The sequence below is a fragment of the Buttiauxella brennerae ATCC 51605 genome, assembly GCF_001654925.1.
GTDB lineage: Bacteria > Pseudomonadota > Gammaproteobacteria > Enterobacterales > Enterobacteriaceae > Buttiauxella > Buttiauxella brennerae.
In genome coordinates, this window is the sequence record NZ_LXER01000005.1 from 1 (window position 1) to 57,671 (window position 57,671).

Consider the following 57,671-nt stretch of genomic DNA (forward strand, 5'->3'; position numbering starts at 1 on the left):
TGCATGGCTGTCCAGTTGCCACTGCTCCAGCTCTCCCATGAATCCACGGGTGAAGTATTCGGTGAGTCCTTCAGTGGTGCGTTGTGAGATATAGTCGCGTTCTTTTTCCCATGTATATTCGGTGCGTCGGCCGTTGAGGGTTTCGGCAGTAATGCGCCCGGCCTCGTCATATTCATAGATGACAGTGGCATCATCGTTCTTCGCTTCGACCAGACGGTAGAGGGAGTCGTAACGGAATGTTGTGGCACTGAGTACGCGGGTGCTGTCGCCCTGAGTAACTTCTTCGTCTGTGACCTGGTCAGTCACGTTGTAGCGGCGATTCAGGTGTGTGCCGTCCGGGAAAATTGTGCAGATACAGCGTCCTGCGGCGTCGTATTCATACCTGAGTGTTCTGCCAGTAAAGTCGGTTTCAGCGATAAGCTGCCCGGCTTTGTCATAGGTCAGGTGATAACTTTCACCTTCGGCATTGATGATGTCAGTTAAGCGAGTGAGTTTATCGTAACGGCATTCGAGGCGTTCCCCGTCCGGGCGAATCACCGCCGTCAGCAGGTCGAATGCACCGTATTCGTAGCGGGTGGTTTTGCCTTCGCCGTCGGCAACGCTTTCCGGCAGTTTTTCGCTGTTGTGGCGCATCAGTTCGCGCACGCCGTCGGGGCGGTTGATTTCTTCCACGCTGCCCTGTGGCCCGGCGTGTTTTTTGCTGTGGCGGAACTGCGTGGTAAAGCCCAGCGGGTCTTTGACACTCAGCAGGCGGCCCAGTATATCCTGTTCGGTGTGCGTGACGCCACCATCCGGGGCGGTGGTCTGCCGCACCTGATGCAGGGCGTTATAATCCCAGTGCCAGGTGGCACCGCCAGGCGTAATGCGTTGCAGCAGGTTGCCCTGTTCGCTGTAGCTGAACTGCTGGCTTCTTCCCTGCGGGTCAGTCAGGCTGACCATGCTGCCATGGTCGTCGTAAGCCCACAGCCAGACCTGATTGCCGGGAGCGGTTAGTTGAGTGAGCTGCCCGGCGTCGTTGTACTCATAGCGGAGGCTGTGACCGCCGGGGAGAGCGACCTGGCGGATATCGCCTTCCTCGTTATAGCGGTATTCAGTGGTGCGCCCGAGGGCATCGGTGCGGGAAAGCAGGCGGGTGTTATCCCATATCGATATTTCTTCCCGGCCAAGCGGGTCAGTGCTGCGGGTGACCAGCCCGTCTTCGTCATACCAGTAGTGACTTTCGCCGCCTTCGGCATCCTGGTAGGTGGTGCATTTTTCTTCATCGTTATAGACAAAGTGGTCACTGTAATAGCCTTCAGTCGACAGTGTGCTGAGGACCCGACCCTGTGCGTCATAAACAATGTCCACACAGGTTTTATCGGTGTCGCGCCAGCGGGTCATGTAACCTTCAGGCGAATATTCATGCCATAAGTGCGAAAACTGGAAGGTGTCGCACTCAGCCAGAAAACCGTTGCTGTCGTAATGGCAGGTGACGAGGCGCTGATGTTGTGGCGTCACCAGGTCAATGCTCATCAGCTGCTGGTTCTGCCAGTCGAGAGCGAGTGTGTAACCATCGCTGTGGCGGATGTCCGTCAGCAGGCTGTCGGTGCGGATGAAGTCAATGCGGTTGCCGCTACGGTCATAAATGGCAGACAACAGGTAAGTCTCACTACATGAAGCGGAAAACACCCGGGTCTGCTGTGAACGGCGGTCGAAAACGGTGAGTTCCCGGTGTATGTCACCCGCCAGCCGGAAATGCGCCTGGCGGGAGTTAAGCGCGTCGTGGAAAATACCGTCCTGCGGGATGGGGTAATAGAGCACCACGCCTTCACCATCGGTGAAGTGTAAATCACCGTCGTGTACCGTCAGAGATGCAGACCATTCATCGGTCCATTTGGGGCCAAAAACCCCGCCATGTCCGGCGCAGGAACGGTAGGCTCGTGAGAGTGTTAAGGGCAGTGAGCCGGGCAACGTGAGAACACTGAGCTGCTGCAAAAGGCTGCCGGTGCCGACATCAACAGGATCACCCCGGCAAAGACTTAAATTATTGCTCTTGCCACTGCCTTTTCCCTGAATTTCTATTTTCTGTTTGACAAATAAACCTGGTGTCGGTTTTTGGTGGAAGGCGGCTGCAATACCGGTCATATTACTCAGCAGAGCACCGGTCTCAAGCGCGCCAGAAACTTGTTGCGGTGTGCCTCCGGCTATCACTGTTGCCAGTGCCGGCAGGTTGAACGGGGGGCCAAGGAGAGCGATGACAAGGGTGTTACTGCTTTGCAGCAGCCATTGCTGCTCAGCGTCCGTAATGGGTGCATCCAGCCTGGGACCGGGACGATAAACATTCTCATAGAGGTTATGAAGATGGCGGATGCGGTAGATTTCCTGGGGGGGCACGTTGCGGTCAATGTAATCATTGAGCTGCGTTCGCAGGTCATCAAGGATCTGCTCGGGCATCTGGTCGGGCAGGGCTTCGCACTGGTTTCTGAATGACCTCCCGGCTTGTTCATCGGCCTGATAGTCTTTATCGCCCATTTGCTGGAGGAGGTTTTTTTTATCGTATTCTTTGAAGACACTCTTCAGGTACGCTTCACAGATGCCGGGTTGTTTAGTAAGCATCTTCAGGGGCTTACCTGCACCGACGAGGGTGCAGATTTGCCCGAGTGTTCCGTTGGGGGTAAAACTGGTCATAGGTTGCCCTCCTGGCTGGCAAAGACCGTCTTCAGGCTGTGAATGACGGTGTTATTTCAGACTTTTCCATTCATCAGCACTTCATCGAGATGCCGGGCAGTCGGACGTCCTTCAGTGAAGACCGTGTTGGCACCAGTGAGTACTTTGCAGTGGCCATTGCCGAGCGACACCCCGGACATGACACCTGCGCCTGCATTGCCTTCCACGACCTGGATGATGCTGTCTATCATCAGTATTTTCTTTCCCCGGGCAAAAACGGTTCTGGAGTAAGAGACTTTTTCGGAAGACAATTTTTGGACGATATCGTAAGGCGTGATGATAATTCCGAGTATGCAGAAGTCCGGCGTCACGTTGACAACGATGAACTCATCTTCGGCATCCGCAATATGTCTTGTCGCCATTTCAATTCTCCTTTAGCCGGAATGCTGCCCCGGTTCTGGCAGTTGAACTGTCCGCAGAAGCAGTTCATGGATATTCAGATAGTGCGGTTTGCTCCAGCGCCACACGAGGTTGATGCATCCTTGTCCGGGTTTTTCGTCGGTAACGATATGGACGGTATCCAGCGGCAGCATAGCCTGTTGAGCCGTTGTGCCTTCCTGCCAGTACGCGGCAATACCCAGGCTGGGGAGCCAGCTTTCAAGGTGCGGAACCCCTTTAATAAGATGAAAAAAATCAAGTTTTTCATTTCCCGTCAGTGGCGTAGAACATTGCAGTGACGGGTGTGCACACTGAAAAAAACGCAGGTCAAAGTCATCGGGGTAATCCAGATAAGGGGGGTTATCTTTAAGCTGAACCCGCCATTTTTCATCATAGGTTCCGGCATATTTTTGACGGCTTAACCAGTGGCGGGCCACAGGGCCAAAACCCGTCAGTGGCAGTGTGGTACTGACTTGATATTCAGTGGGTTCCCATTGTGGGGCGGGAAATTGATCATCTTTTGAGTGGCCTGCAAAACTAAAACCACTGCCTGCAGGATTGGGCGCATAGATTTCCCACTTTTCAGGTGGGGTGTCTGGAATGATGTTGCGTCCGCCGTAGGCAAGTTCGTAGGCAATCGGAACCTGTTCTGCCACGGCGGGTTCACTCATATGCCATCCCAGCCGTTGAGTGTGTTGCCAGTTACGCTTTCCGGTGGCGATGCAGGTGTAATCAATCAGCGTGTTGTGACGGTTGCTGACGCGTAAACCTGTCTGAAAATGTGGCGTGGGGGAATGGGCATAAACTGACCCAGTAACCACTATATCGGTACCCGGTTTGCCCAAAACAAGATCCCCCGCCTGCAGCAGAGAAGAGCCCATTGGGTTATCTGGCTGGCGGAATTTATCAGCAAGAAACAGAACAGCAGGCTCGGGAACAGGGCAAATCCCACCGGGTAGCAGATTAAAACTGGCTTTCACCACGACAACATCATGAAACACCTTCCCCGGGGCCATTTTTTCGTACTGAAAAGCAATTAAACCCGTTTGGTTATCGAAAATACGTAACCTGGGTTTAGGTAAAAAAGACATGAGTTCTCCTTATCTTTCATGGCGTTCACCGACTTTTTAATATGCTGAGTTATTCTTAATTAAGGTGAACGTCTTTGCCCTTGATCTCCACGATACCGCCGCCCGTGATCGCCACCGGGCCACTTGCGGTGAATTCAAACTCAGTTCCTGCGATAGTGACCTTTCCTCCACTTTCCAGCGTGATGGAGCTGGAGCCGCATATCAGTTCGATTTTGTCGCCGGATTTAATCTTGGTGACATTCGTGACATCAAGTGAGTAGTTTTTCTTCACCGTGACACTTTGATCCTTTGTCACGGTCTCGGTATCCTGGCCGGTAATAACGGTGGTCTGATCACCCCCGACGTTTTTCTCGCGATTTTCTGTGATATCCAGCTTCTGATTATTCTGTACTGTTATGTTTTGATCATTTGCGACAGTGATTTTCTGGTCGTGTCCGCCTTCCTTCTTGCCACCCACATTCACTACCTGGCCCAAACCCACGGTGACAGTCTGGTTATTCTTTACCGTTTCGGTATGGTCGTGCTCCACCGTCGTCGTTCTGTCATGCAGCACTTCCGTCTGCATGTCTTTCTGGGCATGGATATAAACCTGTTCTTTACCGGTGGCATCTTCAAAGCGCAGTTCGTTAAAACCCTCACCTTTGTAGGTTTTCGATCGAATAGTCATCTGGGTTTTGGTGCCAGGCAGGCCCCCAGGAGAACGGTTATCCTGGTGATAGGTGCGCCCCATGATGATGGGCTGATCCGGGTCGCCATTGAGGAAATCGACGATCACTTCCTGACCGATACGCGGGATGGCCAGGTTACCAAACCCCGTGCCAGCCCAAGCCTGTGACACCCGAACCCAGCAGGAACTGTCTTCCGTTTTTTGGTTGTACCTGTCCCAGTGGAATTTCACGCGCACCCGGCCATGTTCATCACAAAAAATTTCTTCACCAGCAGGGCCAGTGACAATGGCACTTTGAGGGCCATCAACTTTGGGTTTAGCGCGGGGTGAAAGACGCCAGGTTCTGTCTGCGGGGACTGTCGTAAACTGGTTGCTGAGTGTAGTTCCTTGCCCCTGATTGCCATGTTGTGCCTGAGGCTGAGCACCCGTGAGAATACTGCTGACAATCTGCCAGCTACGGTTCAGAGAATCCTGCGGATGGTTCTTTAGCGTGAAGTTTGTTCCGGGCCATAATTTCGGTGAGTTACTGATTCCGTTTCCTTTTTCCGCATCGTTGCGCAGCCCGTCCATCTGGAAGCGGGTAAAATCCTTGCCGTGTTGCTCATCCTTGAACCGGCCGGGATAGTCAAAGATTTCATACTGCGAGAACTGGTTGTTAAGGTTCTCACCCGGCTGATTATATTGCCCAGGCCACCCCGGCGTTTTAAAGGTGTAATCCTGGCTCATCACCGATGACGGCCGAACGTTCGCCTCGTAACAGAACACACTGATACATTCGTCAGTGACTTCCGTTGTGGTATTCGGGTTGAAAGAAATGGGATCGGCTATCAGGGAAAGGCCGGCCACATCATCACATAATGTCAGTTTTTGGGTCGGCCCCTCTGCGGACAGTTTGTCATAAAAGAAAATTCCCTCTTCTGACCATAGCCGAGTCAGAAAATCCAAATCTGATTCACCGTATTGCACGCAAAATTCGCGGGGAGAATGCCCCTGATAAAGCGAGAGAGTCCAGTCCGTCACCCCGTTTTCATTCAGCAGAGTGCCTGAAATGGCCTTGATATCTTGTTGCTGGAAGATACGAAAGTTCTGACGCAAACCACTGCGCCACAAAGGAGGGTGAATTCTGAAACGGTATTGCATCTGCCACTGATTATTATTTTGCATCCCAAAACTGGCCACCACACCTTTGACATAACGCAACGCCTTCGGCCCCTGCCAGATGGTCAGTGTGGCGTTCTTTTCCAGTAGATTTTTTGCTTCCCGATCAAATAAATTACTGACGACATCGACGTCCAGGACAAACGGAATAGATAATTTCTGCATTAAACAAAAGTTAACAACAGCGAACGTATCCGGCTCCTGGCCGTCTACCTCCAGTGTGAAACGCAGTCCTTTTAATGACATAACAACCTCCCTGGTGCTCACAGGAATAACCGACGAACTGCTAAGCAGCGGCTGTGACAATGCCGTGTTACGTTTATCTTCATGCAGGCTACCGCCGGGGTTTCCGGCTTCTGCCTTCTCCCATGAAAAACGTAACTTCTTTCAGACAAACCTGTTGGCTTACAGATAGATAAAAAAACAGCATTCTGCCTGACGGCGGAATGCTGTTAGTTCACTTTTGTACTTACGATTCCAGCGGTGCGCGCCAGTCATCTGCACCTGAAGTGCCTGACTTGATGTGTTCCCACTCGATTTTGCGATAGGCCAGTGACACTGCGAGCAGTTGTGTAAATTCTCGCTGAGTCGGATCCTGGCAGTGCGGCATATGAATATTGATATCGACGATGGTCGAATCGGTCAGGCGTGTAGTGAAGTAATGCTCTTGCTTACCTTCAACTGAGGTACGCCACCAGTGCAATTCAGTCGTCGGCAGCATTTCACCGCTTGCCAGTGCGTTGTACAACAGCGGTACTGCTTTGTTCAGCGCTACGGTGAAAATGAACGGTTTGTGTGCTCGTTGGCCGCTTGGCTGACCAGATTGTGGGTCAGTTGGGACCGTCACATTGTGCAGAAATTCCTGCACCAGCATTTCATCTTCATGGCCCTGCACATAGATATTACCGACGGAATCGGCAGTAAACGCACCTGCCGTGATGTTTCCCTGGGTCTGACCATTGATTGATATATAACAAGGGGTAGGCATAGTTTTAACTCCATTTTTAGTTGCTGCTAATGATTGCCTACCGTAATCCCCGGTAGGCAGAGGCGTCTCGGTTTGTGCTGAGACCGCATCATTCCTGTAGCTGGCGTATTGATATAAACAAACCAGATGAATGTATAAATTTAAGCGCTATATTTATATGGATAAAAGTCACATATAAATTATCAATGCTTTTCACAATGTTTAAATATACGAAATATGCTAGACCGAGAGTGCTGCCTTTTACAATAAATGTTTTTACTATTTGTTATTTTCACGGAAAACTTTTTCTTCACTATCATAAAATCAAGTCAATGCACAAAGATACCCTATAACCGAAATAATACTTTAGTGAGTCTTAAATTAATATTAATCAATGGTGGTGTTGTATGGTGAATTTTTTATGTATTTAGTTGTTTTTATTGATTAAATCTTTAATTTTATCTGTCTTGAATATATCTAAGCACAAAACTTTATCTGTTTATTAAATGGAAAAAGTTGTTTTGAAATTATTTATTGCGAGAGTAGAATGCGCTTTAATAGATGAGTGAGCATGGAATTATTTTATTAAGTCGCCACTTGAACGGCATTTTTATTGTATTGATTTCGCCGTATTAATGGCTTGAACGATAACCCGATGGACTATTCTCATGAGCAGCAATAAAAACGACGGTAGTATCGCACCTAAAGAGCGCATCAATATTCGTTATATCCCTAAAACTGATGGTCAGGCGGCCGAAGTTGAGTTGCCGCTTAATCTGCTGATCACTGGCAATCTGAAAGGTACTGCAGATGATACTCCGCTGGATGAGCGTCAGCCCGTTTCTATTAACAGGAATAATTTCAACGCTGTGCTAGAAAAGTCCGGAATCGAACGGAGTTTCAACGTTCCTTCTGCGCTCAGCGAAATCCCTGATGCACAAATGAATGTCAGCCTGAAAGTGAAGTCGATAAGCGATCTTTCACCTGACAACGTTGCCGCGCAGGTTCCAGAAATGAAAAAACTACTGGAGCTGCGTGAGGCGCTTGTTGCGCTGAAGGGGCCAATGGGCAATATCCCAGCTTTCCGCGCCCAGATTCAGGCTCTGCTGGATAACGAAGAAACCCGCGAACAGCTGATTGCGGAACTGGGCCTCGTTGGTCGGAAATAACTTTGTACAAGGATTTCAGTATGTCAGATACCTCATTACAAGAAGAACTCGCTTCGACCACGCCAACGGCTGCACCATCGCTGTTGGATGAAATTATGGCGCAGACCCGCTTTAAGCCAGCATCTGAGAGCTATGATGTTGCCCGTCAGGGCGTGACCGCGTTTATCGCTGCCTTGTTAGAGAGCAATACAGATGCGGAGCCTGTCGATATTCTGGCCGTGAATGCCATGATTGCTGATATTGATGCTCGTATGGGGCGTCAGATGGATCTTATTCTTCACGCTCCTGAGCTTCAGGAGCTGGAGTCGTTCCTGCGGTCACTTAAGTTACTGGTTGATCGTGCAGATACACGGGAAAACATCAAAATCCATGTGTTGCATGCCACCAAAGAAGAACTCCTGGATGATTTTGAATTTGCTCCAGAGATCACGCAGTCTGGTTACTACAAGCACGTTTACTCCAGTGGTTTTGGCCAGTTTGGTGGTGAGCCAGTAGCCGCCGTCATCGGTAATTATGCTTTTGATAACACAGCGGCAGACATGAAGTTGCTGAAATATGTCAGTGCGGTCAGTGCGATGGCTCATGCCCCATTCTTGTCAGCAGTATCTCCGGAATTCTTCGGTCTTGATTCGTACACCGAATTGCCAGGTATGAAAGATGTGTCTGCTATTTTTGAAGGGCCGGCATATACCAAATGGCGTGCTCTGCGCGAATCAGAAGACTCCCGCTATCTGGGGTTGACTGCGCCACGTTGTTTGTTGCGCCACCCGTATGCGCCAGATGAAAACCCGGTGAAAAGTTTTAACTACCGAGAAAATGTCAGCCGTAGCCATGATGATTATCTGTGGGGCAATACGGCGTTCCTGCTGGCGGCCAACATGGCGGAAAGTTTCATGTTGAGCAGATGGTGCCCGAATATTGTCGGCCCGCAAAGTGGTGGGGCGGTGAAAGATTTGCCGGTGCACTTGTATGAGTCGATGGGGCAGCTCCAGGCAAAAATTCCTACCGAAATACTTATCACTGATCGCCGTGAATATGAGCTTGCAGAAGAGGGCTTTATCTCCCTTACCATGCGCAAGGGCAGTGATAACGCAGCATTTTTCTCAGCAAATTCGGTGCAAAAACCTAAAACCTTCCCAAACACGCCAGAAGGTAAGGCCGCTGAAACGAATTACAAACTCGGTTCGCAACTTCCCTATCTGTTCATCATCACGCGCCTTGCTCATTACATCAAAGTGCTGCAACGCGAGCAGATTGGTTCCTGGAAAGAGCGGAGCGATCTTGAGCGTGAGCTGAATACCTGGATTCGTCAGTATGTGGCTGATCAGGAAAACCCACCTTCTGAGGTCCGTAGCCGTAAACCTCTGCGTCAGGCGAAAGTAGAAGTGTTGGATGTAGAAGGCGAACCAGGCTGGTATCAGGTTGCGCTCTCTGTGCGTCCGCATTTCAAATTCATGGGTGCCAGCTTTGATTTATCCCTGGTGGGTCGTCTGGACAGGGAATAAGCATGATAGAAGCACGGGAGTTCGGGGGCAGTCTGTTTGAACGCATCCAGGAGGCGGTGGATCTACCTGTGCGCAGGAAACCGAAAGAAGCTCTGCTGCGCTCTGTACGGAGCAATCTACAGAATGTACTCAACACCCGTTCCGGTAGTTGTTATGGATCGCCGGAACTAGGGATTGCCGATTTGGATGATGATGCCCTGATCACCAGTGATTTCAGAACCGCAATTGAAAAAGCGATCAGAAACTGCATGTTGCGTTACGAACCTCGAATGTCTGATGTGGTGGTAACGGCAATTGCAGAGGATGGGTATTCGCCATTGGAACTGTGTTTCCATATTGTGGCGTACATGGATTTCAGCAACAGAAAGGATGTTCTGGAGTTCGATATCCTACTGGATAACCGTCAGCATTGGTGTGTGGAGTAGAAATGGCTTTTGAAGAACGCTACTACCGGGAGGAACTGGACTACTTGCGTCAGCTCGGCAAGCTGTTGGCGCAAGAAAAGCCTTACCTGGCTCGTTTCCTGGCAGAAAAAGAAGGTGATCCTGACGTAGAGCGCCTGATGGAGGCATTTGCTTTCCTTTCTGGCGGTCTGCGTCAGAAGTTGGAAGATGAATTTCCTGAATTCACACATGGGCTGATTAATATGCTGTGGCCTAATTACCTGCGCCCAGTTCCGTCCATGACAGTCATTGAATATCAGCCCAAAAAAGAGTTACTGACCGCTGTTGAAGTAAGCCGGAACGAATTGGTAAGAACCGATACAGGTAGCAGCTCACAGTCTCTCGCCCCTGGAGGGCTGACCGATGACGAGAAAGCGGCGCCTCCAGCCTGCTATTTTACTCTTGCACGCAATACTTGGTTGCAACCCCTGTATATCCGGGATGTACGCAATGTCAGTAGCTTGAAAGAGGGGGTCATTGAGGTTGATTTCTTCACTGAGGGGAATGTTCCATCTCGCTCTTTGGATATGAATAAACTGACCTTCTGGCTGGGTAACGAGGATGATTACACTCGTCACCAACTTTATCTGTGGTTCAGTGAGCGGTTGATGGATGCTGAACTGGTTTCCGGGTCACATCGTTTCGCATTACCGGAACTGTGGCTGGATGCTGCCGGATTTGAACGGGACGATGCGTTACTGCCATGGCCAAAAAATGTTCATACCGGTTACCGTGTACTCCAGGAATACTTCTGCTATCCGGAGAGTTTTTTCTTCTTTCGCATGCGTGACGCAGCACCGTTACCGGACGATTTTCCGGTTCAAACCTTCACGCTGCGCCTGCATTTTAACCAGCCGTTGCCTGTGGACATAAAACTGCGAAAGGATTCTTTGCGTCCGTACTGTACGCCAGCGGTAAACCTGTTTGCTTACCATGCCGAACCTGTCAGTCCAGACAGCAGCACACCGCAGTACCCTCTGCGCGCGAGCCATCAGCATCCGGAAGCCTATGATATCTTTCGAGTGAAATCTGTATCCAGCAAGGTGAGCAGTTCATCTGACGGTAAACCCTTCCGCCTCTGGCCTGAATTTGAAGGTTTTCAGCATCAAATAGAATACAGCCGTCAGCGCGAAGTCGTTTACTGGCACCACCGGACAAAAACCTCGTTGTTCCATCGTGGTCTGGAACATTCCATAGCCTTTGTACATGCAGATGGCAGCCAGCCAGACAACTCCGGACTGAACGATGAAGTTATCACCGCCTCACTGGTCTGTACCAACCGGATGCTACCTGCGTCGCTGCATACTGGTGATATCAGTGTTGCGGTTGACAAAAATTCGTCGGTAGCATCCTTCAGCAATGTTACCCGTCCGACCCGTCCATTGTACCCCGTCACAGATGGCGACATGCACTGGTCGCTGATTTCTTGTATGAACCTGAATTACCTGTCTTTGCTTGACAGAGACGCGCTAATTCAGGTGATGCGTACATTCGACCTGCCGGGGATCCACCACCCGCAGCAAGCAATGCTCTCACGCCAAAAACTGGATGCCATTGAAAAACTTGATACCCACCCAGTTGACCGCTTGTTTAAAGGGGTACCAGTACGTGGATTATCCACCACGCTGTGGATCGACCCCACTCCCTTTGTCTGCGAGGGTGAGATCTACCTGCTGGGAACCGTGCTGTCGCACTTCTTCGCCCTGTATGCCAGCATCAATTCATTTCACTGTCTGAAAATCATCAATACGGAAAGTCAGGAGGCCTGGGAATGGCAACATACCGGTCAGCACGCCCTGATGTAGGGAAACGGGACTCATTCCCGACCGATGTGCGTGGGATGAATTTTTATGTCCTGATGGATGCGCTGTACCGTCTGTATGGAGATTCAGGCGAGGAGCCTTCTTTGCGCACGGAACCCAGTCGGGAAGTGGCACTGTTCAAATCAGACGCCGGCATCGCCTTTCCGGTAAGTGATTTGACTACGCTTGGGCGCAACGATACTGGCCAGTTCTCTCTGACCACAACGTTTCTTGGTTTCTCAGGTAGCCAGTCCCCTTTACCGGGTTATTACCTGGATAAGATGGCCCGGGAAGATGCGCAGCATGAAGAAGGGCTGAAAGCATTTCTCGATCTGTTCAGTCACCGCTGGACACAGTTTGCTTACCACGCCTGGCGCAAGTACCGCTATTACATCTGTTTTCGCAATGGTGGTACGGACATTTTCTCGCAGCGTATGTATGCCCTGGTGGGGTTAGGTAATCAGAGCGTGCGTGGCAAGCTCGCTATCAACCATAGCAAGATGTTGGCTTATGCCGGAGTGCTGGCGACACCAGGCCGTTCGCCGGATGTGGTATGCAATTTGGTATCCCATTGTTTTGATTTGCCGGATGTCACCATTGAAAGCTGGCAGTTGCGTAAAGTACCGATTGAACCATCACAGCAGAACCGTCTGGGTGTCCGCAATTCGAAGAAGAAAACTGCCGGGTATATCCCCGGACGCTCTGTGATTGGCGTTAATTTTACCCTCGGTTCGCGAGTGCCAGATCGAAGTGGAAAATTCTTGTTAAAGATTGGCGGTTTATCGATGACTCATTATCTGTCTTTTTTACCAGGCGGTGATAACCATCAGGCGCTAACGGTATTTATTTCCTTTCTTCTGCGAGATCAGTTTTCCTGGGATTTACGGCTAGATCTGGCACCAGAACAGGCCCAGGGAATGCGACTGGGTGACTGTGCCCGCTCCTGTATTGGCCGTACTGCGTTTATTGGTCTGCCGAAAACACCGCCTTCTGTCACCCTCCACATCAGGGAATAATTTTATGGAGCAGTATATGGCTGAGGAAATACCACAGTCTTCCGCATTATCACTGACGTTACAGGTGATGAACGGCAACGAACTGGAAAGTGGACGTGCCGCAAAATGCCTTTTTTCCGCTGGAGGTGGGGATATTGGTCATACGCAGGCATGCCACTGGCCGATTCAGGACCGGGCTGGTTCGGTTGCAGGCCGTGCCTGCCAGGTCGTCCTGCATGATGGCACATTCTGTTTACGCAATCTGACACCCGGATTGATGATTAATCAAGCTTCAGTATCGGTAGACACTGGGCTGGTGCGTTTGTGTCAGGGCGATGAGATTGGCTTGGGCGCACTGGTATTGAAAGTGTTTATTCACGAAGGGAAGCTGGTGAGTTATGGCGAACAGATGGCCGCGCCCGAAACGATAGTGACAAACCGTGATCGACTAGCTGATGCCCTGCTGACCACTGATGGCCAGCCTGCATATCCAGGAATGCCTCACCGCCATCAACTTGCGGACACGGTTGTAAATGGTTTTTCCACCGACCCATTGCAGGTGCTTCAGGCCGAAAACCTGACCACTGCAGGCGATCTGCTTTCTGGTATGGGGCGCGGTAGGTCTTCCGCCCAGTTGTCCGATCCTGCCAATAATAGTGGGATCGATATTCCTTTTATGGATCTTCCTCCTATGTATGCCGATGCACGTGACAATCGTGACACTAATGAGATTACCGATTCGCCTGCTCAGATGGCGCAGCACCACCTTGCCGTTACCCCGCTTCTCCGCGGGTTGGGTAGTTCACTTGCGGTACGTAACTCTCAGGATGCGGACGATTTTCTCGAAGAAGCAGGGCGTTCATTACAGGCAGCAATAAAGGGCTTGCTCGACCTACAACAACGGCAAAGTAGCCTGTCAGACAAACATCTGCGTCCCCTGGAAGATAACCCCCTACGCCTGAATCTGGATTATTCCACTGCTGTAGATGTGATGTTTGCCGAAGGCAAAAGCCCGGTACATCTCGCGGCCCCTGCGGCCATTGCTGAGAGTTTGCGTAACATTCGCCATCATGACGAAGCAAACAAGGCAGCTATCAATGAAGCATTACACGTGATGCTGGAGGCTTTCTCTCCACAGAGTTTGATGCGTCGCTTTATTCAATACCGTTGCAGCCATGAACTGCGTCAACAACTTGATGATGCAGGTTCCTGGCAGATGTACAGCCATTATTACGACGAACTGGCTTCAGATCGCCAGCAGGGTTTTTCCATGTTGTTCAACGAAGTATACGCCCAAGTCTATGACCGGGTGCTGCGTGAGAAACAGCGGGAGCCTGAAGAGTGAAAGGACGCGTTTTCTGCATCTGGATAACGTTGCTTGCCGCAACCCTGAGTGGTTGCGAGACAGCGAAAAAAATTGGTCAGGTGATCAGCGACCCGAGTGTTCAGGTTGGAAAGCGGGCAGAGCAGCCGTCGGAAATCACGATTACCCTGCTAACTGAACCGGACACCAATACCAATGTAGATGGTGAAGCCGCTCCAGTGGATGTGCAACTGGTTTACATGAGCGATGACTCAAAATTACAGGCTGCGGATTATGACCAGATTGCCAGAACCGCGTTACCGGACGTGATTGGGAAAAATTATATCGATCACCAGGATTTCAGCTTATTGCCTGACTCTATGAAAACCCTGCCACCAGTGAAACTGGATGAAAAAACACAGTTTATTGGTGTCATTGCCTATTTTTCTGACGATCAGACCACTGAATGGAAACAAATCGAACCAGTGGAAGGCGCGGGTCACCATGAGTATCGCCTGCTGGTACATGTACGGCAGAACAGCATCGAAATGAAAAAAGAGGAAAACTGATAATGGCGACCATGAAAAATAAAGTGATCTGGCAGGAAGGTTTGTTCGCCGTGCCTCAGCATTTTCAGCAACAGCAGCGTAACCATGAATACCTGCTGAACCAGCGTATCAATGCCCGGGATGATTTCGCCTGGGGGTTTACAGAGCTGTCACTCAATACAGAGCTCCTCGCGCAGGGGAAAATTATGCTTTCCAGTGCGACTGGCTGTATGCCTGATGGCACTGTGTTCAGTATTCCTGAGCAGGATCATCTTCCCGTGCCTTTTCAACCCATCGATATGTCCGCTCCAGGAAGCCATGATATTTACCTGGCGATACCGGTGATCAGCGATATTATCTGCGAAATTAAGGGGCATCAGAGTACCGGGAACGGAACGGAGCGTTACAGCTTAACCCGTGCCGATGTCCGTGATTTACACTCCGATGGTGGCGACGTACAGCAGATCGAACTGGGAATGCTAGTACCGAAAATTGTCAGCGGCGCGGACGATCTCAGTGCCATGGTGACATTGCCGCTATGCCGTATCCGGAGCCTGCAACCCAATGGTGCACTGGTGCTGGATGACAGTTTTATTCCTACCTGTCAGGCCATTCGGGTCAGCTCGGTGCTGAGTGCATTTGCCGGTGATGTGCAGGGCCTTATCAGCAATCGTGCCAGTGAACTGGCGAAACGTATCGGCTCCCCTGAGCAAAGCGGTATTGCTGATGTTGCAGAATTTATGATGTTGCAGATGCTCAATCGCAGTCAGATGCACTTCAATCACCGCTCGCACTTACATACTTTGCACCCCGAAAGTTTTTATCTGGATCTGGTCCGGCTACTGGGCGAGTTGATGACGTTTACTGAAAACAGCCGTCAACCCTGTAGTGTGGAGGTTTACATTCATCGCGACCTCACTATGTCGTTTAAAACGGTGATACCGGAACTGCGCCGTGCGCTTAACACTGTGCTGATGCCACGTGCGCAGAACCTGCCATTGAGCTTCTCGGATGGTGTCTATCTCGCTACTGTAAACGATCCGGCACTGCTGCAATCCGGCTCCTTTGTACTGGCGGTCCGCGCACGTATGCCGAGCAACCAGATTATCCTCCAGTTTACTCAGCAGTCCAAAATCGCCGCTACTGACAAGATTCGCAATGTGGTCAGTGTGCAGGTACCGGGTGTGCCGCTGCGTACACTGACCGCTGCCCCGCGCCAGCTTCCGTATCACGACGGATATGTTTACTTCGAACTGGAAAAAGGTTCTTCGGCCTGGCAGGACGTGGTGAAAGCCGGTGCGCTGGCACTGCATATTTCCGGTAATTTCCCGGAACTAGACATGCAGCTGTGGGCGATAAGAGGCTAAGTCTATGAGCGAAAAGTCCGTTCTTCTATCCGATAAAAATGACCCTCTGCTCACAGTGGGCTCCCCCGGGCAGAGCAGAATGGTTCCACCTGAAGGTGGAGAAGAAATATCCCTGCGCCATTACCGTCTCGTCCTGCGTGGTAGCAGCCTGAACCCAATGATTGACGCTGCCACGCCGATGCTGGGGATGGTCATGCGCGTCACTGGGATGAACAGCCATGCCATGCCGGAACATCTATTTCCTCAGGTGGTGACGGATGTGCAGGCAATAGAGCAGTTGCTCCAGGAGCAGGGTTATGAACCTGGCGCTATCGTTTCATTTCGCTACATCCTCTGCACCTTTATAGACGAGGTGGCGCTAGGTAATGGTTGGTCGAACAAGAATGAGTGGATCAAACAATCTTTACTGGTGCATTTCCATAATGAAGCGTGGGGCGGTGAGAAAGTCTTTATTTTGCTCGAGCGACTGATGCGGGAACCAAAACGCTACCAGGACTTACTGGAGTTCTTATATCTGTGTTTTTCGCTGGGTTTTCGTGGGCGCTACAAAGTTGCGGTACAGGATTCGGGGGAATTTGAGCTGATTTACCGCCGTCTGCACCATGCTTTACATGGGTTGCGCGGCGATGCGCCGTTCCCGCTGCTGCATCAGGATAATAAAACACAGGGCGGGCGTTATCAGTTAATCAAGCGGCTGACCATTAAACATGTACTGCTCGGTGGTTTTACTGTGTTGGTTCTGTTTTTCCTATTTTACCTGCTGCGCCTGGATAACCAGACGCAGGACATTCTCCACCAGTTAAACCGGCTGCTCGCCAGGTAAGGACACCTATGATCCAGATTGATTTATCAACGTTGGTAAAACGCCTTAACCTCTTTTCCAGGCAGGCGTTAGAGACGGCTGCATCGGAATGCATGAGCCAGCAAGCAGTGGAGATTACTGTTAGCCACATATTAATACAGATGCTTGCCATTCCTCGTAGCGACCTGCGGGTGATCACCGAACATGCCGAGATCCGGTTGGATGATCTACGCCAGGCACTGACAGTGGAAAATTATGCCTGCTCCCGTTCAACAGACAGTTACCCATCTTTTTCACCGATGCTGGTTGAATGGCTGAAAGAGGCCTGGTTACTGGCGTCTGCACAAATGCAACAGAACGAATTGCGTGGCGGTGTGCTGCTGCTAGCCCTGCTACATTCACCGTTGCGTTATTTACCTCCCGCTGCAGCTCGTCTGTTGAGCGGTATTAACCGTGACCGTTTGCAACAGGATTTTGCACAGTGGACGCAGGAATCAGCGGAAACAGTGCTATTGAATGCAGAGGGACTGGCCGTCAATACAGCATCAGATACAGGTGACAGCTTACTTGCCCGCTATGCGAAGAACATGACCGAAGATGCCCGTCAGGGGCGACTTGATCCGGTATTGTGCCGCGATAACGAAATAGACCTGATGATCGATATTCTCTGCCGTCGCCGTAAGAACAACCCAGTGGTAGTCGGTGAGGCGGGCGTGGGTAAAAGTGCACTAATTGAAGGACTGGCGTTACGCGTTGTCGCAAGCCAAGTACCGGATAAGCTACGCGATACCGATATCATGACCCTGGATTTAGGTGCACTTCAGGCAGGGGCGTCAGTCAAGGGTGAGTTTGAAAAACGTTTTAAAGGACTGATGGCGGAAGTGATTCAGTCACCGAAACCAATCATCTTGTTTATTGATGAGGCGCACACGCTAATTGGCGCAGGCAATCAGCAGGGGGGGCTGGATATCTCCAACCTGCTCAAACCCGCCCTGGCTCGTGGTGAGCTGAAAACAATCGCTGCTACGACCTGGAGCGAATACAAAAAATACTTCGAGAAAGATGCTGCGTTGTCACGTCGTTTCCAGCTAGTGAAGGTCAGCGAACCGGATGCTGCCGAGTCCACTATTATCCTGCGTGGCCTATCGGCGGTATATGAACAGTCGCATGGTGTGCTGATTGACGATGAGGCTCTACAGGCGGCGGCGTCACTTAGCGAGCGCTATATTTCTGGCCGTCAGTTGCCAGACAAAGCTATAGATGTGCTGGATACCGCTTGTGCGCGCGTAGCGATTAACCTCTCGTCACCGCCAAAACAAATCTCAGCCTTGACCACCCTGATCCACCAATGTGAAGCGGAAATCCGTCAGCTGGAACGCGAAATCCGAATTGGCCTGCGTTTTGATACGTCGCGACGGGACGAGGTTCAAGCACAATATGAAACAGCGCATAGTGAATTATTGACACTGGAAGCCGCATGGCACCAGCAGCAGGCATTGGTGCAGGAGATCATCACGCTGCGACAAGGGCTGCTGGAAGCGGTGGTTGTCAGCGATGATCCCGCCGAAGCAGCAGATGAACCTGTAATGGAACAGCCTGAAAACGAAGCCGGGATTTGTCCTGTAACACGCCTGGTGGAACTGACCGCCGAACTGGATGCCCTGCATCACACCCAGTTACTGGTCTCGCCGCACGTTGATAAAAAACAAATTGCTGCTGTGATTGCCGAATGGACTGGCGTCCCACTTAACCGTCTGTCGCAAAACGAAATGTCGGTCATTACTGAGTTACCACGTTGGCTCGGCGATACCATCAAAGGTCAAGAGCTGGCAATCAAACATCTACACAAACATCTGCTGACTGCGCGGGCCGATTTGCGCCGGCCAGGGCGTCCGCTCGGCGCCTTCCTGCTGGCTGGCCCTAGCGGTGTGGGTAAAACCGAAACCGTGCTGCAACTGGCAGAACTGCTCTACGGCGGTCGCCAGTATCTCACCACCATTAATATGTCGGAGTTCCAGGAAAAACACACCGTCTCGCGCCTGATTGGTTCACCTCCTGGTTACGTGGGCTACGGCGAAGGTGGGGTGTTGACCGAAGCCATTCGCCAGAAACCCTACTCAGTAGTGCTGTTGGATGAAGTGGAAAAAGCTCATCCGGATGTGCTCAACCTCTTCTACCAGGCATTTGATAAAGGTGAGATGGCCGACGGTGAAGGTCGTCTTATTGACTGTAAAAACATTGTATTTTTCCTGACGTCCAACCTTGGTTACCAGGTGATTGTTGAACATGCCGAAAATCCTGAAGTCATGCAGGAAGCGTTGTATCCGCTGCTAGCGGAATTTTTCAAACCTGCGCTACTGGCGCGTATGGAAGTCGTACCCTATTTACCGCTTTCACGCGAGACCTTATCCGTAATTATCGCCGGGAAGCTAGCCCGCCTTAAGAACATTTTGCACACCCGCTTTAGTGCAGAAGTGGTGATTGAACCGGAAGTGACGGATGAAATCATGCAGAGAGTCACCCGTTCGGAAAACGGGGCTCGTATGCTTGAGTCGGTGATTGACGGCGAGATGCTGCCGCCACTTTCTCTACTGCTGTTGCAGAAAATGGCCGCTAGTACGGCGATTGCGCGGATTTGCCTGAGCGCAGTGAACGGCGTGTTTACGGCAGAAGTAGAAGATGAATTGAATGAAGCAACGATTGCTGAGGAAGAAGACGTTTTATGCGAATAGCTCCCTGCTGGTCGCTGATGGCGTCTCTGACGTTCTCCCCGGTGTATGCCGGGGAATTTCCCGACGTTGCACCGCAGGCGCAGGATGCATTGTCCTCGTTGCAGGCAATGCAATCCTGCCGTCGGGAGTCTGCGGCACTAGAGCGTCTCGATTGCTATGACAAAATACTCGCTCCGATTCAATCACAGGGGTTCAGCGGTGCGCTGGCAAAAGCAAGTTACGTTGGTGAGGCGTGGACGCGAGCTATTGAGCAGGAAAAACAGCGTACCGGCAATACTACTGAATTGCTGATCACACAGGCTTCTGGCGAGCGCCCGACGGTAACTATCACTACCCCTGCGATTGGCAACTTGCCGCCTCGCCCGGTGCTGATGTTCAGTTGCGTGGACAACATCACCCGGATGCAGGTAGCGATAATGCAACCGCTGAACAGACACGATCTCACCGTTCAACTGAATGCAGATAACAGAACTTTCAGTAGCCACTGGTTTGTACGTGAGAACGGTACGCTGCTGGAGGCCAGCCGGGGGCTATCCGGTATTGATGAAATCAGACAGATCCTGGGTGCAAAAACACTGACTATTAACACTGGCACGGACAGCGCCGCCGGGAAATTGACCTTTAATATCGACGGACTAGCGCAGGTGATTAAGCCGTTACAGGAAGCCTGTCACTGGGCGAGGGAATAAATAGATGGACTTACATAATCCCGATGTGTGGTTTGCACACCTACTGGAAAATCTGCCAGAAGATAAATCAGCCGCAGCACTGAAAGATGACAATCCTGACTGGGAGTATATTGACGGCGACATCGTCAAGCTCGGTTCGCTGGCGCATGGTCAACTGAATATTCCAGAAATACAGCGTCGTGGGCTTGTACTCCTGGCCTCAGAGAGCAAAGACTTCCGTCTGTTGGCGCATCTTTTGCGTACCTTGCAACACGCTGGCAACCCGTTGCTGGCATTGCGCCTGTTGGACCGTTACGTGGAACACTACTGGTTGGTCGCTGCGCCACAAAACATGGCGCATAAAAAACGCTTTGCCGGGCAGGTGATAAAGCGTTTTGAGCCTGGCGTTGATGGTTTTTCCCGGCAGGCTGATGCCACACAGCGCGACCTGCTACTGGGGGAATTGGCGAAACTTGCACTGCGCTGGCAGGAACATAACGCGCCGGAACTGGCACAGTCCGCAGATGATCTCTTTGCCCTTTACCAGCGGGCATTTCGGGACTGCTCGCCAGTCTCTTCTTCTGCATCTACACAGTCCACCGCTACCCCGGTGCAGACCGCTGCTTTGACGGTATCAACAACGCCTGCGGCAATGGTAAATATCGATAGCCATGACGATAAAACCTGGCGTGACACGTTACTGAAAGTTGCAGCCATCTTATGTGAACGCCAACCGGACTCGCCGCAGGGCTACCGTTTGCGCCGCCATGCATTATGGCAATCTATCACCAGTACTCCTCATGCTGAAAGCGATGGACGCACACAACTGGCGGCAGTCTCTGCCGATATGGCAGCAGAGTACCAGTCCCGTCTGAACACTGCGGATATGGCGTTATGGCAACAGACAGAAAAAAGTCTATTGCTTGCCCCGTACTGGATTGACGGCCATTACCTTTCCGCACAAATCGCGCAGCATCTTGGCTATTCCCACGTGGCGGAGTCTATCCGCGATGAAGTTACCTGCTTTCTCACCCGGTTACCTCAGTTGGCTAACTTAAAGTTTAGCGATCTCACACCGTTTATGACTGAACCAACGAAACAGTGGCTGCTTGCAGGGCAGGGTAGCCAGCCAACTCATGCCGTGCAGACAGATGAAGCTACGCAGGCCATCCGTCAGTGTTTTAGCGATCACGGATTGGAAGCAGCGCTGCGGTATCTGGAGCAACTTCCCGCAGGGGAGCCACGTGACCAGTTTCACCGGCAGTATCTTGGTGCACAACTGATGGAAGAAGCAGGGATGGAACAGCTTGCTCAACAGCAGTACCGGATGATGTTCCAGGCAGGGGGGCGGATGATGCTGGCCGACTGGGAGCCGTCATTGCTGGAAGCACTGAAAAACAAATTCACGGCAGAACAATAAGAAATTACAGGAGTTTTTGTGTTCAGATTACCAACCCCCCGACTGTTTAGCGGGCTTAAGACCATGCTCAGGCCGGCGATGCCGCGGTTAAAGGTTTCCGCTGCCTGGTTGTTGATGCTGGCGTGGATCTTTCTGCTGGTATGGATCTGGTGGAAAGGCCCCGCGTGGAAGCTGGATGACGAGTATTGGCTACAACCTTTGGCAAACCGCTGGCTGGCCACTGCTGCCTGGGGATTGATCGCGCTGGCGTGGCTGACTATCAGGGTCATGAAGCGACTGCAGCAACTTGAAAAACAGCAGCGTCAGCAGCGTGAGGAGACGCAGGATCCGCTTAGCGCGGAACTGAATGCACAGCAGCGTTATCTTGATCGCTGGTTGTTGCGTTTGCAACGTCATCTCGACAGCCGTCGTTACCTGTGGCAATTGCCATGGTATATGGTCATAGGCCCAACAGGGAGTGGTAAAACAGCGCTGCTGCGCGAAGGTTTTCCATCTGACATTATTTATACTCCTGAAGCCGTTCGGGGAGCAGAACAACATCTACGCATAACACCGCATGTCGGGAAGCAGGCGGTGATTTTTGATATTGATGGTGCGCTCTGCGACCAGCCAGATGGAGATGTCTTACACCGTCGGCGCTGGGAACACATTCTGGGCTGGTTAGTCGAAAAACGCGCCCGTCAGCCGCTGAATGGCCTGATCCTGACACTGGACTTTACTGATCTGCTTACTGCTGACAAACGCCGCCGTGAGAATCTATTGCAGATGCTGCGCAGCCGTCTGCAGGATGTACGGCAACATCTTCACTGCCAGTTACCGGTCTATGTGGTGCTAACCCGACTGGATTTACTCCATGGTTTTGCCGCCCTGTTTCAGTCGCTGGACAAAAAAGATCGTGACACTATTCTCGGCGTCACCTTTACCCGCCATGCCCATAAGAATGAAGACTGGCGTACGGAATTGAATACGTTCTGGCAAAAATGGGTAGAACAGCTCAACCATGCTTTGCCGGACCTGATGCTGGCACAGAACCACAATCGCAGTTCCCTGTTCAGTTTTTCCCGCCAAATGCAGGGCAGCCGTGAATCACTGATTGCGCTGATTGACGCCTTGCTGGACGGCGAAAACATGGATGTCATGCTGCGTGGGGTGTACCTCACCTCTTCGCTGCAACGTGGTCAGATAGATGACATCTTTATGCAGTCCGCTGCCCGTCAATATCGGCTGGGTAGCAGCCCGCTGGTGGCCTGGCCACTGGTAGACACCGTACCGTATTTCACCCGCAATCTGTTTCCACAAGCGTTGCTGGCAGAGCCTAATTTGTCTGGGGAAAATAGCGTCTGGCTGGGTAATGCCCGTCGCCAGATGATGGCTTTTTCGGCATGCGGTGCAGTTCTTGCCATCCTGCTCATCAGCGGCTGGCAGCATTACTACAACACCAACTGGCGCGCAGGGATTAGAGTACTGGAACAGGCGAGGGCGTTTATGGCCGTACCGCCACCACAGGGAACAGATGACTACGGCAATCTGCAATTGCCTCTGCTTAACCCGGTACGTGATGCCACGCTGGCGTATGGTGACTGGGGCGAGCGTAGCCGCCTGGCTGAACTGGGGTTATATCAAGGGCGGCGTATTGGTCCCTATGTGGAACAGACTTATCTGCAACTGCTGGATCAGCGTTATCTCCCAGCTCTGCTTAATGGTCTGATGAAGGATTTGGCTGCGGCTCCGGAAGGCAGCGAAGAAAAACTTGCCGTGTTGCGTGTGATAAGAATGTTGGAGGACAAAAGCGGGCGCAACGCAACCGTGGTTAAGCAGTACATGGCGAAGCGCTGGAGCGAGCAGTTCCATGGCCAGCGCGATGTACAAGCCCAACTGATGGCGCATCTCGATTACAGCCTCGAGCACACTGACTGGCACGCAGACCGAGCGGCGGGTGATGGTGACGCCATCAGCCGTTGGACACCGTATGAAAACTCAGTCGCTAGCGCACAGAAAGAACTCAGCAAACTATCGGTGTACCAGCGTGTTTACCAGAGCCTGAAAACGCGGGCGTTAGGTGTGTTGCCTGCTGATCTGAATCTGCGCGATCAGGTCGGCCCGACCTTTGACCAGGTATTTACCTCTGCAGATGACAACAAACTGATTGTCCCGCAGTTTCTGACCCGTTACGGCCTACAAAGTTACTTTGTGCAACAGCGTGACGCGCTGGTGGAGTTGACGGCGATGGACTCTTGGGTACTGAACCTGACTCGCAGTGTGAAATACAGCGAGGCTGACCGGGCTGAAATCCAACGTCAACTCACCGAGCAGTATTTCAGCGATTACACAGCGACCTGGCGTGCAGGGATGGACAACCTGAACGTGCATAACTATGAGTCGATCACGGAACTGGCAGGGTCGCTGGAGCAAATCATCAGCGGCGACCAACCTCTTCAGCGGGCGCTGACCGCATTGCGGGATAACACGCAACCGGCGGTGTTTTCCGAAAAACTGGATGACAAGGCCCGCGAAGAAGCGTTGGCTGAGCCGGATTACCTGTTGCTGACGCGTCTGGGGCATGAGTTTGCTACCGAAAACAGCACACTGACGGTACAGAAAGACAAAGAAAGCACTCTACAGGCAGTTTACCAACAACTGACAGAGCTGCATCGTTATCTACAGGCTATTCAGAACGCACCGGTGCCGGGTAAATCAGCGCTGAAAGCCGTGCAGTTGCGGCTGGATCAAAACAGCAGCGACCCTATTTTCGCCACTCGGCAGATGGCGAAAACATTGCCCACACCGCTGAACCGTTGGGTCGGTATGCTGGCCGATCAGGCCTGGCATGTGGTGATGGTAGAAGCTGTTCACTATATGGAAGTTGACTGGCGTGAAAACGTAGTGAAACCGTTTAACGAACAACTTGCGGATAACTATCCGTTTAGTCCGCGCTCATCGCAGGATGCGTCGCTGGATGCGTTCGAACGCTTCTTTAAACCAGACGGTATTCTGGACAGCTTCTATCAGCAGAACCTGAAGCTGTTTATGGAAAACGATCTAAGCCTGGCCGATGGCGATAACAACGTGATTATTCGTGAAGATATCCGCCAGCAACTGGATACGGCACAAAAAATCCGCGACATCTTCTTCAGTAGGCAAAATGGCTTAGGGACGCAGTTTGCGGTAGAGCCGTTACAGCTTTCGGGTAACAAACGGCGCAGCGTATTGAACCTCGATGGGCAGCTTGTTGATTACAGCCAGGGGCGTAACTATACCGCGCACCTGGTGTGGCCAAATAATATGCGCGAAGGCAACGAGAGCAAGCTGACGATAGTTGGTACAGGGGGGAATGCGCCACGGAGTATCACCTTCACTGGGCCGTGGGCACAATTCCGGTTATTTGGCGCAGGCCAGTTAACCAGCATACAGGACGGTAGTTTCAACGTGCGCTTTAATGTGGATGGTGGCGCAATGGTGTACCGGGTACATACCGATACAGAAGACAATCCGTTTATTGGCGGGCTGTTCAGCCAGTTCCAGTTGACGGATACGCTGTATTAAAGATAGATGCCTCCTCAGGTTATTTACCTGGGGAGGCATCACAATATCAAAACTGAGAGTGTGGAATAATTATGGCAAATCTTGTTTATATGACGCTTAACGGCGAATTACAGGGGCTAATTTCAGCTGGATGTTCTTCTATGAATTCTATCGGCAATAAAGCGCAGATAATTCATTATGATCAAATAATGGTGCTAGGTTTATCACACAGTTTGACACGGCATCAGAATGTTAATCACCAGGCGCTGACGATGATTAAACCGGTAGATAAATCATCCCCTCTATTAGGGAAAGCCATCACTGAAAATGAGTGTCTGACTTGTGATTTTAGTTTCTACCGAACCAATCGTATGGGCATGAACGAATGTTACTATAAGCTGAAATTAACTAATGCCAGAATAGCAGGTATCCATCTTCAGGTGCCTCATACTATTGATGACAGTGATGGTCAGTCACAAGAATCTATTGAGCTGACTTATGAGTCAATTAATTGGGAGCACTGTACTGCGGGAACCAGTGCATATAGTTTATGGAGCGATCGTATTTTCTAATAATCATTGGAGGCGTTATGGATAACAAAAATCAGAATGCTTCACTGAGTGATTATCTCGGTGAAATAGTGAGTGGCAATGCACCCATTAACCAGTTGTACCCTCAGCACCCTTTTTTACTTGATACACTTAAACTAGAGGAAGTTTTAAATAAAAACACGCAGCACATTATGTTGCTAACCATGGATGAAGCTTATGCCGTTGCTGATGCACTATATGACAAGGGCACTACCTATGCTGGGAATATTAAAGATACGGTAGCGGGTGCAAAAAATATTTTTAAACTGGGGAGTTACAAAGATGCCGGGAAATTGGTTTTTAACTTAAAAGGGTTGGCTGTTAAAGCAACTCCTTACATCCAGAAGGGGGTCACCTATATTAAAATTAGCGGTTATTCTTCTGTGCGTCGAATTCTGAACGGAACCCGTTATGCGGTTAATCACCCACAAATCCTTGAACTGGGTATAGGAAAAGCAGGGATTAATGCCGGGATCATGAGTGGTGCACGGTTCTGCATTTATTTTTCTGCTGCTCAACGTGTCGTGGAGTTTATTTTTTCCGATCATAGTGGGGAGGCTGTTGCCGAATTTATTGGAAATATCACCATGGATGTGGCAAAAGTGATAGTGACTATATATGTGACAAAAATGGTAGTAGCAGGCGTAGGTGCCATGTTTAGTATCACCCTTCCGATTTCTGTAGGGATAGTGCTTATAATTTTCTTGGGAATGATAATCACTTATTCGTTATTTAAAATTGATAAGGAATTTAATTTATCTGAAAAATTAATCACAAGTATCCGAAAGGGAATGGAAGAGCAGCAAAAAGTGACTGAGTGGAATATGAAGAACATGAATCCTTATCAGTCTTCTATGATAAATGGGCAATATTGAAATCATGGATGTTAAGAAATACAAGAAAAAAGTTGTAGCGCTTACAATGGTTATCTTCGCAACAGGTATGATAATGTTTCTTTATTATTATTGTAGCCAGACTATAATGGGTTTGATTAACGGTGAGGATTATATTTTTTATACTTGGGGAAGTATTCCATCCTTTTTTGCATTGCCTGTGATGATTTATGGCGATGTGCTCTGTTTGAGTGTACTTCTTCCATATAGTATGCAAACGACACCTGTTTTGCTAAAGCTAATAATCCCAGCAACAATCTATGCTGTTGCCGCATTGGTTCTGGGATTTATGCTTTCTATAATAATATCTATTTACCCTCTAGGTACTAATTACTATCAATGTAACACCTCCGGTATTGTATCAGGTAGTCATTACGCTAAGAGTAAAGGAATGTGCAAGGCGAGAGAATATTCAGCAAACAGTGAAGGTAAAAATAAAATCCAGAAATAAAAACAACAGGTATTTAAAATTCAGATGATTCTAATTTTTATTAATGATAAAGAGATGTCTACATTATGGATGTTGTGAAAATAAAAGGTATAGCTTCGTCCGTTTTTATTATTGCATTCACGACGAGCATGATTGTGTTTATTTGTAATGAGGCTGGTACGGACACGCTGAGCCTAATTAAAGGTGAGGGTTATATTGTATTTGATTGGAAGCAAATACCTGTATTGCTTTTCATTCCGGCTATGATTTTATTCGATCTATGTGCTCTTTGTATGTTAATTCCAATATGCAGGAAAAAAACAAATCAAGTTATGCAGAAATTACTGATCCCATTGACAATATACTGTGTTGCCGTATTCATTATTGGTTCGATTGTTTCTATGATTATTTCTGTATTCGTTCTTGGTGCTAATTACTATAAATGTGATTCCACAAGTATAGTCTCTTCAGGTAGTCATTATGCTAAGAGTAAAGAGATATGTAGAGAGAGGGCATATTCATCAAGTGGTGAAGATGAAACTCAGAAAACAGAATAATGCTTTTTCAAGTGAATCTGTAGTTATTGTAAATTCATTACAAGCATTTACATGATGGGTAATTCATAAATAATGAATGAGGTGTTGATACAGTGAACATTGAAAAAATAAAAGGAGTATCTTGTGCTATTTTTACAGTTGTATTCCTGACCGGAATGATTGTGTTTGTTTATAATAAAGTAGGGCCTGATACGTTAAAGTTGATTAAAGGCGAGGGTTATATATACTATGACTGGAAACAAATTCCCGTATTCCTTTTTCTTCCGGTTGCAATTGTTTTTGATTTGTTTATATTTCTTATAATAGCCTTGCCATCATGCAGGGAAAGAATAGGTGTGATTGTAAGGAAATTAATAATGCCAGTATCGATTTACAGTGTTGTGGCATTTTTTGTTGGTATTATTATTTCAATGGTTATTTCTATATATCCGCTTGGCACCGATTACTATAAATGTGATTCTACTAGTATCGTATCCTCAGGTAGTTATTATGCTAAGAGTAAAGAGATATGCAAACAAAGAGCATATTCACCTGAGCAGGAAAGCAAAGTAGATTCTATTAAATAATGTTTAATCTGTCGATATTGAATTTGTAAGAGTTATGCGAAATATATAATGAGCACAAGATTATTCTGTACGTGGTTATTTTGTTCTCAATTACATCCAAGGAATAAGTAAAATGAAAGAGACGCAGACCATCGTTACTGGTAGCGACCCGCGCGAATTGCCGGAATTTAGTGCCATCCGCGAGGAAATTAATAAAGCCAATAATCCATCGCAACCGGAACTGAACTGGAAACTGGTGGAATCGCTGGCGCTGGCGATTTTCAAAGCCAATGGAGTGGATTTGCATACCGCGGCTTACTATACGCTGGCTCGCACCCGTACCCAAGGGTTGCCCGGGTTCTGTGAAGGGACTGAATTGCTGGCAGCGATGATAAGCCATGAATGGGAAAAATTCTGGCCGCAGAGTGGCCCCGCGCGCACCGAAATGCTCGACTGGTTTAACACTCGTACTGGCAATATCTTGCGCCAACAACTGTCATTTTCTGACGCTGACCTACCGCTGCTCTATCGCACTGAGCGGGCATTACAACTTATCTGCGACAAACTCCAGCAGGTGGAGTTGAAGCGTCATCCGCGTGTGGAAAATCTTTTGTACTTTGTGCAGAACACGCGAAAACGGCTTGAACCACAGCTAATAACCAGCGTGCCAGTACAACCGACTGTCCGGACGCTGGTGTACGCACCAGAGGGTGCAGAAACCTCACACGATTTGTTACCGCCCCTTCCTGAATTGCCGGAGATGAGAGTGGCTGTTCATGGTATGGCAGCCAGCCAGCCTATAGCCCAGAAGGGAAATCTCGTTAAGGGATTTGCAGGTGGTGTGTTCTGTAGCGCCGTTGTGGTTGCCGCATTCTGGTGGTGGCAGCTTTACCCTATGCAGCAACAAATCGGTGCAGTGCGCGATACGGCGCAGGGGGCAGCAACTGTGTGGTTAGTATCACCGGATCAGGCGAATTATCAGCAGCGGTTACAGCAACTCCTTACTGTTTCACCGTTGAAACCACTGGAAACGGGTCAACGGATGGTTCGCACGGCAGACAGCCAGTGGCCTGAAAGTTTGCAACAACAGCAAGCGACGGCGCAGTGGAATGACATGCTAAAAGGCCGCTCAGCAAACAGCCCCGAACTTAAGGGCTGGCAGCAGACGCGCACGGATTTACGCGCATTCGCTGAATTGTTAGTACAACGTGAAAAAGCGAAAGAAGGTTTTACACTTTCTTCTATCAAAACCATGGTCTATCAGGCAGAACGGACGCTGAACCAGGAAACACCTCTGGAATACCTGCTGACGCAATACCAGGATGCACACGAGCAGAAGCTGAATACTGATGCTCTGGAAAAACAAATTAATGAGCGGCTGGATGGCGTATTAAGCCGCTGGTTGTTGCTGAAAGACACCACTGTTCTGGGGACGGTAACCGACACTAAAGTTGATAAATAGTACTGACTATCAGGGGGGTTAACATGGCAGATTTTTTAACTGACATTAAACAGAAAGTGATAGTTTTTGATATATCACCGTATTTCACATGAAGTACGAAAGTAATATATTTATCAATGCCTGCCGCCATAAATTACAGGCGGCAGATGTGGTGATATTACTGATATCGGTTCACTAGATCTTTAACCACAGCTACAAACGTTTTCTGCTTAAGCTGAGTAATCTGTTGCTCTGTTATATTTATGTTTCCTGACTGAACAGGGAGCACACTGTATTCATAATTGACAGGTGACCAGGTAGCCCATTCACCCGTTGCTACATTCACCAGAGAAAAACGTACCAGGTAACGCAGTGAGGCTGAATCCGTGAGTTTTTCATTTTTATAATCGGACCATACCATGTTTTTTGTCACAGAATCATATCTGCCTGACTGCAATGTATCCTGGTAAACGATAATGACTCTTTGATGCCCCTTCGCTGCGATATAACGTAACGCCTGCATATAATTCATATTTTCACTGGCAATAATATCCCCACTCTCATTTTTATTACATACAGCTACTTTTTGTCTGTCTGGAATTCCGGTGAATGTCGATACCCGATAGTATTTTTCCATTTCCTGTTGCATGGACATTTCAGGCGCCTTGTTACCTGACTGAACCAGGATAACGGCAGAATTCAGCGGTACACTTAACTTCTCGCCATCCATTGCTGCCTGAATATCTTCTTCAGATACAGCCAGTGTCGTTTCATTCCCAAAAATATCTTTGTCGGTCAGTTGCTGTGCGAGGGCATTTTTACTGGCACTACTTTCTGGACGAAATGCTCCGGTTTTTTTTGCATCAATAGGGGAATGTGGTGCACAGCCGGCAAGAAAAAATGCAGCTGCGCACAAAAAGACTGTTGACCTGGAATCCATGCTACTTTCTTCCTTGTTTTCGCCAAAATTATTGTGATTGTTCATCTGGAAATCTGAAGTGATTATATACCTGTACTAGTAGTCAACAAAATAGGATTTATTTTATTATACATTCATGAAATGTATGGGTTGTGCTGAAATGATTATCTGAATGATTTTCATGATGGTAAATTAAGTCTTTAGTCGTGGTGGAGATATTTATGTAATATTAAATAGGTAAGTAGAAATATCACAATGTTTGGTCTGGCACGGCTCTTTTATTAATCATCCGTTCCGGCAATCCCTCCTAGCCAGGCAATTAACTGGCTACTTCCCGGTTGGCTCAGTGTTCGTTGTGGCCAGGCGAGAAAATAGGGTTTACTCAGCGGCAGGCTGAGCTCATCTACGACAACAAGGGTGCCTAATGCTAGTTCTTTGGCAATTAAATGCCGTTGCCCAAGTACAACCCCCGTACCCGCGACAGCGGCATCTAATGCGAGTGAAGTGAGATTGAAGATGAAAGAGGGCTGCGGTTGAGGTTCTTCCCTCTCTTTAGCCTGAAACCAGCTTCGCCAGTCAGGTAGAAAACGCCCTTCGTTTCCCCAGTCGAGATGAATCAGTGGTGCTTCGTTTAGCAGATCCCGGCCCTGGAAACGCGCAACCAGTTCCGGGCTGGCGACTGGCAGCACCTCATCGTGAAATAAAAATTGTTTTTCCAGTTGGCTATAGCGTTCCTCACCAAAACAGATAACAAAATCGGCATGCATGGTGTTGAAGTCCACCTGGGTATGAGTGCCATGCAACGCCAGGTCAACATCCAGGCAATGGGCACGCCAGTTATGTAACTCGGGAAGTAGCCATTTGGTTGCCAGTGAAGGCAAAGAATAGAGCGTTAATCGGGGAGCCGCAGCGGCATAGCGAATGTTTTGCTGGCCAAGCAGCAAAATATTAAAAGCTTCAGTGACATAACGTAAATACTCTTTCCCTGTTTCGGTCAACATCACTCCGTTTGGCGTGCGGACAAAAAGTGCACTGCCTAGCTGTTCCTCCAACTGACGAATTTGCTGGCTAACAGCGGCAGGAGTGAGCGCTAACTGAGCTGCCGCTTTTGCAAGGCTACCCAATTCAGCCGCCGCTTTGAACGAGTTAATCACGCTGATTTTGGGTAATCGCAGTTGCGGTGCAGGCATTAATTTTTCCTTTTCAAGGTATTAAGTATTTATCGTTAGCTACTCAGCGTGCAGGGGGATTACAGTAAAATCACACCTGCTAACGATGAGAATTGCATATATGCCTGAATCCATTATTAGTCTCGACGTGCATCCGATTAACGATATCGCCTGGCGTCGCTCTTGCCGGGAGCAGTTAAACGCCAGCGGTGCGCTGGTACTACGCCAGTTTTTGCAACCAGCAGCACTGAATACCATTATCGGTGAGGCCGAAGCACAGCGCCATCAGGCGTATCACACGGTCAGCAGCCATAATGCATACCTGATGAAAACCGATCCGGAATTCAGTGCGGAACATCCCCGCAATCGCGACGTAATCAGTACCAAAGGTTGCATCACTGATGATTTAATTGCCTCTAATTCGCCGCTACGCACACTTTATAATAGTGCTGAGTTTCAGTTTTTTCTTTGCGATGTACTGGGCGAAGAAGCTCTCTATCCTTATGCCGACTCCCTCTCATCGATTAATATTCACTATGCTCCGCACGGTAAGGAATTGGGCTGGCATTTTGATAACTCATCGTTTGCCATCACTCTGTTATTACAAAAACCGCTAGCGGGCGGTATTTTTCAGTATGTGAAGGATTTGCGCGATGCAGATGCGGGTGAGATGAATTACGACGGAGTGGCAGAAGTCCTTGATGAACGCTGCACTGTCGATCAATTGGCAATCGACCCGGGCGATCTGGTTTTGTTTCGGGGCCGTAATTCGCTTCATCGCGTCACACCCACCGAAGGTGAGGTGACGCGAATGTTGGTCGTACTGGCCTACAACACTAAACCGGATACCGCACTATCAGAAAACGCCCGTATGACCTTTTATGGGCGTCTTTAATCTTCAGTCTCGTTAAGCAGCGCACGCCAACCACGGGCAAAGTATTGCTGAGTACGCAACGCCACCAGTGCCCGCCAGTCTTCATCGGCGGGCCAGAACGCTTCCACCAAATCACGTTTAATTTCCTGGCCCTCGGCAGTGGCAGGATTACCTTTGAGATGTAACCAGTGATCGTTCCGTAGTCGCCGGTGCATCTCTTCTGCAGGGTAGGTGCCACATTCCACGACCAGCGGCAGAATCTGGGTATCAGGCAAAGCGTTGAGCAGGAACTGCGACAAATAACCCGTTGCTGTCGCTGCGACGCCGGTATCGCTATCTCGACCCGCACCGGTAAACAAAAGCGTCAGTGATTCTTTGTAGAGCCGTTTGCCCCATGCGTGTGCCGGGAATGGCTGCTCAGCAATAGAAAGCAGCATCGGATGGGCCCAGGCCCCAGCACCCGTATGCAGATCAAAACTGATGATGGTCCGTGCGCGACTGAGATGACGCTCAATGATGGCTTGCATGGTTTGCATGGACCAACTGGGTTGGTTGCCACCATAGAACAAGCCTGTCGGATACTGATACTGCCCGGCCTCGACTACGCGTTTTAGCGCAGGCCATCCCTCCCTGGACAGCGCTGAAGCCAGTTGCCTGTCGGCAAATTCCCGCTCACCAGAGTAAATATCGTGCCAACGCAGATAGTCTTGATTACTCGGGATGGTCTGTGAAAAATCGATGAAGCCGCGGTTAAGATCAATATTGTCTTCGTTGACTCGCCGCAGGTGGGCGGTTCCCCAGGGGTTAAGCAGATGGATAAACAGCAGTGCTGTATCAGCAGGTAACTGATTCATCTCAAATTGCGCAAGCCAGGCAATCTGGCTCTCTGAGCCATAATAGCCTTCAACCCCATGAGTGCCAGAAATCACAAGCATCATGCGAGATGCCGTCTCACTGCCAAAAAGCGCTACATCGGTATAAAGTAATTCACCTTTCGGGCCGCTGAGTGGATGTGGGTAAGAATGAATCAACCCACCTTTTGTCTCTGCCATGGAAATAAAACGCGACCTCTGAGTGGTATAATCCGCTAATGGAATATCCGCTGTCATCATTATTTATTTCCTTATGGATAAACTGAGTAATTAAAGTATTTCTTTGCCAGGCGATCGTAAGTGCCATTTTTATGTATTTCGGCCAATGCCAGGTTTATTAATTGCAGATTTGTTTTATCGTCTTTTCTTAATGCGATGCCAACACCATCACCAAATACTTCTTTGTCTGTAATAGTGGCCTTAATCGCAAAGTTTTTACCCTCCGGTTTATCAAGAAAACCTTGCTCGGCAGAGATAATATTGGTCAGGCTGCCATCAAGACGCCCGGAAACCAGATCAGGATAAATCTCCATCTGATTGGCGTAGGAGATGACCTCCACGCCTTGTGGTTCCCATTTTTTCTTGGCGTAGGTTTCCTGAATAGTCCCCTGTGCTACGCCGATTTTTTTGCCCTGCAGTGAAGCCGTATCATGGCTCAGTGTGCTGCTGTTCAGTGCGATCAGCGCATTTGGAGTGTTATAAAGCATGTCGCTAAATGCGACCTGCTCACGGCGCTTCTCGGTCATTGCCATAGCAGACAGAATCGCATCAAACTTCCGCGCATTAAGCGCAGGAATGGTCGCGTCAAAGCCAATTTCTACCCACTGGCAGGTCACTTTAGCCTGGGCGCAGATGGCATTACCCAGATCAATATCAAACCCCTGAAGCGAGCCGTCGGTAGCTTTAGATTCAAACGGCGCAAACGTTGGGTCGACACCAATACGTAGGATCTGCTGTGCAAAAGCAGTATGACTTAATCCTGAAAACGCGAGAATCAGTGAGGCGAGAATATGCTTTTTCATTTTTATCTCCGAGGGGCGCAGGTGAAATTATTAGTCACACATAAATTAATTACCATGACGTTACTATTTCCGCCAGTAAATATCTTACTTCAGCTCTAGTTTTTTCTTATAATTTCGGTTGTGTCGTGTGGTAAGTAAAACTTTCGACAGCATTAAATATTATTTAATGCTGTTAGTGGGAGTAAATGTATTTATTTATATTGCAAGTTAAGCAGGCGATTTATTGACAAATTATTGGTCAAGTAACCGAACTGTAGAATGGTGATGATTCCAGTTTATTGATAGTGCTTAATAACCAGGTTAGAGATCTATATAAATGCCGTTCAACCCGGTTATGTCAGTGAAATAGTTTGCTGTCAGAGAGTATCGATGACCCCACCGTCAACGCGAACGGACGCTCCTGTGGTCGCGGAAGCAAACGGCGACACAAGATAGGTTACTAAGTTTGCGACTTCCTCGACGCTGCTGGCACGTTGAATGATCGAACTGCCACGATGCTGCTTGACGAAGGCGGCGGCAATTTCCTCCAGCGGCAACCCCGTTTTCGCTTGCTCATCGGCAAGCATCGCTTCTACACCTTCGGAAAGAGTAGGACCCGGGAGTACGGAGTTAACGGTGACATTTGTACCAGCCATGCGCTTAGCGAGACCGCGGGCGACAGCGATGTCGGCGGTCTTGCTGACGCCGTAGTGAATCATTTCGACCGGAATATTAAAACCGGATTCTGAGGCCAGGAATATCACGCGGCCCCAGTTCAGTTTCTGCATGCCTGGAAGATAGGCGCGGGAAAGCCTGACGGCGGACATGACATTGACCTGCCAGTGGCGATCCCAAACTTCGTCGTCAGCGTCGAAAAAGTCAATTGGCTGAAAGATGCCTGCGTTGTTAATCAGGATGTCTACCTGAGGAATTTGGGCGACAAGAGCCGCACACCCCTCGGCAGTTGACAGGTCGGCCGTGGCAGGTTTAACGCTACCTCTTGCGCCTTCGGATTCTAGCCGTTTGGCGGCCTTTGTGGTCTTTTCCTCTGAGCGGCCATTGAGCACTACATCCGCTCCAGCCCTTGAAAGTTGGCGAGCAATTGCGTAGCCGATGCCTTCCGTTGAACCTGTAACCAGCGCTCTCTTGCCTGTGAGATCGATTTGCATTTTCTGCTCCTGTCGAGATTGGATGACAAAAATATGGGGGTCAGTTTTGCAGTCTCGCAATGGGCAGGTCAGTGGGGAATATGGGGAGAAAGGAAGTGAATTCGCCCTTCAGAATGCCTGCGCATCAGGATTGCTGAAAGTGTAGCAGGCGCTGGAATGTGGGGGAGGTGATGAGTCATCGAATAGGGTTCGATGGAGTGAGCGTTTCTCCAATAGCAAAAAACCCGCCATAGGCGGGTTCTTTTAAATGTGGTGCCCGGACTCGGAATCGAACCAAGGACACGGGGATTTTCAATCCCCTGCTCTACCGACTGAGCTATCCGGGCAACGGGGCGCATTAAACCGTAAAGGCCGTTGGGCGTCAACGCTTTTGTGTTAATAAGCCGTGCGTTTGCACGAATAATGTGCTCTGCGTGGCAACTCGGGTTGAACGACGGGGCAGAAGGTGCCATGATTGCGCGAAATTTCACACATCTGCAACAGGGCGTTTATTGATGTTTATACCCGTCATACTTCAAGTTGCGGATGCGTTGGCAGCGTTCACTCACCCGAATCACTTACAACAGTAAGCTCATCGGGATTCGTTCTCTTGCCGCCTTCCCGCAACTCGAATTATTTTGGGTATATAGTCAATGATTTCCAGCATCTCGATGACGCTCGTTCACCTCTCGCTCGTATCCCGAAGACCCTTGCTCACCATGCGGTGAGGGCAACGCACGCTCACTGCAGGACAACAGTAAAATCAGGTGATGCCTGGTTTTACTGATGTCTGGCGGTCGGAGTGGGTATTATCCTTCAGACCATCAAGACACATTCGCCGGGGAATGCTCCCTTTGCCGTGCCATAAGGCACTCACTCATCCTTGACCTCTGGGATTTGTGCATATGAAATCTTTGAAAATTGCCGCCAGCCACGATGTGGTTGCTACTTTGTCTACACATCGCGAAATCGTCACGCTTGATAGCACCGACTTCACCGATATTGCCGCCGTCGTACTTTCTGTGGCGGATAGCCGCAGCGGTATTCTGGCGTTACTCAAACGCACGGGCTTTTCGATTCCTGTTTTTTTAGCGGCTGATGATTGGTCAGGCAAGAAAGAAGGTATTACGGGGTTGATCACCGGCAAAGCTCAGGACTATCTGGAGCTTGAAACCGCTGCTGTAGATTATGAAGAAAGCTTGCTCCCTCCGTTTTTCGATACATTGACGAAATATGTCGCGATGGAAAACAGCACTTTTGCCTGTCCTGGTCACCAACATGGTGAGTTTTTCAAAAAGCACCCGGCAGGGCGCCAGTTCTATGATTTCTTCGGTGAGAATTTATTCCGTGCTGATATGTGCAACGCTGACGTAAAACTCGGTGATTTGCTAATCCATGAGGGCTCGGCCAAGCATGCGCAGAAATTTGCAGCCAAAGTGTTTAACGCCGATAAAACTTACTTCGTGTTAAATGGCACGTCTGCGGCGAATAAAGTCGTGACGAATGCGCTGCTGACCCGTGGCGATCTGGTTTTGTTCGACCGCAATAACCATAAATCCAACCACCATGGCGCGTTGATTCAGGCCGGGGCGACTCCGGTTTATCTGGAGGCATCTCGCAACCCGTTTGGCTTTATTGGCGGTATCGACGCGCACTGCTTTGAAGAAAAATACCTGCGTGAATTGATTGCGGAAGTTGCGCCAGATCGCGCCCAGGAAAAGCGTCCATTCCGCCTGGCTGTCATTCAGCTCGGTACCTACGACGGCACAATTTATAACGCCCGCCAGGTAGTGGATAACATCGGCCATCTTTGCGATTACATTCTGTTTGATTCAGCCTGGGTCGGTTACGAGCAATTCATCCCGATGATGGCTGATTGCTCACCGTTGTTATTGGATCTTAATGAAAATGATCCTGGCATTTTTGTTACACAATCGGTGCATAAACAGCAGGCTGGATTCTCGCAAACTTCGCAGATCCACAAGAAAGATAACCACCTGCGTGGGCAGGATCGTTTTTGTCCGCATAAGCGGCTGAACAATGCGTTTATGCTGCATGCTTCAACCAGCCCGTTCTACCCGCTGTTTGCGGCACTCGATGTGAATGCGAAAATTCACGAAGGGGAGAGCGGCCGCCGTTTGTGGGCTGAGTGTGTCGATCTGGGGATTGAAGCGCGTAAAGCGATCATCGCTAACTGCAAGATGATCAAACCGTTTATTCCACCGGTAGTTGCGGGCAGGCCGTGGCAGGATCACCCAACTACAGCAATTGCCCAGGAACGCCGTTTCTTTAGCTTTGAGCCGGGTGAAAAGTGGCATGGTTTTGAAGGCTATGCGCAGGATGAATACTTTGTCGATCCTTGCAAGCTGCTGCTGACTACGCCGGGGATCGATCCCCAAACTGGGCAATATACGGACTTCGGTGTACCTGCGGCGATTCTCGCAAACTACCTGCGCGAAAACGGCATTGTGCCTGAGAAATCGGATCTTAATTCAATTTTGTTCTTGCTGACGCCAGCCGAAAGTACCGAGAAAATGGCGCATCTGGTAGCAATGCTGGCGCAATTTGAACAGCATATTGAAGACGATACGCCGCTGGTGGATGTGTTGCCGACGATCTATCAGAAGTATTCCCAACGCTATAAAGGCTACACTCTGCGTCAACTTTGCCAGGAGATGCACGATCTGTACGTCAGCTTTGAAGTGAAGGATCTGCAAAAAGCGATGTTCCGCAAAGCTAGTTTCCCTGCCGTTGCCATGAACCCACAGGATGCCAACAGCGAGTTTATTCGCGGCAATGTGGAACTGGTACGCCTGAGTCAGTCAGAAGGGCGTATTGCAGCGGAGGGAGCGTTACCGTACCCGCCGGGCGTGCTTTGTGTGGTGCCAGGCGAAGTCTGGGGCAGTGCCGCGTTGCGCTATTTCCTGGCGCTTGAAGAGGGCGTGAATATGTTGCCGGGCTTCTCGCCGGAGTTGCAGGGTGTGTATAGCGAAACGGATGCCGACGGAATTAAGCGTTTGTACGGCTATATGATTCAGGCGTAAGAGTAATGTCTCCCTTTTCTGAATGAAACGGGAGACATTGATTATCAGACTGCTGGCTGAATGGCCGCTGGCGTTCTGACATGTTTATATTTGAACAGTGCGACGAAGGCGAAGGCCAGCACCAGTGAATAACCGGCGAAAATCAGCCACACGCTTTGCCAGTCAGTAATACCTTGCAGTGTGAAGTGCTCTACTACTTTACCGCTGACAATCCCGCCCAGAATGCAACCAAAGCCGTTTGTCATCATCAGGAACATGCCCTGTGCGCTGGCACGGATTTCTGGTTTCACTTCTTGCTCAACGAATACCGAACCGGAAATGTTGAAGAAGTCGAAGGCGCAACCGTAGACGATCATCGACATCACCAACAGCATGGTGCCCATTGGTGTCGGGTCTCCAAAAGCAAACAGACCAAAGCGCAACATCCACGCCACGATACTGATAAGCATCACATTCTTGATGCCGTAACGAATCAGGAAGAAGGGAATTGTCAGGATAAAGACGGTTTCGGAAATCTGCGAAATCGACATCAGCACTGACGCATGTTCGACAATAAAGCTGCTGGCGAACAGTGGGTTTTGGTCAAAACTGTGCAGGAAGGTATTACCAAACATATTGGTAATTTGCAGTTCGGCACCCAACAGCATGGAGAAGATGAAGAAAATCGCCATGCGCTTGTTTTTGAATAATGCAAAGGCATCCAGCCCAAGCATTGAAGTCCAGCTCTGGTTTTTCTGCGCGTTGGCGACCGGGATGTGCGGCAGTGTCAGAGTGAACAGCGCTAAAACGACAGACAGCGTTGCGCCGATATAAAGCTGCATGTGGCTTAGCTCAAAGCCTGAGAAGCTCACGCCCCACATGGCGAAGATAAAGCCTATGGTTCCCCAGATACGAATTGGCGGGAAGTCCCTCACGATATCCATACCCACCGATTGCAGGCGATAGTAAGAGATAGTGTTCACCAGCCCAAGCGTTGGCATGTAGGCAAGTGAGTTCAGCAAGATGATGATGAACATCGCGCCTGGTGTCGTGACCTGTGCGGCGAAATACAAAGTGATGGCACCGACCAGGTGGCAAGCAGCATAAAGCCAGCGTGCACTCACCCATTTGTCAGCAATAATGCCGAGCAATGTCGGCATAAATACCGCCGCAATCCCTAATGAACTGTACACCGCGCCGATAGCTGCGCCATCAAATTTGAGAGTGACGAACATATAGGAGCCGAGCGTGGTGAGCCAACTCCCCCACAGGCAGAACTGCAGAAACGAAAGAATTTTTAGCTGCAGCTTAAGGTTCATGTAAATTTCCTCACGGGATGTGTTGTTAAATGTTTTATTTCTAACATATGACATGAAATATGTTAGGAAAGTAACATTAGCAGTGCTGCGGAGTAATTTTTGGTACATTCAGCAAAGAAATGAAAACATCCTCAAATTGCATTCGAAAATAGTGATTTCGGTTCCACTTTTTGCAAGATGATGAGGTGGTGGTGTGGGGGAGGAGGTTGTATCTCCCACCTTAAAACCACAGGTGGGAGATACAAAGGATCAGAAGTTAACGCCTGCGATAGCTCTTCTGCGCGGTATTCACTTTGTAGAGATAATGGCGTGACTCAGCTGAAGGGTGGCGTGTAGTTAGTGTCTGATACACATCGCCCGGAGTCATGCTGTTGATAATATTGTATGCACGGTTCTTATCGTTGTTGAACACGCGCAGCACGCTGCCAGCACCACCGTTATAAGCGGTTATGACCGCATAGCGGCGTGAGGTCGGGTTATCAATCCCGCTCAGGTAACTGTCTTGCAAAATCGCCAGGTAAGCGGTACCGGTGTCGATATTACTTTCAGGATCAAACAAGTAGCTGCGGCTTGGCTTGCCCCATTTCCCTTGCGATTTAAACACATCAACGCCCGCGCTGTGCTGCACAACCTGCATCAGGCCGAGGGCATCTGCATGGCTCACTGCGTACGGGTTAAAGCTCGACTCAGTTTGCATGATCGCCAGAATCAGTGATTCTTCCACACCATATTTCTTCGATGCTTTGCGGACCATGCCGATATATTTATGCGCACGCTTATCAAGGTGGTTTGGCACCAGGTTAATCGTCACGCTATAAACAATTTTAAGCCCGGTGCTGCGGCTTTTCAGGCGCGTTTGTAGCAGGTAATCAGCAAATTTTGACGCGCGACCTTCCCAGCGAATCGGCTGGCCAGTGTTATCAACAACCTGGCCATACAGGAACGGCTCTTTGGAGATCATCACATCGTTGGCATCGGAATAAAGATCGATCGAACCTGGATCGTCGCCCATCAATAACGTGGTGATGATCGCCTGACGCAAGTGCGCAGCAGGATCGGTGCCGGCAATGGTTTCAATGGTGATCGTACCCTCGTCAAAGTTGATATGGCTACGGGTCAGGTATTGGTCGGTATATTTTACGTAGTCTTTTGGACCCGCAATCAACACTTCCTTCATACCCCAGATATTTTCGATGTTATGAGCAAATTGCCCCATCAAAATATCAAAACCATTCGTGTCCTTAACAAAAGCTTCGTTATAGGAATCTTCTTTTTTGCTCGAACATGAGATGAGCAACGGGACAACCAGAGCTAGCGCGAGAAATTTTTTCATCATTCCGTGTGTGCGTTGTGCTTAATGCGTTTTGCAAAAGGGCCAAAGGCCCCTGTGTTTTTATTTTTCTGGCGGCGTGTAGCCTTCGATGTGGACTTCTTTGCCTTCGAACAGGAAATTGACCATTTCAGCTTCCAGCTCTTTGCGATGCTCTGGATTCATCATGCTCATTTTGCGTTCGTTAATCAGCATGGTTTGTTTGGCCTGCCACAAAGCCCATGCTTCTTTAGATATTTCGTTATAAATACGTTTGCCTAGCTCGCCCGGGTACAGCTGGAAATCCTGGCCTTCGGCATCACGTTGCAGGTAGGTACAAAAAATAGTTCTGCTCATTTTTAATCCTCATTCTTCTTCAACAGCTCGCGCTGATTTAATCACTACCGGCTCGGCGTGTAATTGCTGTAATAAACGCTCTACAGGGGCGGCCAGTCCTACAGATGGTGGCTGCGCTAAGTTATACCAGAGAGCTGTCCCTTCATCCATGCACCCGCTGAATGAAGGCACGGGGAGCCACATTGGGACGATGTCCAAATGGAAGTGGCTGAAAGTATGGCGGAAGGCGGTTAATTGCGTGAGATTATCGACGGGAATATGGTGTTGCGCCAGGAAGCCGCGCAGCTCATCTTCGGTTGTAAACTGTGGGAAACAGTATAAACCACCCCACAGGCCGACAGGTGGCCGCTTCGCAAGCAGCACGCTTTGCTGGTGTTGCATCATCAGCATATAACCGATGCGTTCCGGTATGGTGACTTTAGGCTTCTTGCCTGGATAACTGGCCCAGCTGTTATTGGCATAAGCCACACAGATATTATTTACCGGGCACAGTTCGCATTTTGGTTTTGAGCGGGTACAAACCATCGCCCCAAGATCCATCATTGCCTGGTTAAACTGGCTCACGCCTTGCGCAGGTGTGACTTGCTCGCTGATGTCCCAGAGTTTTTTCTCAACGTCTTTTTTTCCCGGCCAGCCAGCGACGGCATAACAACGTGCCAGCACCCGTTTTACGTTGCCATCGAGTATCGGGAAGTGTTTACCAAGCGATAGCGAAAGAATAGCACCCGCAGTTGAGCGCCCAACGCCTGGCAGTGCAGACACTTCTTCAAAGGTTTCCGGAAAAACGCCGCCATGCTGGTTCGCCACCATTTGTGCGGCTTTATGCAGGTTGCGGGCACGGGCGTAATAACCCAGGCCAGTCCACAGGTGCAGCACTTCATCAATGGGCGCGTGAGCAAGATCGGTGACGGTCGGGAAGCGTTCCATAAAACGCTCAAAGTAAGGAATGACGGTGGCAACTTGAGTTTGTTGCAACATCACCTCAGACAGCCATACTTTATAAGGCGTTTTCTCGAGTTGCCATGGCAGTGTTTTGCGCCCGTATTTTTGGTACCAATCGAGAACCTGGTGGGAGAATTGCGGCGCTTGTGTCATTGTTACCCGGCATCCGATAAATAATAAGTGTGTGATTTAGGTGGCTGATTCCAGCACAGACGACTCTGTGCTGTAAACCGGAACTTTCTGGTGCTTGCTTCTCACCCTTAACTTTGGATAATGCCCGTTTCCTGAATACTAACTTAAGCCTGAACACCATGAAAAATGACGTCATCTCACCGGAATTTAATGAAGAAGGCCGCGCAATGCGCCGGATTCGTAGTTTTGTACGCCGTCAGGGTCGCCTGACTAAAGGGCAGGAGTTCGCTCTGGAAAACTACTGGCCGGTGATGGGCGTTGAATATGAAACCGCGCCTGTTGATTTTACAGCCCTTTTTGGCCGTGAAGCACCCGCGACGCTGGAAATTGGTTTCGGCATGGGGACGTCGCTTGTGGCAATGGCTCAGGCGAACCCACAGCAGAACTTTTTGGGTATCGAAGTGCACTCACCAGGCGTGGGCGCATGCCTTGCGACCGCTCACGAAGAGGGTGTCGAGAACCTGCGCGTGATGTGCCACGATGCGGTTGAAGTGCTGGAAAAAATGATTCCTGACAATTCTTTAAACATGGTTCAGCTCTTTTTCCCTGATCCCTGGCACAAAGCACGTCATAATAAGCGCCGTATCGTTCAAGTGCCGTTTGCCGAACTGGTAAAAAGCAAACTGAAACTGGGTGGCGTGTTCCATATGGCAACCGACTGGGAACCTTATGCTGAACACATGCTCGAAGTGATGTCCTCTATCGACGGTTATAAAAACCAGTCGGAGAGCAACGACTACGTACCGCGCCCGGATTCACGTCCGGTGACCAAATTTGAACAACGTGGCCATCGTCTTGGTCATGGCGTATGGGACTTAATGTTCGAGAGGGTAAAGTAATGGCAATTAATCGTAGCCGTCGTTTGCGTAAGAAAATGCACATCGAAGAATTCCAGGAATTGGGGTTCTCTGTTGCATGGCGTTTCCCGGAAGGCACTTCCGAAGAACAAATTGATAAAACCGTTGATGCGTTTATTGACGAAGTTATCGATAAAAACGGTCTGGCTTTTGATGGCGGCGGCCACCTTTCCTGGGAAGGCTTAATCTGCCTGCAGGAAATTGGCAAATGCACCGAAGAGCATCAGGCTCTGGTGCGCAAATGGCTTGAAGATCACAAGGCAGAAGATGTTCGCACTAGTGATCTTTTTGATGTCTGGTGGGATTGATATATACCTTAATCTTTCAAGCTGCATGTGCGTTGGCTTTCCTCGCTCACCCCAGTCACTTACTTAAGTAAGCTCCTGGGGATTCACTGCGTCGCCGCCTTCCTGCAACTCGAAATCTTTGGGTATATGCAGAACAAACAGGTCGGTGAAAACCGGCCTTTTTTTTCTTAAATTTTTAGAAGTTCAGGAGTGACTATGATTCGTAAGGCTCTTATGGGCGTTCTGTTGCTCACCGCGATGCAGGCGCAGGCCGACTATAAATGCAGCGTCACGCCTCGCGATGACGTAGTAATCAACCCGCAATCCGTTCAGGTTGTTGGCGAAAATGGCAATCTGGTTATTGCCCCCGATGGCAGCCTGCAATTCAACGGCAAGCCACAAACATTAAACGCAACGCAACGCCAGCTGGCGGTGAATTATCAGAAAGCGTTGCGTAGCGACCTCCCATGGATCAATAACGGCGCATTGACCCGCGTTGAAAAAGGTCGTGTTGCGCTGGATAAAATCATCGCTAAAGAAGTGGGCGAGAGCAGCAATATGCGTGGCCGCCTGACGAAGCTTGATGCACAGCTAAAAGAGCAGATGAACCATATTATTGAAACCCGCCAGGACGGTTTAACCTTCCATTACAAAGCCATTGATCAGGTACGTGCCGATGGGCAGCAACTGGTGAACCAGGCGATGGGCGGTATTCTGCAAGACAGCATCAATGAAATGGGTGCTAAAGCGGTTCTGAAAGGTGGCGGCAATCCGCTGCAAGGCGTGCTGGGAAGCCTGGGTGGCTTACAGACCTCGATTCAGAATGAGTGGAAAAATCAGGAAAAAGATTTCGAGCAGTTTGGCCGCGATGTGTGTAGCAAAGTGGTGACGCTGGAAGGGCAGCGCAAAGGGCTTGTAGAGACTCTCAAGTAAGACCCTTCATACTTCAAGCTGCCTCTTTGTTGGCTGCGTGTTCTCGCCCAGGTCACTTACTTATGTAAGCTCCCTGGGCCTCGAACACTTGCCGCCGCGATGCAGCTCGAATTATTTTGGGTATAAGACTTGCTGTTTATTAACGCATAAACGCCGGTTGTTTTTGCTCGTAAGCAGAAATAGAACCTTCGTGTTGCAGCGTCAGACCGATACTGTCCAGCCCTTCTAACATGCAGTGGCGGCGGAAAGTATCGATATTAAACGAATAGCTTTTCTCACCCGCAATCACCGTCTGCGCTTCCAGGTCGACAACGAATTTAATACCTGGATTTGCCGCGACCAGTTTGAACAACTCATCGACTTCTGCTTCGCTCAACGTCACCGGCAACAGCTGGTTGTTGAATGAGTTACCGTAGAAAATATCGGCAAAACTTGGCGCGATGACCACTTTAAAACCGTAATCGGTTAAAGCCCATGGTGCGTGTTCACGCGAAGAACCACAGCCGAAGTTTTCACGCGCCAGTAAAATTGAAGCGCCTTTAAACTCAGGGAAATTCAGCACGAATTCCGGGTTCGGTTGTTGGCCTGCATCATCCAGAAAACGCCAGTCGTTAAACAAGTGAGCACCAAAACCAGTGCGGGTCACCTTCTGCAAAAATTGCTTAGGAATGATTGCGTCTGTATCAACGTTTGCGGCATCCAGCGGAACGACCAGGCCGGTGTGTTGAATAAATTTCTCTGCCATGGTGTTTCCCTTATTTCAATGTGCGGATGTCAGCAAAATGACCAGAAACAGCTGCTGCTGCTGCCATTGCCGGGCTAACCAGGTGCGTACGACCACCGCGGCCCTGACGGCCTTCAAAGTTACGGTTGCTGGTGGATGCACAGCGTTCACCCGGCTCCAGGCGGTCGTTGTTCATCGCCAGGCACATGGAGCAACCAGGCAAACGCCATTCAAAGCCCGCTTCAATAAAGATCTTATCCAGACCTTCGGCTTCTGCCTGCGCTTTTACCGGACCAGAGCCTGGCACCACTAAAGCCTGCACGCCGGGTGCGACTTTACGGCCTTTGGCAATTTCTGCCGCAGCGCGCAAATCTTCAATGCGTGAGTTGGTGCATGAACCGATAAACACTTTATCGATAGCGACTTCGGTTAATGGAATACCAGGTTTCAGGCCCATATACGCCAGAGCTTTTTCAGCAGAGGCACGCTCAACCGGGTCAGCGAAGGATTCTGGATTCGGGATGTTTTCGGTGACGGAAATGACCTGGCCTGGGTTGGTACCCCAGGTGACTTGCGGTGCAATGTCAGCCGCATCCAGGGTCACAATGCTGTCGAACTTCGCGCCTTCGTCAGTGCTAAAGGTTTTCCAGTAGTCGACGGCGTCATCCCAGCTTTCTGCTTTCGGTGCGTGCAGACGGCCTTTCACGTAGTTAAACGTGGTTTCGTCTGGTGCAACGATGCCCGCTTTGGCACCCATTTCGATTGCCATGTTGCACAATGTCATGCGGCCTTCCATCGACAGCGCCTGAATCGCGCTACCACAGAATTCCACTACATGACCGGTGCCACCCGCACTGCCGGTTTTGCCAATGATTGCCAATACGATGTCTTTCGCGGTAATGCCCGGTGCCGCGGTGCCAGTCACTTCAATCTTCATGGTTTTGGCACGGCCCTGTTTCAGGGTTTGCGTTGCCAGTACGTGTTCAACTTCAGAAGTCCCGATCCCGAACGCCAGTGCGCCAAATGCGCCGTGGGTTGCGGTATGGGAGTCGCCACAAACGATGGTCATGCCAGGTAAAGTGATACCTTGCTCTGGGCCCATCACGTGGACGATGCCCTGGAACGGGTGGTTCAGGTCATATAACTCAACGCCGAACTCTTTGCAGTTTTTCATCAATTCCTGCATCTGAATGCGGGCCATTTCGCCGGAAGCGTTGATGTCTTTAGTTTGCGTGGAAACGTTGTGGTCCATGGTGGCAAAAGTTTTGCCAGGCTGACGCACCGGTCGCTTGTGCGCACGCAGACCATCAAATGCCTGCGGGGAGGTCACTTCGTGCACCAGATGACGGTCGATGTACAACAGTGGTGTTTCATCGACTGCTTCGTAGACGACGTGGGCATCGTACAACTTTTGATATAACGTCTTCGCCATGATTATTTCCCCTCTGCCACGAAGCGAGCAATGGTATCGCCCATTTCGTCGGTGCTGATTGCATTGCCATCACGAGCCAAATCGCCGGTACGGAAACCTTCTTCCAGCGCAAGGTTGATAGCGTTTTCGATGGCCAAAGCGGCCTCTTCAGCATCCAGGCTGTAGCGCAGTAATAAAGCCAGAGACAGGATCTGCGCAATTGGATTCGCAATATTTTTACCGGCGATATCAGGCGCGGAACCGCCCGCTGGTTCGTACAGGCCGAAACCTTGCTCGTTCAGGCTTGCGGAAGGCAGCATGCCCATAGAACCGGTGATCATCGCGCATTCGTCAGACAGAATGTCGCCAAACAGGTTGGAGCACAGCAGCACGTCAAACTGGGACGGATCTTTAATCAGCTGCATGGTGGCGTTGTCGATGTACATGTGTGAAAGCGCAACATCCGGGTATTCTTTCGCGATTTCACCAACGATTTCGCGCCACATTACCGATGATTGCAGCACGTTCGCTTTATCAATTGAGGTGACGATGCTGCGACGTTTACGAGCAGATTCAAAAGCGATGCGCGCAATACGCTCGATCTCAAACCGGTAATACACTTCGGTATCAAAGGCTTTCTCGTGCATGCCGGAGCCTTCACGGCCTTTCGGCTGGCCGAAGTAGATCCCGCCAGTCAGTTCACGCACACACAGAATGTCAAAACCGTTTGCGGCGATGTCAGCACGCAGTGGGCAAAACTCTTCCAGACCCTGGTACAGGCGAGCAGGGCGCAGGTTACTGAACAACTTAAAGTGCTTACGCAGCGGCAATAATGCGCCACGCTCTGGCTGCTCGGCCGGAGGCAGGTGTTCCCATTTAGGTCCGCCAACGGAGCCAAACAGAATTGCGTCTGCTTGCTCGCAGCCTTCAACGGTAACGGGTGGCAGCGGGTTGCCGTGGCGGTCGATAGCAATGCCACCCACGTCATATTGACTGGTGGTAATGCGCATATCGAAGCGCGTACGAACTGCATCCAGCACTTTCAGCGCCTGAGCCATAACTTCTGGGCCAATGCCGTCACCCGGCAATACTGCTATATGATGAGTTTTTGACATGTCACACGGTTTCCTGATTATTTTCTTTATTATGAGCTTTGCGTTGCAATTCTTTTTCGACGATGCCAGCGCGCCAGATGTTGTTCAGCACATTTATCATTGCTTTAGCAGAAGATTCAACGATATCGGTCGCCAGACCCACGCCATGGAAACGGCGGCCTTTATGGGTCACAACAATATCTACCTGACCCAACGCATCTTTACCCTGACCTTTTGCAGACAATTGGTATTTCACCAGTTCGACATCGTAGTTGGTGATGCGGTTAATCGCCTGGTAAACCGCATCGACCGGGCCGTTACCTGTTGCCGCTTCAGACTGCGTTTCTTCACCGCACTGCAACTGGACGGAAGCGGTAGAAATCACGCTTGAGCCGGACTGCACGTTGAAGTATTCCATGCGGAAATGTTCTGGTTCTTCTTGCTGTTTGCCAATGAACGCCAGCGCTTCCAGGTCGTAGTCAAAGACCTGACCTTTTTTATCGGCCAGTTTCAGGAAGGCGTCGTATAAAGAATCCAGGTTGTAATCGTCTTCTTTATAGCCCATCTCTTCCATGCGGTGTTTCACTGCGGCACGGCCAGAACGGGAAGTCAGGTTCAATTGCACCTGATTCAGACCGATGGTTTCCGGGGTCATTATTTCGTAGTTTTCGCGGTTTTTCAGTACGCCATCCTGGTGAATACCTGAGGAGTGTGCGAAAGCATTGGAGCCGACAACAGCTTTGTTAGCAGGAATTGGCATGTTGCACAGTTGGCTGACAATCTGGCTTGTACGGTAGATTTCATGATGATTGATATCGGTATGCACGCCCAGCATTTGCCCGCGTACTTTTATCGCCATAATGACTTCTTCCAGCGCGGTGTTACCTGCGCGTTCACCAATCCCGTTCAATGTGCCTTCAACCTGACGGGCACCGGCCTGAATCGCGGCAATTGAGTTGCCGGTCGCCATGCCCAGGTCATCGTGGCAGTGCACAGAGATAATGGCTTTATCAATGTTTGGTACGCGGTTATACAACGTCTGAATAATGCCGCCGAATTGCACTGGCGTGGTGTAACCCACAGTATCAGGAATGTTGATAGTTGTAGCACCTGCGCCAATAGCGGCTTCAACAATACGGCACAGGTTATCAATGGGTGTACGGCCTGCATCTTCACAGGAGAACTCAACGTCGTCGGTGTAGTTACGGGCGCGTTTGACGGAATTGACTGCGCGAGCCAGGACATCATCGAACGTGCTACGTAATTTGGTTTCGATGTGCATGGTCGAAGTGGCCAAAAACACATGAATACGGAATGCTTCGGCAATCTTCAATGCTTCAGCTGCAACATCAATGTCTTTATCGACACAACGGGCGAGGCCACACACACGGCTGTTTTTGATATGACGAGCGATAGTCTGTACAGATTCGAAGTCACCAGGAGAGGAAACAGGGAAACCGACTTCCATTACGTCAACACCCATACGTTCCAGTGCCATCGCAATTTGCAGCTTCTCTTTTACACTCAGACTTGCCTGTAATGCCTGCTCACCGTCACGCAAAGTGGTATCGAAAATAATGACTTGTTGGCTCATGTTGTGGTCCTTTCTCGTCTTAGGGGCCCTTGCTACGAGCATAAAAAAACCCGCGCAGTGGCGCGGGTTTTTTCTGTCTGATGGCTTGAATCAACGTTCGATTTCGCCCACCAGCCTACCGCGCAAAGAAGTTGCGTTTAGTAGTAGACCTAGTAGGCGAATGCTGCGAATCATGTTTTCAAACCCCAAGTGAATGCGTTATGCATTTATTGGTACTTGATCTGGCTGGCAGTGTCAACATCCGATTATCTCAGCCAGGGGTTTAGTGAGAGTAAGATGGATTGTGAGTTAGTTATTTGTGCTGTGAGATGTAATTTCCATAATATTTCTGAAAGTATGAAAAAAGATTAATTACGCCCGTGGGGGAAATGAAATCATCAGAAACAATTAAAAACAATATACTCCACATCAATAGTATTCATCATGATTATGAATTAAAGAGGTTTCACTGCTATTTTTAATCCACTTTAGGAGTTTGTCATCTTCCCTTATTGACTGTTTGTGAGTAGAGAATGTTGCAAAGTTAGAATGATTATCCATGCTTAATATATTATTCACAGGGTCAATCGTTGTGTGTTAAGTCATTTTATGATTTGATTAGCTCGAACCAAAATCAACTGGCGAAGAGTGTGTTTTTTTTTCGTTTCACCAGTCTTGTCGGTAGCTGAAATCGTGTTGGTACGTTAGAGAACATTCATAATTTATATCTGGATTTTTTTGAATAGTGTTTTCGATTGCATCAATCAGCATGTTCTGCTTAGCAAATGATATTAGGGGTAGTTCGCAGCGTTAATCTGCGAAGAAGGGATTGCCATCTTAGTGGAGTTAGTCATGTCTGATAATTATGTAGAACAACCTGTCGCTCATGAGGGGTTTAAATCCCAGTTGCGTTCAGTTGATTTAAATCTATTAACTGTTTTCGATGCTGTTATGCAAGTACAGAATATTACCCGGGCGGCACAGTCTTTAGGAATGTCTCAGCCTGCGGTGAGTAATGCTGTCGCACGATTGAAAGTGATGTTCAACGACGAACTCTTTGTCCGCTATGGCCGTGGTATACAGCCTACTGCGCGGGCCTTTCAGTTGTTTGGTGCTATCCGTCAGGCATTGCAGCTGGTTCAGAACGAGTTGCCTGGCGCCGGTTTCGAGCCGAGCAGTAGTGAAAGAGTATTTAACATTTGTGTCAGCAGTCCGTTGGACAATTTGTTAACTTCCGCCATCTTCAATAATATGAAACGCTTTGCGCCTGGTATTCAGCTGCTTTTCAAATCAGCGTTAAATAAAGATATCGAGCATCAATTACGTTATCAGGAAACTGAGTTTGTAATTAGTTATACAGAATTTCGCCGCCCTGAGTTTGCTTGCGTTTCACTATTTGAAGATGAGATGGTGCTGGTGGCCAGTAAGAAACATCCACGTTTAATTAAACCATTAACGGAAGAAGATGTTTATAACGAAAAGCACGCGGTGGTCTCTTTGGAACGTTTTGCATCATTTAGTGCGCCATGGTATCAGTCAGCAGAGAAACTCGCCTGCATTGCTTATCAGGGAATGGCAATGACCAGCGTTTTAAATGTCGTTTCTCAGACTCAACTTGTGGCTATCGCACCTCGCTGGTTAGCAGAGGAGTTCGCTGATTCACTTCAGTTACAAACATTCCCATTGCCGCTGAAAGATAATATGGCAACCTGCTATTTATCCTGGCACGAATCTGCCGGGCGGGATAAAGGGCATCAGTGGATGGAAAATCTTCTGACTACTATCTGTAGCAAATAAATTCAAACTGTTAGCCTAAACAAGCCGGGTAGTGATAACTATCCGGTTATGATTCGTTTCTTCTGTTTTATAGTTTTTTCTGCTGTTGTTCTTTTTGTGCATCGCCATCCCTCGAGCTTACTAAATCCCGCGTTATTTAGATTTAACCTGCAAAATCACCTTTCATAACATTTTCAATTATAATCTTTGCTTATGCGCAGAGCTTAACTCCGCCAGATGTAGCTTTCACAGTGTTCGCAAGAAAATCAGCTTTTAGCCTGTGAAGATTCGCAATTGATTGCCTGATTTTCAACGGTTATGTTAGGCGGATTATTAAAATTTAAAAGACATATGCAGGGCGCAACAGCCTGCCTCAACGACTAAGCCGAAATGATTTCTGCGGTCGGTCAAACACGTAAGCCTGGAGGCAAACCATGGAGATGTTGTCAGGAGCCGAGATGGTCGTTCGATCGCTTATCGATCAGGGCGTCAAACATGTATTCGGTTACCCCGGAGGCGCAGTCCTCGATATTTATGATGCGCTCCATACTATTGGCGGCATTGATCATGTGCTGGTGCGCCATGAACAAGCAGCAGTACATATGGCTGATGGCCTGGCGCGTGCGACGGGTGAAGTTGGCGTAGTGCTGGTGACATCCGGCCCTGGTGCCACGAATGCGATTACCGGTATCGCTACCGCCTATATGGATTCCATCCCAATGGTGGTGTTGTCGGGCCAGGTGGCTACTTCCCTCATTGGTTATGACGCCTTCCAGGAATGCGACATGGTCGGGATTTCGCGTCCGGTTGTGAAGCACAGTTTCCTGGTCAAACAAGCCGAAGACATTCCAGGCATCATCAAAAAAGCCTTCTGGCTTGCAGCAAGTGGCCGCCCGGGCCCGGTGGTGGTGGATTTGCCAAAAGACATTATGAGTCCGGCAAATAAATTCCCTTACAGCTATCCCGAAACAGTCAGCATGCGTTCTTATAACCCGACCACTCAGGGTCACAAAGGGCAGATTAAACGGGCATTGCAAACCTTGCTGGCGGCGAAGAAGCCGGTGATGTATGTCGGTGGCGGTGCGATCACTTCTGGCTGCCATGAAGAGCTGCTTGAGTTAGCCCAGAAACTGAATATTCCGGTGGTCTCCTCTTTGATGGGCCTTGGCGTGTTTCCTGGAACTCATCGCCAGGCGTTAGGCATGTTGGGGATGCACGGAACATACGAAGCCAATATGGTGATGCATAACTCCGACGTTATCTTCGGGGTCGGTGTGCGCTTTGATGACCGCACAACTAACAATCTGGCGAAGTACTGCCCGAATGCGACGGTGCTGCATATTGATATCGACCCGACTTCCATTTCCAAAACGGTTGGCGCGGATATTCCCATTGTCGGTGATGCTCGCCAGGTTTTGCAGCAAATGCTGGAGTTGCTGGCACAAGAAGATTCAGCGCAAGCCTGTGATGATATCCGCGACTGGTGGCAACAAATTGAGCAGTGGCGTGCACGTCAGTGCCTCGAGTTCGATCGCACCAGCACCAAAATTAAGCCACAGGCGGTTATTGAAACGATCTACCGCCTGACTAATGGCGAAGCCTACGTCACATCTGATGTCGGCCAGCACCAGATGTTCGCCGCCCTCTATTACACTTTTGACAAGCCACGTCGTTGGATTAACTCCGGTGGTCTCGGCACCATGGGCTTTGGTCTGCCTGCGGCATTAGGTGTGAAACTGGCATTGCCAGAAGAAACCGTCGTTTGTGTTACGGGTGATGGCAGTATTCAGATGAATATCCAGGAGCTTTCCACCGCGCTGCAATATGGTTTGCCAGTGCTGGTACTCAATCTTAACAATCGCTACCTTGGCATGGTGAAGCAGTGGCAGGATATGATCTATTCTGGCCGCCATTCCCAATCCTATATGGAATCTTTACCTGACTTCGTCCGCCTGGCGGAAGCTTACGGGCACGTCGGGATCAGCATTCACGAGCCGCAAGAGTTGGAAAGTAAACTCATTGAAGCGCTGGAAGCGGTGCGTAATCAGCGCCTGGTCTTTGTCGATGTGAATGTTGATGGCACTGAGCATGTGTACCCAATGCAGATCCGTGGCGGTGGTATGGATGAGATGTGGTTAAGTAAAACGGAGAGAACCTGATTATGCGCCGGATATTATCTGTATTACTCGAAAATGAGTCCGGGGCATTGTCCCGGGTTATAGGCTTGTTCTCTCAGCGCGGCTACAACATTGAAAGCCTGACAGTTGCACCGACTGACGATCCGACACTGTCTCGTATGACTATCCAGACGGTCGGCGATGCGAAAGTGCTTGAGCAGATTGAAAAGCAACTGCATAAGCTCGTAGATGTTCTGCGAGTCAGTGAACTTGGGCAGGGCGCACACGTTGAGCGCGAAATCATGCTGGTGAAAGTGCAGGCTAGTGGTTATGGGCGAGAAGAAGTGAAGCGCAACGCAGAAATATTCCGCGGGCAAATCATTGATGTCACCCCAACGCTTTACACCGTTCAACTGGCAGGAACCAGCGACAAGCTGGATGCCTTCCTCAATACCATCCGTGAAGTGGCAAAAATTGTCGAAGTGGCACGGTCAGGGATCGTCGGTGTATCGCGCGGCGATAAGATCATGCGCTAGCCTGTGAAAGGCGAATGAAGAGTAACCCGGTAACCTGTGCCGGGTTTTTTTTTGCAAATAACGCAACAACTGCCAGCAAAAGCGGTTGCCCGAGTTATTATTCTGCGCTTAGATGATAAGAATGAAACCATGACCAGGGTATGGTTATGGAAATCCTAAATAAGGGGCTACTGTGAAATTGGATGAAATCGCGCGCCTGGCTGGAGTTTCGCGTACCACGGCGAGCTACGTCATCAACGGTAAAGCAAAGCAGTATCGCGTCAGCGATAAGACCGTTGAGAAAGTCATGGCGGTTGTTCGCGAGCATAACTACCACCCGAATGCTGTTGCGGCGGGATTGCGTGCCGGGCGTACGCGTTCTATCGGGTTAGTTATTCCAGACCTTGAGAACACAAGTTATACCCGTATCGCCAATTATCTGGAGCGCCAGGCCCGCCAGCGTGGATATCAATTACTGATTGCCTGCTCGGAAGATCAGCCAGATAACGAAATGCGTTGTATTGAGCATCTGTTACAGCGCCAGGTTGATGCCATCATCGTTTCAACTTCATTGCCACCAGAACACCCTTTCTATCAGCGTTGGGCAAACGATCCGTTCCCTATCATCGCGCTCGACCGTGCACTCGATCGTGAAAATTTCATCAGCGTAGTGGGTGCTGACCAGGAAGATGCGGAGATGCTGGCCAGCGAACTACGCACTTTCCCTGCCGAAACGGTTCTTTACCTCGGTGCACTGCCAGAGCTTTCTGTCAGTTACTTGCGTGAGCAAGGTTTCCGTACTGCGTGGAAAGATGATCCGCGTGAAGTGCACTTCTTATATGCCAACAGCTATGAGCGCGAAGCCGCGGCACAGCTTTTTGATAAATGGCTCGAAACGCACCCCATGCCACAGGCGCTCTATACCACCTCATTTGCATTATTACAGGGTGTGATGGATGTAACATTACGACGTGAAGGGCATTTGCCTTCTGAGCTGGCTATTGCCACTTTCGGAGACAATGAATTGCTCGATTTCCTGCAATGTCCAGTATTGGCTGTTGCGCAGCGTCACCGCGATGTCGCGGAACGCGTGTTGGAACTGGTCCTGGCAAGTCTCGATGAACCTCGTAAACCGAAGGCTGGTCTGACGCGTATTCGCCGTAATCTATATCGTCGTGGTAGTTTAAGTCGCCACTAACAAGACATGGCAGTTACGACTGCCATTCTTAATTAAGAATTATCCCGTGTTAATTCCCTTCGTAATTCAGGTAATTATTTTTCATTACTAATCGACATTTCTTAATTCCGGTATTAATTCCTAAATTGATATAATTATCACTCTTAGAATTATTTTGTTACATAGCAAAGTGTAAAAGTGTCGGATAATTAAACAATAGCCATCCGTCATGATTCAATCTTACCCCCCAGCCCGCGTTTCGCCTGCATCTGGGTCTGTTATCCTGTCGAGAAATACCTTAAAATGCCGACCGCGTCGCAAACTGAACACTTCATATTTTACCAGTCAGGTTTTCAGCCGATTTAACGATATTTATGCTTATTGATCTTTTTTCTTTCAAATATTCATAACGTTAATTTTGCATCGTGGATGTAGCGCCTTTTCACGCCAGTCATTTATCAATCGCTTAGGAGATGAAAATTATTTCCATCAGCGTGGTAGCTTGCTTGACAAGGTTTTCCTCCGCTCCGTAAACTCCTTTAGGTGGGATTTTGTGGGTCAAAGTGGTGGAAAGGGGAATTTGAGGGTGAGGCTGGCATGTTCCGTGGGGCAACATTAGTCAATCTCGACAGCAAAGGGCGGCTTGCCGTACCTACCCGTTACCGGGAAGCGCTTGTCGAAACCTCTGAAGGTCAGATGGTTTGTACCATCGACATCCATCACCCATGCCTGCTGCTTTATACCCTTCCCGAGTGGGAAATTATTGAACAAAAGCTAGCTCGTCTGTCGAGCATGAACCCGGTAGAGCGTCGCGTGCAGCGACTGCTACTTGGCCATGCCAGTGAATGTCAGATGGATAGCGCCGGGCGATTGTTGCTGGCACCAGTTTTGCGCCAACACGCCGGGCTAACCAAAGAAGTGATGCTGGTTGGGCAGTTCAATAAGTTTGAACTGTGGGATGAAACGACCTGGCATCAACAGGTCAAGGAAGACATCGACGCTGAGCAGGCTACGACGACCACCTTGTCGGACCGTCTGCAGGACTTGTCACTATAAATAATGATGGAAAATTTTAAACATACTTCGGTGCTACTAGATGAGGCCGTGAACGGTCTTAACATTCGTCAGGATGGCATCTACATTGATGGCACGTTTGGCCGTGGCGGTCATTCTCGTCTGATTCTCTCCCAACTGGGACCAGAAGGGCGCCTGCTGGCTATCGACCGGGATCCGCAAGCGATTGAGGCGGCTCAGGCTATTGATGACCCGCGCTTCTCCATTATTCATGGGCCTTTCTCTGAATTAGCTGAATACGCACGCGAACGCGATTTGCTGGGCAAAATTGACGGCATCCTGTTGGATCTTGGCGTCTCTTCACCACAACTCGACGACGCTGAACGTGGCTTCTCGTTTATGCGCGACGGTCCACTGGACATGCGTATGGACCCGACTCGCGGCCAGTCTGCTGCGGAATGGTTGCTTAATGCTGAAGAAGCAGACATTGCCTGGGTGATTAAAACCTTCGGCGAAGAAAAGTTCGGCAAACGTATTGCGCGCGCCATTATCGAGCGTAATCGCGAACAGCCTATGACCCGCACAAAAGAACTGGCGACAGTTGTCGCGGCGGCAATGCCGGTAAAAGACAAGTTCAAACACCCGGCAACGCGCACCTTCCAGGCTATCCGTATCTGGATCAACAGCGAACTTGAAGAGATCGAAAAAGCACTGAAAGGCTCGATTGAAACGCTGGCGACGGGCGGCCGTTTGTCGATTATCAGTTTCCACTCTTTGGAAGACCGGATTGTTAAGCGCTTTATGCGTGAAAACACTCGTGGGCCACAGGTTCCGGCCGGTATTCCAATGACTGAAGCCCAGTTGAATAAGCTTGGCGGCAGATATTTAAAATCAATCGGCAAAATGATGCCAGGCGATGAAGAAGTGGCGGAAAACCCACGCGCGCGTAGTTCGGTACTGCGCATCGCTGAAAGGACGAACGCATGATCAGCAGAGTGGCAGAAGCCCTGACTAAAGTTACTGGCCAGTTGAGCAGTGGCGAGCGGCATGCACTACCAACAGTGATTGGTGGTGATTTGTTGCGTCATGGGAAGCTACCGCTGATCTTGTTCACCGCCATCATCGTTACCGCCATTTTTGTTGTGACGACCGCTCACCACACTCGTTTGCTCACCGCTCAGCGTGAGCAAATGGTGGTGGAGCGTGATGCGCTGGATATCGAATGGCGAAATCTGATTTTGGAAGAAAATGCACTGGGCGATCATAGCCGGGTGGAGCGGGTCGCGACGGAAAAGCTGCAATTGCAGCATGTCGACCCTTCGCAGGAAAACATCGTAGTGCAGCAATAAGGAATCGCGTGACTGATGAG

49 protein-coding genes, 1 tRNA gene and 1 pseudogene (1 of these 51 running past the window's edge) are annotated in these 57,671 nt (G+C 49.6%); 32 read left to right on the forward strand and 19 right to left on the reverse strand.

The annotated features are described in order from the left end of the window. From M975_RS00420 to M975_RS00440, 5 genes are all read right to left on the reverse strand, one after another. On the reverse strand, positions 1–2,667 hold a 2,667-nt coding region (locus M975_RS00420), incomplete at its 3' end, for a DUF6531 domain-containing protein (RefSeq protein ID WP_167350513.1). Between the two features lie 56 nt (positions 2,668–2,723). Then, positions 2,724–3,068: a PAAR-like domain-containing protein gene (locus M975_RS00425; protein WP_064556618.1), complete on the reverse strand. Its 345-nt coding sequence runs from the start codon at positions 3,066–3,068 to the stop codon at positions 2,724–2,726. A 12-nt stretch (positions 3,069–3,080) separates the two neighbouring features. Further along, positions 3,081–4,175, reverse strand: coding sequence for a DUF2169 family type VI secretion system accessory protein (locus M975_RS00430; RefSeq protein WP_064556619.1), 1,095 nt, complete (start codon positions 4,173–4,175; stop codon positions 3,081–3,083). A gap of 55 nt (positions 4,176–4,230) precedes the next feature. Then, positions 4,231–6,246, reverse strand: a complete 2,016-nt coding sequence (locus M975_RS00435; RefSeq protein WP_064556620.1) for a type VI secretion system Vgr family protein — start codon at positions 6,244–6,246, stop codon at positions 4,231–4,233. A gap of 223 nt (positions 6,247–6,469) precedes the next feature. Next, a complete protein-coding gene (locus tag M975_RS00440; RefSeq protein WP_064556621.1) occupies positions 6,470–6,988 on the reverse strand; it encodes an Hcp family type VI secretion system effector in 519 nt (172 codons plus the stop codon). A gap of 647 nt (positions 6,989–7,635) precedes the next feature. Between M975_RS00440 and tssB the strand changes: the two genes are divergently transcribed. From tssB to M975_RS00535, 19 genes and pseudogenes are all read left to right on the forward strand, one after another. Further along, positions 7,636–8,136: a type VI secretion system contractile sheath small subunit gene (gene tssB / locus M975_RS00445; RefSeq protein WP_064556623.1), complete on the forward strand. Its 501-nt coding sequence runs from the start codon at positions 7,636–7,638 to the stop codon at positions 8,134–8,136. 20 nt (positions 8,137–8,156) lie between these two features. Beyond that, positions 8,157–9,641 (forward strand): type VI secretion system contractile sheath large subunit, encoded by a 1,485-nt coding sequence (tssC, locus tag M975_RS00450; protein ID WP_064556624.1) that lies wholly within the window; start codon positions 8,157–8,159, stop codon positions 9,639–9,641. A gap of 2 nt (positions 9,642–9,643) precedes the next feature. Beyond that, positions 9,644–10,066, forward strand: a complete 423-nt coding sequence (tssE, locus tag M975_RS00455) for a type VI secretion system baseplate subunit TssE (protein WP_083967821.1) — start codon at positions 9,644–9,646, stop codon at positions 10,064–10,066. Positions 10,067–10,068: 2 nt separating this feature from the next. Next, positions 10,069–11,889: a type VI secretion system baseplate subunit TssF gene (gene tssF, locus M975_RS00460; protein ID WP_064556627.1), complete on the forward strand. Its 1,821-nt coding sequence runs from the start codon at positions 10,069–10,071 to the stop codon at positions 11,887–11,889. After that, positions 11,856–12,902, forward strand: a complete 1,047-nt coding sequence (gene tssG, locus M975_RS00465; protein WP_064556629.1) for a type VI secretion system baseplate subunit TssG — start codon at positions 11,856–11,858, stop codon at positions 12,900–12,902. Before tssF ends, tssG begins: the two co-directional genes overlap by 34 nt. A 28-nt stretch (positions 12,903–12,930) precedes the next feature. Continuing rightward, on the forward strand, positions 12,931–14,226 hold the full coding sequence (tagH, locus tag M975_RS00470; protein ID WP_064556847.1) for a type VI secretion system-associated FHA domain protein TagH: 1,296 nt from the start codon (positions 12,931–12,933) through the stop codon (positions 14,224–14,226). 17 nt (positions 14,227–14,243) lie between these two features. After that, a complete protein-coding gene (gene tssJ, locus M975_RS00475; RefSeq protein WP_121815691.1) occupies positions 14,244–14,753 on the forward strand; it encodes a type VI secretion system lipoprotein TssJ in 510 nt (169 codons plus the stop codon). A gap of 2 nt (positions 14,754–14,755) precedes the next feature. Beyond that, a complete protein-coding gene (gene tssK, locus M975_RS00480; protein WP_064556633.1) occupies positions 14,756–16,099 on the forward strand; it encodes a type VI secretion system baseplate subunit TssK in 1,344 nt (447 codons plus the stop codon). Between the two features lie 79 nt (positions 16,100–16,178). Then, positions 16,179–16,922 carry a type IVB secretion system protein IcmH/DotU gene (gene icmH / locus M975_RS00485; RefSeq protein WP_064556635.1) on the forward strand — a complete coding sequence of 248 codons (744 nt, stop codon included), beginning with the start codon at positions 16,179–16,181 and terminating at the stop codon, positions 16,920–16,922. Between the two features lie 8 nt (positions 16,923–16,930). Further along, on the forward strand, positions 16,931–19,633 hold the full coding sequence (gene tssH, locus M975_RS00490) for a type VI secretion system ATPase TssH (protein ID WP_064556637.1): 2,703 nt from the start codon (positions 16,931–16,933) through the stop codon (positions 19,631–19,633). Positions 19,634–19,716: 83 nt separating this feature from the next. Further along, a pseudogene (gene vasI, locus M975_RS00495) lies at positions 19,717–20,322 on the forward strand (type VI secretion system-associated protein VasI); the annotation flags it as partial. Between the two features lie 4 nt (positions 20,323–20,326). Further along, entirely contained in the window at positions 20,327–21,721 is a 1,395-nt protein-coding gene (gene tssA / locus M975_RS00500; protein WP_064556639.1) for a type VI secretion system protein TssA, read from the forward strand. A gap of 18 nt (positions 21,722–21,739) precedes the next feature. Then, positions 21,740–25,264, forward strand: coding sequence for a type VI secretion system membrane subunit TssM (gene tssM / locus M975_RS00505; RefSeq protein WP_064556640.1), 3,525 nt, complete (start codon positions 21,740–21,742; stop codon positions 25,262–25,264). Positions 25,265–25,335: 71 nt separating this feature from the next. Next, positions 25,336–25,815, forward strand: a complete 480-nt coding sequence (locus M975_RS00510; protein WP_064556641.1) for an Hcp family type VI secretion system effector — start codon at positions 25,336–25,338, stop codon at positions 25,813–25,815. A gap of 17 nt (positions 25,816–25,832) precedes the next feature. Then, positions 25,833–26,708 carry a hypothetical protein gene (locus tag M975_RS00515; RefSeq protein ID WP_064556643.1) on the forward strand — a complete coding sequence of 292 codons (876 nt, stop codon included), beginning with the start codon at positions 25,833–25,835 and terminating at the stop codon, positions 26,706–26,708. Further along, positions 26,695–27,177 (forward strand): DUF1240 domain-containing protein, encoded by a 483-nt coding sequence (locus M975_RS00520; protein WP_064556645.1) that lies wholly within the window; start codon positions 26,695–26,697, stop codon positions 27,175–27,177. Before M975_RS00515 ends, M975_RS00520 begins: the two co-directional genes overlap by 14 nt. Positions 27,178–27,242: 65 nt before the next feature. After that, positions 27,243–27,713, forward strand: coding sequence for a DUF1240 domain-containing protein (locus M975_RS00525; RefSeq protein WP_064556647.1), 471 nt, complete (start codon positions 27,243–27,245; stop codon positions 27,711–27,713). A 92-nt stretch (positions 27,714–27,805) separates the two neighbouring features. Beyond that, positions 27,806–28,279, forward strand: a complete 474-nt coding sequence (locus M975_RS00530; RefSeq protein WP_064556649.1) for a hypothetical protein — start codon at positions 27,806–27,808, stop codon at positions 28,277–28,279. Positions 28,280–28,391: 112 nt separating this feature from the next. Next, positions 28,392–29,720: a VasL domain-containing protein gene (locus M975_RS00535; protein ID WP_064556651.1), complete on the forward strand. Its 1,329-nt coding sequence runs from the start codon at positions 28,392–28,394 to the stop codon at positions 29,718–29,720. A gap of 157 nt (positions 29,721–29,877) precedes the next feature. On the opposite strand, the gene M975_RS00540 is transcribed toward M975_RS00535, so the two are convergent. Together M975_RS00540 and M975_RS00545 are read right to left on the reverse strand one after the other, a co-directional pair. Continuing rightward, complete coding sequence (locus M975_RS00540) at positions 29,878–30,639, reverse strand: lipoprotein YafT (RefSeq protein WP_064556653.1); 762 nt, start codon at positions 30,637–30,639, stop codon at positions 29,878–29,880. A gap of 260 nt (positions 30,640–30,899) precedes the next feature. Then, positions 30,900–31,808, reverse strand: coding sequence for a LysR substrate-binding domain-containing protein (locus M975_RS00545; RefSeq protein WP_064556655.1), 909 nt, complete (start codon positions 31,806–31,808; stop codon positions 30,900–30,902). A 100-nt stretch (positions 31,809–31,908) separates the two neighbouring features. Between M975_RS00545 and M975_RS00550 the strand changes: the two genes are divergently transcribed. Beyond that, entirely contained in the window at positions 31,909–32,682 is a 774-nt protein-coding gene (locus tag M975_RS00550) for a 2OG-Fe(II) oxygenase family protein (RefSeq protein WP_064556850.1), read from the forward strand. On the opposite strand, the gene M975_RS00555 is transcribed toward M975_RS00550, so the two are convergent. From M975_RS00555 to M975_RS00570, 4 genes are all read right to left on the reverse strand, one after another. Next, positions 32,679–33,773 (reverse strand): DUF2817 domain-containing protein, encoded by a 1,095-nt coding sequence (locus M975_RS00555; protein ID WP_245164247.1) that lies wholly within the window; start codon positions 33,771–33,773, stop codon positions 32,679–32,681. The two genes, M975_RS00550 and M975_RS00555, sit on opposite strands and share 4 nt — an antisense overlap. Positions 33,774–33,784: 11 nt before the next feature. Further along, entirely contained in the window at positions 33,785–34,555 is a 771-nt protein-coding gene (locus M975_RS00560) for an ABC transporter substrate-binding protein (protein ID WP_064556657.1), read from the reverse strand. Between the two features lie 356 nt (positions 34,556–34,911). Beyond that, complete coding sequence (locus M975_RS00565; protein WP_064556659.1) at positions 34,912–35,703, reverse strand: SDR family NAD(P)-dependent oxidoreductase; 792 nt, start codon at positions 35,701–35,703, stop codon at positions 34,912–34,914. Positions 35,704–35,953: 250 nt separating this feature from the next. Then, a tRNA-Phe gene (locus M975_RS00570) sits at positions 35,954–36,029 on the reverse strand. Positions 36,030–36,587: 558 nt separating this feature from the next. Here M975_RS00570 and M975_RS00575 point away from each other — a divergent pair. Continuing rightward, positions 36,588–38,726: an ornithine decarboxylase gene (locus M975_RS00575; RefSeq protein ID WP_064556660.1), complete on the forward strand. Its 2,139-nt coding sequence runs from the start codon at positions 36,588–36,590 to the stop codon at positions 38,724–38,726. A gap of 44 nt (positions 38,727–38,770) precedes the next feature. Here M975_RS00575 and M975_RS00580 read toward each other — a convergent pair whose 3' ends face one another. From M975_RS00580 to mutY, 4 genes are all read right to left on the reverse strand, one after another. Next, positions 38,771–40,024: a nucleoside permease gene (locus M975_RS00580; protein WP_064556661.1), complete on the reverse strand. Its 1,254-nt coding sequence runs from the start codon at positions 40,022–40,024 to the stop codon at positions 38,771–38,773. A 256-nt stretch (positions 40,025–40,280) separates the two neighbouring features. Further along, on the reverse strand, positions 40,281–41,357 hold the full coding sequence (gene mltC / locus M975_RS00585) for a membrane-bound lytic murein transglycosylase MltC (RefSeq protein WP_064556662.1): 1,077 nt from the start codon (positions 41,355–41,357) through the stop codon (positions 40,281–40,283). Positions 41,358–41,417: 60 nt separating this feature from the next. Next, positions 41,418–41,690 (reverse strand): oxidative damage protection protein, encoded by a 273-nt coding sequence (locus M975_RS00590; protein WP_034460971.1) that lies wholly within the window; start codon positions 41,688–41,690, stop codon positions 41,418–41,420. Between the two features lie 9 nt (positions 41,691–41,699). Beyond that, entirely contained in the window at positions 41,700–42,785 is a 1,086-nt protein-coding gene (gene mutY / locus M975_RS00595; protein WP_064556663.1) for an A/G-specific adenine glycosylase, read from the reverse strand. A 158-nt stretch (positions 42,786–42,943) separates the two neighbouring features. On the opposite strand from mutY, the gene trmB reads away from it, so the two are divergent. The 3 genes from trmB (at position 42,944) to M975_RS00610 (ending at position 44,901) form a co-directional block, all read left to right on the forward strand. Beyond that, positions 42,944–43,663, forward strand: a complete 720-nt coding sequence (trmB, locus tag M975_RS00600) for a tRNA (guanosine(46)-N7)-methyltransferase TrmB (protein WP_064556854.1) — start codon at positions 42,944–42,946, stop codon at positions 43,661–43,663. Further along, positions 43,663–43,989 carry a YggL family protein gene (locus M975_RS00605; RefSeq protein ID WP_064556665.1) on the forward strand — a complete coding sequence of 109 codons (327 nt, stop codon included), beginning with the start codon at positions 43,663–43,665 and terminating at the stop codon, positions 43,987–43,989. Before trmB ends, M975_RS00605 begins: the two co-directional genes overlap by 1 nt. 195 nt (positions 43,990–44,184) lie before the next feature. Further along, complete coding sequence (locus tag M975_RS00610; protein ID WP_064556666.1) at positions 44,185–44,901, forward strand: YggN family protein; 717 nt, start codon at positions 44,185–44,187, stop codon at positions 44,899–44,901. Between the two features lie 139 nt (positions 44,902–45,040). Here M975_RS00610 and leuD read toward each other — a convergent pair whose 3' ends face one another. From leuD to leuA, 4 genes are read right to left on the reverse strand one after another with little or no spacing between them, the layout of a single operon-like run. Further along, positions 45,041–45,646 carry a 3-isopropylmalate dehydratase small subunit gene (gene leuD, locus M975_RS00615; protein WP_064516159.1) on the reverse strand — a complete coding sequence of 202 codons (606 nt, stop codon included), beginning with the start codon at positions 45,644–45,646 and terminating at the stop codon, positions 45,041–45,043. Between the two features lie 10 nt (positions 45,647–45,656). Then, positions 45,657–47,057, reverse strand: coding sequence for a 3-isopropylmalate dehydratase large subunit (gene leuC, locus M975_RS00620; RefSeq protein WP_064556668.1), 1,401 nt, complete (start codon positions 47,055–47,057; stop codon positions 45,657–45,659). Between the two features lie 2 nt (positions 47,058–47,059). Further along, positions 47,060–48,151 (reverse strand): 3-isopropylmalate dehydrogenase, encoded by a 1,092-nt coding sequence (leuB, locus tag M975_RS00625; protein WP_064516163.1) that lies wholly within the window; start codon positions 48,149–48,151, stop codon positions 47,060–47,062. A gap of 1 nt (position 48,152) precedes the next feature. Continuing rightward, positions 48,153–49,724, reverse strand: coding sequence for a 2-isopropylmalate synthase (gene leuA, locus M975_RS00630; RefSeq protein ID WP_064556669.1), 1,572 nt, complete (start codon positions 49,722–49,724; stop codon positions 48,153–48,155). An 831-nt stretch (positions 49,725–50,555) separates the two neighbouring features. On the opposite strand from leuA, the gene leuO reads away from it, so the two are divergent. The 8 genes from leuO to M975_RS00670 form a co-directional block, all read left to right on the forward strand. Beyond that, complete coding sequence (gene leuO / locus M975_RS00635; RefSeq protein WP_064556671.1) at positions 50,556–51,500, forward strand: transcriptional regulator LeuO; 945 nt, start codon at positions 50,556–50,558, stop codon at positions 51,498–51,500. Between the two features lie 413 nt (positions 51,501–51,913). Then, the gene (gene ilvI, locus M975_RS00640) at positions 51,914–53,638 is read left to right on the forward strand and encodes an acetolactate synthase 3 large subunit (protein WP_064556673.1); all 1,725 of its coding nucleotides are present in this window, start codon (positions 51,914–51,916) and stop codon (positions 53,636–53,638) included. A 2-nt stretch (positions 53,639–53,640) separates the two neighbouring features. Next, a complete protein-coding gene (ilvN, locus tag M975_RS00645) occupies positions 53,641–54,132 on the forward strand; it encodes an acetolactate synthase small subunit (protein WP_064556675.1) in 492 nt (163 codons plus the stop codon). A gap of 172 nt (positions 54,133–54,304) precedes the next feature. Next, positions 54,305–55,309: a catabolite repressor/activator gene (cra, locus tag M975_RS00650; RefSeq protein ID WP_064556677.1), complete on the forward strand. Its 1,005-nt coding sequence runs from the start codon at positions 54,305–54,307 to the stop codon at positions 55,307–55,309. 576 nt (positions 55,310–55,885) lie between these two features. Then, a complete protein-coding gene (mraZ, locus tag M975_RS00655; RefSeq protein ID WP_064556678.1) occupies positions 55,886–56,344 on the forward strand; it encodes a division/cell wall cluster transcriptional repressor MraZ in 459 nt (152 codons plus the stop codon). A gap of 3 nt (positions 56,345–56,347) precedes the next feature. Then, complete coding sequence (gene rsmH, locus M975_RS00660) at positions 56,348–57,289, forward strand: 16S rRNA (cytosine(1402)-N(4))-methyltransferase RsmH (RefSeq protein WP_064556680.1); 942 nt, start codon at positions 56,348–56,350, stop codon at positions 57,287–57,289. Next, on the forward strand, positions 57,286–57,651 hold the full coding sequence (gene ftsL, locus M975_RS00665; protein ID WP_064556682.1) for a cell division protein FtsL: 366 nt from the start codon (positions 57,286–57,288) through the stop codon (positions 57,649–57,651). Before rsmH ends, ftsL begins: the two co-directional genes overlap by 4 nt. Before the next feature lie 15 nt (positions 57,652–57,666). Beyond that, positions 57,667–57,671, forward strand: partial view of a peptidoglycan glycosyltransferase FtsI gene (locus M975_RS00670; RefSeq protein ID WP_064556684.1) — the start only. The gene runs 1,762 nt beyond the window's last position; 5 of the gene's 1,767 nt are visible here — the first part of the coding sequence; its start codon is at positions 57,667–57,669; its stop codon lies off the right edge, out of view.

Excerpts from the sequence above, each read along its gene's own strand:
- M975_RS00435 (WP_064556620.1), bottom strand. The coding sequence starts at position 6,246 with ATGTCATTAAAAGGACTGCGTTTCACACTGGAGGTAGACGGCCAGGAG.
- M975_RS00425 (WP_064556618.1), bottom strand. The coding sequence starts at position 3,068 with ATGGCGACAAGACATATTGCGGATGCCGAAGATGAGTTCATCGTTGTC.
- mraZ (WP_064556678.1), top strand. The coding sequence starts at position 55,886 with ATGTTCCGTGGGGCAACATTAGTCAATCTCGACAGCAAAGGGCGGCTT.
- ftsL (WP_064556682.1), top strand. The coding sequence starts at position 57,286 with ATGATCAGCAGAGTGGCAGAAGCCCTGACTAAAGTTACTGGCCAGTTG.
- M975_RS00540 (WP_064556653.1), bottom strand. The coding sequence starts at position 30,639 with ATGGATTCCAGGTCAACAGTCTTTTTGTGCGCAGCTGCATTTTTTCTT.
- M975_RS00430 (WP_064556619.1), bottom strand. The coding sequence starts at position 4,175 with ATGTCTTTTTTACCTAAACCCAGGTTACGTATTTTCGATAACCAAACG.
- tssB (WP_064556623.1), top strand. The coding sequence starts at position 7,636 with ATGAGCAGCAATAAAAACGACGGTAGTATCGCACCTAAAGAGCGCATC.
- M975_RS00610 (WP_064556666.1), top strand. The coding sequence starts at position 44,185 with ATGATTCGTAAGGCTCTTATGGGCGTTCTGTTGCTCACCGCGATGCAG.
- M975_RS00545 (WP_064556655.1), bottom strand. The coding sequence starts at position 31,808 with ATGCCTGCACCGCAACTGCGATTACCCAAAATCAGCGTGATTAACTCG.
- M975_RS00525 (WP_064556647.1), top strand. The coding sequence starts at position 27,243 with ATGGATGTTGTGAAAATAAAAGGTATAGCTTCGTCCGTTTTTATTATT.
- leuC (WP_064556668.1), bottom strand. The coding sequence starts at position 47,057 with ATGGCGAAGACGTTATATCAAAAGTTGTACGATGCCCACGTCGTCTAC.
- tssG (WP_064556629.1), top strand. The coding sequence starts at position 11,856 with ATGGCAACATACCGGTCAGCACGCCCTGATGTAGGGAAACGGGACTCA.
- tssE (WP_083967821.1), top strand. The coding sequence starts at position 9,644 with ATGATAGAAGCACGGGAGTTCGGGGGCAGTCTGTTTGAACGCATCCAG.
- M975_RS00550 (WP_064556850.1), top strand. The coding sequence starts at position 31,909 with ATGCCTGAATCCATTATTAGTCTCGACGTGCATCCGATTAACGATATC.
- leuO (WP_064556671.1), top strand. The coding sequence starts at position 50,556 with ATGTCTGATAATTATGTAGAACAACCTGTCGCTCATGAGGGGTTTAAA.
- M975_RS00580 (WP_064556661.1), bottom strand. The coding sequence starts at position 40,024 with ATGAACCTTAAGCTGCAGCTAAAAATTCTTTCGTTTCTGCAGTTCTGC.
- tssA (WP_064556639.1), top strand. The coding sequence starts at position 20,327 with ATGGACTTACATAATCCCGATGTGTGGTTTGCACACCTACTGGAAAAT.
- M975_RS00555 (WP_245164247.1), bottom strand. The coding sequence starts at position 33,773 with ATGATGACAGCGGATATTCCATTAGCGGATTATACCACTCAGAGGTCG.
- leuB (WP_064516163.1), bottom strand. The coding sequence starts at position 48,151 with ATGTCAAAAACTCATCATATAGCAGTATTGCCGGGTGACGGCATTGGC.
- tssC (WP_064556624.1), top strand. The coding sequence starts at position 8,157 with ATGTCAGATACCTCATTACAAGAAGAACTCGCTTCGACCACGCCAACG.
- icmH (WP_064556635.1), top strand. The coding sequence starts at position 16,179 with ATGGTTCCACCTGAAGGTGGAGAAGAAATATCCCTGCGCCATTACCGT.
- leuD (WP_064516159.1), bottom strand. The coding sequence starts at position 45,646 with ATGGCAGAGAAATTTATTCAACACACCGGCCTGGTCGTTCCGCTGGAT.
- ilvN (WP_064556675.1), top strand. The coding sequence starts at position 53,641 with ATGCGCCGGATATTATCTGTATTACTCGAAAATGAGTCCGGGGCATTG.
- tssK (WP_064556633.1), top strand. The coding sequence starts at position 14,756 with ATGGCGACCATGAAAAATAAAGTGATCTGGCAGGAAGGTTTGTTCGCC.
- trmB (WP_064556854.1), top strand. The coding sequence starts at position 42,944 with ATGAAAAATGACGTCATCTCACCGGAATTTAATGAAGAAGGCCGCGCA.
- M975_RS00565 (WP_064556659.1), bottom strand. The coding sequence starts at position 35,703 with ATGCAAATCGATCTCACAGGCAAGAGAGCGCTGGTTACAGGTTCAACG.
- M975_RS00520 (WP_064556645.1), top strand. The coding sequence starts at position 26,695 with ATGGGCAATATTGAAATCATGGATGTTAAGAAATACAAGAAAAAAGTT.
- ilvI (WP_064556673.1), top strand. The coding sequence starts at position 51,914 with ATGGAGATGTTGTCAGGAGCCGAGATGGTCGTTCGATCGCTTATCGAT.
- rsmH (WP_064556680.1), top strand. The coding sequence starts at position 56,348 with ATGATGGAAAATTTTAAACATACTTCGGTGCTACTAGATGAGGCCGTG.
- M975_RS00575 (WP_064556660.1), top strand. The coding sequence starts at position 36,588 with ATGAAATCTTTGAAAATTGCCGCCAGCCACGATGTGGTTGCTACTTTG.
- M975_RS00440 (WP_064556621.1), bottom strand. The coding sequence starts at position 6,988 with ATGCCTACCCCTTGTTATATATCAATCAATGGTCAGACCCAGGGAAAC.
- M975_RS00590 (WP_034460971.1), bottom strand. The coding sequence starts at position 41,690 with ATGAGCAGAACTATTTTTTGTACCTACCTGCAACGTGATGCCGAAGGC.
- tssF (WP_064556627.1), top strand. The coding sequence starts at position 10,069 with ATGGCTTTTGAAGAACGCTACTACCGGGAGGAACTGGACTACTTGCGT.
- mltC (WP_064556662.1), bottom strand. The coding sequence starts at position 41,357 with ATGAAAAAATTTCTCGCGCTAGCTCTGGTTGTCCCGTTGCTCATCTCA.
- tssH (WP_064556637.1), top strand. The coding sequence starts at position 16,931 with ATGATCCAGATTGATTTATCAACGTTGGTAAAACGCCTTAACCTCTTT.
- M975_RS00560 (WP_064556657.1), bottom strand. The coding sequence starts at position 34,555 with ATGAAAAAGCATATTCTCGCCTCACTGATTCTCGCGTTTTCAGGATTA.
- leuA (WP_064556669.1), bottom strand. The coding sequence starts at position 49,724 with ATGAGCCAACAAGTCATTATTTTCGATACCACTTTGCGTGACGGTGAG.
- mutY (WP_064556663.1), bottom strand. The coding sequence starts at position 42,785 with ATGACACAAGCGCCGCAATTCTCCCACCAGGTTCTCGATTGGTACCAA.
- M975_RS00535 (WP_064556651.1), top strand. The coding sequence starts at position 28,392 with ATGAAAGAGACGCAGACCATCGTTACTGGTAGCGACCCGCGCGAATTG.
- M975_RS00510 (WP_064556641.1), top strand. The coding sequence starts at position 25,336 with ATGGCAAATCTTGTTTATATGACGCTTAACGGCGAATTACAGGGGCTA.
- M975_RS00605 (WP_064556665.1), top strand. The coding sequence starts at position 43,663 with ATGGCAATTAATCGTAGCCGTCGTTTGCGTAAGAAAATGCACATCGAA.
- M975_RS00515 (WP_064556643.1), top strand. The coding sequence starts at position 25,833 with ATGGATAACAAAAATCAGAATGCTTCACTGAGTGATTATCTCGGTGAA.